The following is a 57,671-nucleotide window of genomic DNA, read 5'->3' as shown; positions in this document are numbered from 1 at the left end:
TTCAAGAATGCGTTTTTTACTCCACATTGCTTCCATCAGCAGAGCAAAATAAAGCTCATACGCTTTGCGCACATAAGAGTGTGAAGGAAACAGAAACACGTTCTTTGCAGTTTGCTGAGTAATCGTGCTCGCACCGCGAGAGGGACCGTTCTCGCCAGACTCTGAGATCACTTTAAACAAGGAATCAAAATCCACTCCGTAATGGGTCGGGAACTTTTGATCTTCTGTCGCAATCACGGCCAGTTGAATGTGTTTAGAAATATCACTCAAAGGCACCCATTCATTTTGACTCTCTTCAGGAAATCCTTCAGGAGGAGAAATTATGCGGCTGATCTTCCATCCCCAAATTGGTGGATCGATGTATTTCACTATGCCAACGAGCATCACTGGTAAAAGCAAAAGCACCAATAAGATATTGAACAGAAGGGATTTAATCTTTCTCAAAGTCCGACCTAGCCTGATTTCATAAAACAATATGATGCAAGTATAGAGTATGCAGTCTGTTTATCGTTAGTGAAAACTTGGTTAAAAAAAAGCCCGATTTACAATGTAAAACGGGCTTAGAATTTGATTAGACTAAATTATTTGTGCAGCTTGTAGAACACGGTTGAAAGTGGAGGCAAACGAAGCTCAAGTGATTGAGGCAGTGATTCACTTTCGACTTGTTCCGTTTTCACACTGGTCAGCACTTTAAAATCGCTTCCGCCGTATTTGCTGTCGTCCGTGTTCAGCAGCAGTTCGTATTGACCTGCATTTGGAACACCTAAACGGAAACGCTCGTGTGGTACGGGCGTAAAGTTGGTGATGATGAGAATACGCTCACCCTCTTTACTGATACGCTCGTGCGCTAGGATGCTTGCATCTGCCTCGTCTTGTAGACGCCACTCAAAACCAGCAGGAACACAATCTTGATCGTGCATCGCCGCTTCATTTCGGTACAAGTGGTTCAAATCGCGCATCAGCTTTTGAACGCCTTGATGACGTTCGTATTCCAGCAAGAACCATTGCAACTGATCATCGTGGTTCCACTCCGCCGTTTGGCCGATTTCCGCGCCCATGAAGTTCAGCTTTTTGCCCGGTTGACCATACATATAACCGTAGTATGCACGTAGGTTTGCGGTTTGCTGCCATTCATCGCCCGGCATCTTGTTATGGATAGAGCCTTTTCCGTACACCACCTCGTCGTGAGAGAGAGACAAGACGTAGTTTTCGCTGTGCGCATAAACCAGCGGGAAGGTGATGGTATTGTGGTGGTATTTGCGGTGAACAGGATCTTCTTTGATGTATGAAAGACTGTCGTGCATCCACCCCATATTCCACTTGAAGCCAAAGCCTAAACCACCCATAAAGGTTGGCGCAGACACACCCGGAAACGCCGTTGACTCTTCCGCAATCGTCATCGCATTCGGGAAGTGCTTGTACACTTCTTCGTTCATCCATTTTAAGGTTGCGATTGCGTCGTAGTTTTCGTTGCCACCATCAACGTTCGGGACCCACTGATCGTGGCTACGTGAATAATCGAGATAGAGCATCGACGCAACAGCATCGACACGAATGCCATCAATATGGAATTGTTCAAACCAGTACAGCGCATTCGAGACAAGGAAGCGACGTACATGTTCACGGCCTAAATCGTAAATGTAGGAGTTCCAATCTTGGTGCCAACCGCGACGAGGATCTGGATCATGGAACAGAGGCGTACCATCAAAGTTAGCTAAACCATGATCATCCGATGGGAAATGCGCAGGAACCCAATCCAGCACTACACCGATACCAACTTGGTGACACGCATCCACGAAGAATTTGAAATCATCAGGTGAGCCAAAACGGCTAGTTGGTGCAAACAAGCCAACAGGTTGATAGCCCCATGAACCATAGAATGGATGCTCAGACACAGGCATCAGCTCAACGTGGGTGTAGCCCATATCCACAAGGTATGGCACCAACTGCTCCGCGAGTTCGCGGTAGTTCAGGAAATCACCGTTCTCGTCGCGCTTCCATGATCCAGCATGTAGCTCGTAAAACGATAACGCTTCATCACGCTTTTGTGTCACTGCACGGTTTTGCCATTTCGCATCTTGCCATTGGTAACGCTTGTGATCGTAGGTAATGGATGCGAACGATGGGTATTGCTCAGAGTAGAAACCCCAAGGGTCTTGTTTGTGTGGCAACCCTTCCCCATTTGGCCCTTTGAGCTCAAATTTGTATTGTACCCCCTCTTCCAAACCAGGAATGAATAGGCCCCAGATACCGTAGTCTAAGCGTTGCATTGGATGACGACGGCCATCCCATTGGTTGAAGCAACCCACAAGGCTAACAGCAGATGCATGTGGTGCATAAACAAGGAAACGCACACCAGAGATGTTTTCACCGCCACGTTCTAGCGTGACAAAGTGTGCGCCCATGTAGTGATACATGTCTTTTGGCGTATGCAGATGCTCGTACTCTTGGTAGATATTGTGGTACTGGTACGGGTCATCAATAATTTGTTCAACACCATTCCAATCGACCGCTAAACGGTAGTGGGTCAGGTGTAAATCGCGTTGCTCTTTTAAGATGAAACCGCTGTCGCCATCACGCTCAAGCGCCACGCGAGGTTCACCATTAACAAGCAGTTCAACCTTGTTTGCGCCCGGCATCCAAACTCTCAGCGAAGCTTCGTCGTCAATGAATGGACCCAGCGCCGCAAATGGATCTGAGTAAGCCGCCTCAGCAAGCAGTTCGTATGCGCGTTCGTGTTGTTTCTTTATTTTCTTGGTTTTGGTGGTTTTCAAATCTTTCTCCCTAGAGCCAACATCCTTTTCAAGACCAGAGATCTGAATCAAACATCGGTTTCTCCACAGCCAACGTTGTGAACTCACAAAAAGACTCCGCTTCTCACATTCGTTGCGTAAACGGCGTCAAAATACAAAAATGCCCGCTATTGTCGCGGGCATAATAACGGTACTTCATCCTAACGGATTGTGTTTTAGGAATGAGTGACCTAGACGGAACTTTCGTACCTCTGAGCTAACAAAATTGGTAATCAGCTCGTCCATCTACGCCACTCTAGGCATCTTACTTACTCGCCTGTGCACGAACTTCAGTAAGGCGTTTAGAAATACGATTCACATCTTCACGGCTGAAGATTTCATCTAGGTTCATCGACAATTTACGACGCCAGTTTGGATACTCATCCACCGTACCAGGAATATTGACCGGTTGATCCATTTCTAGCCAGTCTTCAAGCTGCACACTAAGCAGTGCAGAGTCACCCGCGGCTACGTGCAGTTGCAGCGCTTCGCTTAGGTATGAATCCATTGGCACGTACTGAGCATCATGACCAATGCCTTCTGGCAGATAGCCATGCCAGCGAACACTGTCTAGAATGCCTTGTTTGCACTTCAAGCGGTCAGCGAATAGGCCTTCCAACTGCTGCTCATCAGGGTACAGACCAATCTCACGCCCCATCTTCAAGTCATCACAGTGCCAGAAACCGCGTAGTGTTGGCATATCGTGCGTACACAGCGCAGCCATAGACTGCTCAGCGTAGTGCTTCGGAGAAATAAAACCGCCGTCGTCTTTTGATGTTTCGAAGAAGAAGACTTTGTACGAATGCACACCCGCATCACGAAGGATATCAACGATTTCATCAGGTACAGTACCCAAGTCTTCACCGATTACAGAACACTGATGACGGTGAGATTCCAACGCTAGGATTGCTAGCATGTCTTCAACTGGGTAGTACAGGTATGCGCCTTCTGTCGCTCTCTCGCCTTTTGGAATCCACCAAAGGCGAAGCAGGCCAAGTACGTGGTCGATACGCAATGCTCCACAATGCTTCATGTTAGCACGTAGCAATTTGATGTAAGCGTCGTAGCCAGTCGCTTCTAAAACCTGAGGGTTAAGCGGAGGCAGACCCCAGTTTTGGCCTAGTGGACCAAGTACATCTGGTGGCGCACCGATGCTTGCATCCAATACTAGCGCGCCTTCGTCAGCCCATGTTTCGCTGCCTGAATCTGCAACACCAACCGCAAGGTCGCGGTACAAACCCACAGCCATGCCTTTTTCTTCGGCTAGCGCTTGCGCTTCTTTGATTTGATCGTCTGCGATCCATTGCAGGTACATGTACAAGTGAACACGATCTTGGTTGTCCTTAATGTACTTCTGAGTACCGGCTGCGTCGAATGTGCGGTATTTCTCAGGGAATACTGGCCAGCCCCACATGTTTGCATCTTCTGCATGTAAATCAGCATGAAGTGCATCGAATGCAGCTTGGTGTAGCAAGCTGTCGCCGCCTTTTTCAACAAAGTCCAAGAAGGCACGAGCGCGATCAGTGTTCTTGTCTAAATGGCGAGCTTTAAACTCACTGAATAGCAACGGAAGAACGCTCATTTTTAGTTGCGAAACTTCGGTGTAATTCACCCAATGAGAGTCTCGCGCTTTTTGTAAACGTTGTTGGAACTCTGCACTACCGACACGTTGTTGTGCTTCTGCACTTAGCGCGAACTCAGGTACAGAGCTTACGTCGATGTACATGATGTTCAACCAACGACGAGAAGACGGGCTGTATGGGCTTGCCCCTTCTGGATTCGCAGGGAACAGCGAGTGAATAGGGTTCAAGCCAATGAAGTCACCGCCACGAGAGGCAATATCACTCACCAGTTGTTTTAGGTCGCCAAAATCACCGATGCCCCAGTTATGCTGAGTACGCAGTGTGTAAAGCTGGATACTAGGACCCCATAGCTTTTTGTGTTGGTTTAGATCGTCTTGTTTGAAACACGCTTTCGGCGTAATGATCAATGACATCTCGTAAGGTGTTTTACGACGCTTACGACTGATGATCAGTTTGTGATAACCCCAAGCCAAGTTCTTTGGCAATGCAAACACTAGAGGGCCACCCTCAGCACGCTCATCACGAACAATTTGGGACTGAAGATAGCCTTCAAGTACCTCTCCTTGTTCTGTTTCTAAACGCCAGCTGAATTCACTCTCACGAGCACTCGTACCTAGGTTTAGTTCCACTTCGACTGGTTCGCCGTCGCGTAAAACAAGAACAGGGGCTAGTACGTCTTTTTTATGTTTCTTTTCAGCAGAAGCCAGTAGTTTTTCATCACTGCTAGTATCGTAGCCAAGCGAAGCGAGCAAGCGGCGTAGCGTCTCCTCAGACACTTTCGCCTCATCTCCCCAAGCACTGACATAGCTATCAGCCAATCTCGCCATTTCCGCGACTTTCTTTAATGCTGTTTGTTCTTTCATCGCTTTCTCCGAAGGTAATACCAACACCTTCCATGTAGGGTTTTATTGTTATCAATAACTTCTTTTGGAAAATGACCAAAGGTAGCGCTTGGCTACCTTGGTCTTAACTAGGTTCTATTAGCGTTTCACCGCTTCAAGTTTCCAGATATTGTTCACGTAGTCGCGGATTGAGCGGTCTGACGTGAACTTGCCAACAAGGGCGGTATTAAGAATGGCCTTCTTCGCCCAACCAGCTTGATCTTTATATTGTTCGCTCATGTCTTCGTGCGCTTTCACGTAAGATGCAAAGTCCGCAAGACATAAGTACGGGTCACCGCCGTCTAGTAGGCTGTCGTATGTGGCACGCAGTAAGCCCGGTTGGCCTGGTGTGAACTCTTCACCCAATAGCAAGTCCATTGACGCTTTGAGTAAGTGATCCGCATTGTAGTAATCAAATGGGTTGTAACCTTGAGCTTTCAGCGCTTTCACACCTTCAACATCTAGACCGAAGATGTAGATGTTCTCATCGCCTACTTCCTCACGAATCTCAACGTTTGCACCATCCATTGTACCGATAGTTAGCGCACCGTTTAGCGCCATCTTCATGTTACCTGTACCTGATGCTTCTTTACCCGCTAGCGAGATTTGTTGAGAAACGTCAGCCGCAGGGATAATGATTTCAGCCATGCTCACGCGGTAGTCAGGGATGAATACCACTTTCAGCTTGTTACCGATGCGAGGATCGTTGTTCACCTTGTCTGCAATCTTGTTGATTGCGAAGATGATTTCTTTCGCTAGGTGGTAACCCGGTGCTGCTTTTGCTGCGAAGAACACAACGCGTGGCGTACACTCAAAACCTGGTTCATTAAGAATACGATGGTACAGAGACAGTACGTGTAGCAAGTCTAGATGCTGACGTTTGTACTCGTGCAGACGCTTGATTTGAACATCGAAGATTGCATTAGTATCGAGCTCGATACCCATGTTCTCTTTCACCCAAGTTGCTAGGCGTTCTTTGTTCTCTTTCTTCACTGCCATGAATTCTTTTTGGAATGTCGCGTCAGTAGCGTACTTCGCAATACCTTCAAGTTGCTCTAGTTTCGCTGGCCATTCTGGGCCGACTTTCTCAGTGATAAGCTGAGACAGACCTGGGTTACAGAACTTCAACCAGCGACGTGGCGTAATACCGTTCGTTACGTTGTGTAGACGTGTCGGGTACATTTCGTGGAACTCTGGGAATAGGTCTTTCTTAACCAATTCAGAGTGAAGTGCTGCTACACCGTTTACTGCGTAAGAGCCGATTACACATAGGTTTGCCATGCGAACCATGCGGTGGAAACCTTCTTCGATGATAGAAAGCTTCTGTTGCTTCGCGACATCACCCGGCCACATTGCACGTACGTCTTGTAGGAAGCGGTGGTTGATCTCGTAAATGATCTCCATGTGACGTGGTAGCAGGTGCTGGATTAGCGACTCTGGCCATGTCTCTAGTGCTTCTGGAAGTAGCGTGTGGTTGGTGTACGCAAATGTCTTAGAGCTGATTTCCCAAGCCGCTTCCCAAGCTAAACCTTTTTCATCCATCAGGATGCGCATTAGTTCAGGAATCGCAATCGTTGGGTGTGTATCGTTAAGCTGGATAGTCTCTTGCTTAGGTAGATCCGCTAGCGAGTAGCCCGCAGCTTCGTGGCGACGTAGGATGTCACGTACAGACGCTGCTGAGTGGAAGTACTGCTGCATTAGACGCAGTGTTTTACCTTTCTCGTGGTTGTCATTCGGGTAAAGCACTTTAGTGATGTTACCTGCGTCGATCAGTGCGTGCTGAGCTTCGAAGTAATCACCATTGTTAAAGCTTGCTAGTGAAAATGGTGCAATCGCCTGACATTCCCAAAGACGTAGCGGGTAAACCGTGTCTGATTCGTAACCCACAATTGGAAGATCCCAAGGCATTGCTCTTACTGTCATGCCTGGTACCCATTTGCGAACCTCTTTACCGTTCTCGTTAATCACTTCAACGTGACCGTAGAAACCGATCTCTTGCGCAAGTTCTGGACGCGCAATTTCCCAAGGGTAGCCTTCTACACCGCGCCATGCGTCAGGTGCTTCTTGCTGGCGACCATCTTTGAATGACTGTTTAAATAGACCGTATTCGTAATGTAAACCATAGCCGACAGTTGGGAATTCTTGTGCCGCACATGAATCCATGAAACACGCAGCCAGACGACCAAGGCCACCGTTACCCAATGATGGGTCGCGCTCTTCTTCTAGCAGATCAGTTAGGTTGTAACCCAGTTCAGCCATTGCTTCTGTTACTTGTTCATACAGACCCATGCTGATTAGGTTGTTACCCGTCAAACGACCGATAAGGAATTCTAGCGAAAGGTAGTTAACGCTCTTCGCACTTTTAATGCGTGGATCTTCTTCTGTCGCAAGCAAATCTAGAGTAGTAAATTCAGCCAGAGCATGCCCCATTGCTAGGTACCATGCGCGGCTGTCTGCGTTTTCAATCGTATGAGCGTAAGTTACAGATAGGTGTTTCTTTACGCTTTCTTGGAACGACTTCTTGTCAAATTGTTTTTGTTGAGTAGGTTTCATTACGAAATTCTCACGTCTTTTGGTAATTCATCTGCCATACATCGTGCATTTACCTCTGTGAATAAACATCCTCCTAATTCTCATCCTTTGAAGGAGGAGGGCTGAGGGCGTAGAGGGGGTACCATTGCTAGGTTAGTGATCCAAATCTCAACAAAGTGAACTTTGCACCAGTTCTTAGTGATTTTGATCACAATGGAATGTGAGAAAGGTTAAAACCCGTTCATGACGCTTTTTATAGTCCACTCATCTGATGATGTGAAAATTGTAATATCGGTCACATTAACTCGGTCAGCGTAGAAGAACTTTTCGTAATCTATGTGCAACGCGATCTTAACGCTAACGAAACAAACGATATTTAAGTGACGACAATCACAAATAAAGGGCGTAGTTGATGGTAAATCCATCAACCCTTGAGAATTAGGAAGTGGATCAAAGTAACGAACATTTCTGATGTCGTAACATCCCACTCAGCTCACAGGATTGTACGCTTTTTATACAAACTAGAATTAGGCGATGTGAGTTATTTCTAGTTTTCGCTAGCTTTTATATCTAAGTGACCGTATGGAATGGTTTTTCAGACGGACGCAAGCCCCAACAGTAGCGACATTATCCGGCATTCAAACAGTGTTTTTGATGCTGATGACATCATTCAGTAAGACGGCTTTCAAGGGGGCTTTACAAGAATGATCACGTTGCTGTCATTTGGGTATACATAAATAAGGACATAACTACTAATGTGGATTCCATCTAAGCTTACTCGACCAGGACGCCTGCACAATGCCATCGTGCGCCCACGAGTGTTGGACTTACTACAGCAAGCGCCTTACTACAAATTGGTTTTATTCCGATCCCCAGCAGGTTACGGAAAAACGACAATGGCAGCGCAGTGGCTATCCGATAAGCCAAACGTCGGTTGGTACAGCATTGATGACAGCGATAACGACGGCTTTCGCTTTGTAAACTATCTGCTTCAAGCATTAAACAAAGCCACCAACTTCAGTTGCGCTAACGCACAAAAACTGGCGGAAAAACGTCAGATCTCGTCTTTACGCTCCCTATTTAGCGAAGTATTCGCTGAAATGGCTGACTTTCATCAAGAGTGCTACGTGGTACTTGATGACTACCATTTAATCACGAATGATGAAATCCATGAATCCATGCGTTTCTTCTTAAAGCACATGCCAGACAACCTCACCGTTGTGGTAACCAGTCGTGCAGCGCCGCCTCTGGGCACTGCAAACTTACGTGTTCGTGATTTAATGATCGAAATCGGCAACGAGATGTTGGCGTTTGATACCGAAGAAACCACTCGCTTCTTTAACCAGCGTATCGCCGATGGTATTGATGAAGACATGGCGAACAGCCTAAGAACCTATGTTGAAGGTTGGCCATCGGCGATGCAGTTGATCGCATTACAAGCCCAACATCAAAACCGCACATTGGCACAAACTGTAGAGTCGGTATCGCAGTTCAATCACGCGCACTTGTGGGATTACTTGGTCGAAGAAGTGTTTGACTTACTCGATCACGAAACTCGTCACTTTTTAATGCAAGTATCCGTGCTTGACCACTTCAATGATGAGTTAGTGTTTGCCCTTACCCAACGCGAAGACGCACTGGGAATGATTGAATCGCTTAACCGTTACGGCTTATTTATTTACCCGCTCGAAGGGGAACAGAACTGGTTCCGGTTCCATAACTTATTTGGCGAGTTTTTATCTCATGAGCGCCAAGCTCGTATTCCTCAGCAAGAAAAAGATCTCCACCGCAATGCTGCTATCGCTTGGTTACAACAAAAAGCACCACACCAAGCGATTCATCATGCACAAAAATCGAATGATAAGGACTTAGTGGTAGAGATCCTAAACGAATTCGGCTGGAAGATGTTTAACCAAGGCGAACTCAGCACACTGGAAAGCTCAATTAACAAGTTGGACGATGATCTGTTGTTCAGCCACCCAAAACTTACGATGCTCCGAGCATGGTTGGCTCAAAGTCAGCATCGTTATAACCAAGTGGGCCACCTGCTTGAAGAAGCGGAAGAGGAACACAAAAAGCGTAACATTGCGTTAGATATTCATTATCAAGGTCAAGCAAACGCGTTGCTTGCTCAAGTGGCTATCAACAGTAACCAACCAGAAAAAGCTCTCGAATTAGCGGAGTTAGCGCTTAGCCAACTTGATAACACAATTTACCGTAGCCGAATTGTGGCGACTTCGGTTGTTGGTGAAGTTAACCACGTGCTAGGTAAACTAGACCGTGCTTTGCCGATGATGCAACAAACTGAAAAGCTAGCTCGTCAGTATCAGGTATATCACCAAGCGTTATGGGCAATATTGCAGCAAAGCGAGATTTTAATTGCACAAGGTTACGTGCAAGCTGCCTTTGAACTACAAGATTCCGCATTCCGTCTGATTGAAGATCAGCAGCTTCAGCATGTTCCTCTTCATGAATTTTTGCTGCGTATTCGCGCGCAAGTACTTTGGTGCTGGAACCGACTTGATGAAGCGGAAGAATGCGCGTACAAAGGTCTGCAAATTCTCGAAAACCATTCACCAAGCAAGCACTTACATAGCTATTCGATGTTGGCGCGTATTGCGATTGGACGCGGTGAATTAGACAAAGCAGGTAAATTCATTGAGCATATACAGCACTTGATGAAACAGTCGACTTATCACGTAGATTGGACTGCAAACGCTTCACTATCGTTGATTCTATTTTGGCAAGCGCGCGGGAATACCGATGCAATGCAAGAATGGCTCAATACTGCGGTTCGTCCTGAATCGGCATGCAACCACTTTTCTCAATTGCAATGGCGTAACATTGCTCGCGCCCACATTAACTTAGGCCAATATACCGACGCTCGTGCTGCGTTAGATTTTCTCCAAGGTGAAGCTCGTCGCACTAACCTAATCACAGATACTAATCGCAACTTAGTGGTTGAAGCGGTCCTTTCTGCTCGCCAAAAAGATGAGGAGCAAGCCAAGGCTCTGTTAAAAGAAGCATTAGTAATGACGAACCAAACTGGCATGGTCGGAAACTTCCTGATTGATGGTGCAACCATTGGCGGTCTGCTGGAGAAGTTGAGCCTCCGCCATGAACTGGGCGATCTTGAGCGTCACCGTGCTCAACAGTTAATGAAGGACATTTCATCGAATCAACGTAGCCGGTCGATTCACTTTGATGAAGACTTTATTGAAAAGTTGGTGAATCACCCTAATGTGCCAGAGCTAGTACGTACTAGCCCATTAACACAACGCGAATGGCAGGTTCTGGGGCTGATTTATTCAGGCTTTAGTAACGAGCAAATCGCACAAGAGCTGGATGTGGCAGGTACGACAATTAAAACCCACATTCGCAACCTGTACCAAAAGCTTAATATTGCTAATCGTAAAGAAGCCATTGTGACAGCTGAAAATTTGCTACAGTTAATGGGATACTGAACTGCTAGATAAACGGGTTAAAACGTAAAGTAAAACACAAGGGTTGGCGTAACACGTCAGCCCTTTTTTATGACTGACAGTAAGAGAAGTGCAATTTGCAAAGCACGTAAGTAACGTTGTTCATATAAAAAAATAGCCAACCGCAATAATCGCGATTGGCTTATATTTAGTGTGAACAAATTGTATTCACTAACAACGTCAGTTGGCTAGGTGACCCTCGGCTTAAGAAGGGTCGAGCAGTATTATGCATTAATCATGCCAAAATGCAAAGACTTATTTTTGGGCACAAGATCTCATATAAGCTGGATTTATTCACGCGCAAATTATCAAAATGCAATTTGATAATGCAAATTGCAATTGCACAATGCAACCAAGATTGATAATTGATAGTAGAGTTAATCATCTCAAAAATGTAAACCAAGCATTAAAAGCTCGTTACGGCGGCATTGTCTCTTGGCGGGTAATAAAGATAGGCAATAGATTGGATATAAAACCAAGTAGTTACAGCACTATTTCATACTTTTTTCATCGCAATGTTTGTATACTCTCTGCCATCGAAACGACTTAGCATTAGAGCAATGAACTACTTAATTACTTTCTTCAAGGGAATCGCCATGGGTGCAGCAGATGTTGTACCTGGTGTATCTGGCGGCACCATCGCGTTTATCACTGGTATTTACGATACGCTGCTTGAAAGCATTCGACGCATTAACCCCTCACTTTTCTCTATCTGGCGAAAAGAAGGGGTTAAAGCCGCGTTTAATCACATCAACGGATTCTTCCTAATCGCTCTGTTTGCCGGCATTTTCACCAGTATTGCAACGCTAGCAAAGTTGATTACTTGGCTTCTTGACACACACCCGATCCCACTTTGGTCATTTTTCTTTGGTCTAATTTTGGTCTCTGTGTATCACATTATTCGTCAGGTTGAGCAACGCGATCTTGTCCGCTTTGTCATTCTGCTCGTTGGTGTCGGGTTTGCTTATAGTATTACTGTGCTCAAACCTTTACACATGGAACCAACGGCCACTAACACCTTATTCGCTGGAGCTATCGCGATTTGTGCGATGATCTTGCCGGGTATCTCTGGCAGTTTTATTTTGCTGCTGATTGGCATGTATGCTCCTGTATTAGCCGCAGTGAAAGGTTTTCAAGTCGATACATTAGCGCTATTTTTGTCTGGCTGCGTGATCGGTTTACTGTCCTTCTCTCACTTATTGTCGTGGTTACTACGCAAGTTCCGTGATTTCACCCTGATGTTTTTGACTGGATTAATGATTGGTACGTTGCCAAAGATTTGGCCATGGAAAGAAACCATCACTTGGCGCACCAATTCGAAGGGCGAACAAGTGCCATTGCTACAGCACAACCTATCACCATTTGAATTTGAACACGTGACATCACAACCTTCTCAGTTAGTACTTGCTGTCGTAATGATGCTTGCAGCCATTGCTCTGGTTTTGGGTCTAGAGAAATTCGCAGATTCAGATAAATAACTTTGGTATCAAACACATACTGAACCAAATAAAAACGGAGCCAATTGGCTCCGTTTTTATCTATTGGCTAAGGGCAAAAACATCTCAATTGAAAACTCTGCTGTATTTGATGCAATAAAGTCCGTCGCATTACTAAGAAGCTGGTCACCGAGGTATAACGCACAATTTACCGAGGTCACGAGTTGGCGAGCGGCGCATCTGTGCTACGATGCTCGTAATGTTAAGTGATAAATGCTGAACCTTAATGAAACTGTTACAAATCGCCGCTGTTTCAGCCGCATTAGTTGCGGGATTTTATGCCCCGACTCTAATAAAAAGCTTTTCTTCTTCCACTCAAAGCAAGTCAATAGATGAATACTGCTTTCTCTCTACAACCTCTTGCGTCCAAGAAAATGTTACGATGACGCTAAACTCAGAAACTGCTCAACCCTTGGTTCCTACCACTCTAAATGTTGAGTGGCATACAAGCGATGCTAAGCAACTCATCCTAAGTCTTTCAGGAAGAGAAATGGAGATGGGTGAGCCTAAGTTTTTGCTGAAGCAAATCGCTCCTGGCCAATATCAAGGTGACATCATTCTCCCGGTTTGCACGGAGGATGCAATGACTTGGGTTGGTGAACTCAGTGATGGAGAGAATACCGTTTACCCTGCTATAAAAATGCAAAGATAAGGAATCGTTATGAGCCGCAATTGGTCCCTATTTCTCGTAGCTGCTTTCGCACTCGGATTTGGCGTAAAGAGCTATTTAGATAATCAGAAAACGAAGCCAGAGCAAGTGGACAGTTCCACCTCTCAACAAACGGTATTGTTTGGGGAAAATAACCAAGCCGTCAATATCTTCGATGTGAATGACCCTCGCATCCGAGTCGTCTATTTTGGCTTTACTCGCTGCCCAGACGTTTGCCCAACTTCTCTTGCAATGCTGGCAGGAGCACTGAATCAAATTGACGACGCGCAAAAAGCACAACTACGCCCGATGTTCATTTCTTTAGACCCAGAGCGTGATGAGGCCGATGCATCAGCAAAATATGCCCATTACTTCCATCCAATGATTGAAGGCCTATCGGCACCACTTGATGTAACGACACCTTTGGCACACAACTATGGTGTCATTTTCCGCAAGACAGAATTGGAAGGCTCGGAACTAAAGTACACGCTGGATCATAGCTCTTACTTTTACTTCTTGAAGCCGGATGGCACGTTAATCACTAAAGTACCGCATACGCTCTCGCCGGCACCGATTGTTGAAGCCATTTCAAAACTAACGACCGAAGGCTCTTCAAATGACGGTTAAGTCAGTGCTGAAGCAATTTTTCAATTTCCTAACTCATACCAACCCCAATGTCGAACAAGACGTCGATACGATCATTGACGCCATTGGGGGCATAGAAAACCTGCTAGAAACTGGTGCATGTGCGACTCGGCTGCGTCTTACCCTCAGAGCGACGTCCGTCATCGATAAGAACGCACTCAAAAATCATGGCGCGCATGGCGTCGTGATATTGGATGATCGTCATATCCAAATCATATACGGCTTAAAAGCCAACACGTATTCGCAGATTATGGAAGAGCGCATCACAAAACAAAGTTAATATTTTTGCAGTATAGCTACCCTCTTTAAAAAAGGGCAGCTATACTCTTTTGGCTTAATTAACTCACTTATTTATTAACCAACGAAGAGGACACAAGATGATTGTATTGAATAACACTAACTGGGCATCGCAAGGGTAACCCTAACAGCACCCACTCTGTGGCATAACCACAACTCCCCTTCTCTGCCCGGTCTTCACCGGGGTCAACTCTATCCGAATTAGACCCTAATGCGATTTGTATTAAGGCGCTTTGTTGCGTCAGGGATAATTCAATAATGAATCAAACACATACTTTTTGTGACACATTAGTTTCAACTTCAAACCCTCTAAAACAATTGGGTTGGAAACCATTTTTTCAGCAACAACTGACATTAGACGATTACGACAACACTATTTTTGCTCGTGTAATTGCGCATCACCGAAGTGGTTATTTATTGGCAACAGAAACTGGGCAAGTTCATCTTAATGCCCACCATTCTTTACCCAATATGACCGTCGGAGACTGGGTAATCTTAAATGAAGATCAGCAATTTGTTCGCTTACTGGATCGCTTGAGCCTCTTTAGCCGCAAAGCCGCTGGCAGCAAAGTGGCAGAGCAACTCATCGCAGCCAATGTGGATACAGTGTTTATCGTCTGTTCCCTTAACGACGACTTCAATTTAAGTCGTATTGAACGTTATCTTGCCTTGGCTCATGAAGCCGAAGTCGAACCCGTCATCGTGCTTTCCAAAGCCGATTTGTGTGACAATACTGATGAACTAAAAAGCCAAGTACAGAAGCTCGACCCTCTATTAGCTATAGAGACAGTCAACGGCTTAGAAATAGAGAGTGCTTCTAAACTCATGACCTGGTGCAAAGAAGGACAAACCCTCGCTTTTATCGGTTCTTCAGGCGTTGGCAAATCAACTCTTGTTAATGCATTACTCGGGCAACAAGAACAGGCAACTGGGCATATTCGTGAAGACGATAGCAAAGGGCGACATACAACTACATCGCGCTCTATCCATCTATTACCTGATGGCGGCATCTTGATTGATACTCCGGGAATGCGCGAGCTTCAACTAGCAGATTGTGAATCGGGGGTCAGTGAGGCATTTTCTGACATTGAGGCTCTCGCTCAGCGTTGTCGCTTTGGTGATTGCCAGCATCAAACTGAGCCGGGTTGCGCAGTTCAAACTGCGATTGAAAATGGCAAACTGGAAGTTCGTCGTTTCAATAACTATCAAAAACTATTGCGAGAACAAGCCTTTAACGGTGCGACTTTGGCAGAGCAACGAGCTCAAAGTCGACAGTTCGGGAAACTCACTCGAAATGCCATGAGTGATAAGCGCAGGCGCCAACAAAGTTATTAATTTGTTGCGTTTGAGTTGTCAATAAAATCAAAGGAGACGAAAGTCTCCTTTTTAACAACTTTATTAAAAACTATTACTCATAACTAATGATAATTTTCAACATAAAAATCTTATTTAAATAACATTGAGCAAACATTTAATCCAAAAACAAACTAAAACTAGACACAAAATATTACCAAGCTAAGATATGTGATATTCAGCAAGAAAATGGCTGAATTTATAAAAACAGGATAATTGATAATCATGTGTCTTAGTGACCAGAAGCAATGCTCACCCCTTGCAATATAAGGGCATTATCGCCGTGTAATGATGGACTATTGCCCTGCCACTCTGGCATAAAATTGCAGGAATGATGTATGCAACACAACAGCCTCGTTGCCCGATATGCTCGTGGTAACCTCGTCGTCCAGATCCTTGTCGGTATCGTCTTTGGTATTTTGCTCGCGACAATTTCTCCAAGCCATGCCGAAAGCGCGGGATTAATTGGTAGCCTTTTTGTCGGTGCGCTTAAAGCGATCGCGCCAATTCTTGTGTTTATTTTGGTTGCCGCTTCAATTGCAAACCAAAAGAAAAACCAACACACTTACATGCGCCCAATCGTTGTACTGTACCTGATGGGTACATTCTTCGCGGCGCTATCAGCAGTGGTTCTAAGCTTCCTTTTCCCGACCAATTTAACGCTTGTCACCGGCGCTGAAGGTGCAACGCCTCCTCAAGGTATTGCTGAAATTCTACGCACATTGTTGTTTAAACTGGTCGACAACCCAGTAAATGCACTAGTAGAAGCAAACTACATCGGCATTCTTGCTTGGGGTGTGGGTCTGGGTCTTGCACTACACCACGCATCGGCGACAACGAAGGCCGTATTTGAAGATCTAAGCCACAGCGTGTCTCACATTGTGCGCTTTATCATTCGTCTTGCACCATTTGGTATTTTTGGCTTGGTTGCTTCAACGTTTGCGACAACGGGCTTTAGCGCACTAGCAAGCTACGCACACCTTCTGGCGGTTCTTCTTGGCGCAATGATGATCATCGCACTCGTTGTAAACCCAGCGATCGTGTTCGTTAAAACCAAACAAAACCCTTACCCACTTGTATTCCGTTGTCTACGTGAAAGTGGTGTAACTGCGTTCTTCACTCGTTCAAGTGCGGCGAATATTCCAGTAAACATGGCACTATGTGAGAAACTAAAACTGGACGAGGATACATACTCAGTATCTATCCCTCTAGGTGCGACCATCAACATGGCTGGTGCTGCAATCACTATCACAACGCTAACGCTTGCAGCTGTGCACACTATGGGTATCGAAGTTGATCTACTGACTGCGCTACTTCTAAGTATTGTAGCTGCGGTTTCTGCATGCGGCGCATCAGGTGTTGCAGGTGGCTCTCTACTACTTATCCCACTTGCGTGTGGCCTGTTTGGTATCTCAAACGACGTAGCAATGCAGGTTGTAGCGGTTGGCTTCATTATCGGTGTGATTCAAGACTCTGCAGAAACTGCGCTAAACAGCTCAACAGACGTTGTCTTTACGGCAGCAGTTTGTAAATCAGAGCAGCAAAAAGCTCAGTAAGACTGACAGAACAAAGAGAAAGGGGAGCCGATGATGGCTCCCCTTTTTTGTTTAATTGCGCTCAATTACGCGGTGACCAAAGCCACCTCTTCAATTGAGAAATGCTTACTTGGCTCAACAAACTCTTGCTGCGCTGCGATGGTTTGCAGTTCCCATTCGCCTGCATGGTAAGTGGCGCTTAACACCCCGTAACACGCGTCGTGACAATGTTGGAAAGCTTGTTTAGGAGACCAACCTTTCAGCAATCCTGAAGTGAAGATCGCCGAGATAAGGTCGCCCACGCCAACAGGTTGTTTAGCAAACTCAAATTGAGGACGCTTCGCAAGGTAAATGCCTTCTTGCGTAGCCAGTAGCATGTTAAAGCTGCCATTTTCTAGGCAGTAAAGGTGCTTAACTAGCACAACTTTTGGACCTTTCTCTAGCGCACGTTGGCATGCGGTGATCGCATCGTCTAGTGAGTGGATTTCCATCTCAGCAAATTGACTTAGCTCGAATTGGTTCGGAACGATCACGTCCGCCATTGGCATCAAACGCGTTAGAAGATTTTCAGCAATGCCCGGAGCCACAATGCAGCCTTTGTCTGGCGCGCCCATCACAGGGTCGCAAACGTAAAGTGCGTTCGGGTTCGCTTGCTTCACTTTCGTCACGGTATCTTCAACAGCAAGGCACTGCTCTGCGCTACCTTGGTAGCCCGTCAATACCGCTTGGCACTTTTCCAGCACGCCGATGTTACCAAGTCCACGAACTAACTCGCTGATGTCTTCAGCCGCAAACGCTCGCCCAGTCCAGCCTTCTTGATACTGCGTGTGGTTAGAAAATTGAACGGTATGAATCGGCCATACTTCGAAACCCATGCGTTGCATTGGGAAAACGGCACTGCTGTTACCAGCATGACCAAAAGAAACATGAGATTGTATAGAGAGGATACCTTGCATAGTACCTTACCTCTTATTGTAGTTATCGATAGTTCAAAGACAGCGGCAAGCGCCAGTTTTGCGAAACCAGTAGTGTATCCGACAAACCAAGATTCTCTAACTCAATTCTCCTCAATATCTTCAGAGTAAGTTGGCGCGCTGGTTTTCAACACCATCTTCTTAATTTCCATTTTGTCTTTATTCAGTGCGATTTCTAGGGTATCTCCTTCCCTTATCCCGAGCTGAGCCAGGATTGCGCTTGGAATGACTACGGCGGTATCGCCACCGATTTTAACAGGTTGACTTATCATCTTTCGTCCTCCAAATGTCGAAAATGAGTTTTCACGTCATTGGATGTCTAGCCTCAAATGCATTGAGCTGACTTGGATTGGCGTAACATTTTAAAGACAAAAGAAAAGCCTCAATCTTGAGGCTTCTGGATAAGATAGGTTATGGCTGAAGGAAGTTTTGAGTGAAATCGAGCGCATCTTTAGAGAGTTTTTTTTCGTTGGGCGATGTGCTTGCCTGACCTTCTGCTGTTACCGTTGTCATGTTAGGCTGAAAATCTAGTGTTGATGCCTCCTCCCAAGCTTCGGAGGCGTCTTTATTCTCATCATTCAACACCGCATTGAGCTCCTCTTCCGCAGGAAAATACGCTTCGCGTTTGTACACTTTGTTAAGGGCTCGAATAATAGAGTGCTTTCTCACCATTCCTGAGGCCAGCTTTCTTTGCAACGGCTTCGCTATGGACTGCAATCCAACGACAACATCAACACCAATATTGGTTGCCACTTCATCACGTAACGTACGCGCAGGTTGGTAGCCCATATTGGCAGCAAGAAACAGCCAAACGTAAGCAATTGCATTACCCGTTTTACCTTTATCCTTCCACGCTTCGCCAGCATGATACATCGCTTTAGCACTGCCACCTTCCGCGGCCCGTTCCAGCCAGTAGCAACCTTTAACCATGCTTTTTTCTGTACCAATGCCATTTAGGTAACATAAGCCGACTTGGATCTTGCCATCTGCACTGTCTTTTTCCGCCGCTTTCATAAACCAGTAAAGCGCATCTGCACTGCGTCCTGCACTATTGTCTGGTGAAAGCTGCCATTCCCCCATATAAATCATGGCATCAATGCAGCCTTCTTCGGCGGCAGTTTCAATCAGTTGGTTACCTTTTGGGATATTTTTTTCAGTTCCTCGACCAAAGACCAAGGCCTTGCCCGTCGAAAATTTCGCTTCGGTATCCCCTTCCATTCCCGCAATTGCGGTACGCCAGAAGTTTGCCTGCTCTTTTAAAATCACATCTTCGCGCATGCGTTCACTTAAGCGAACAATGCCGTACATCCCCGTCACATTGTCCAGTTTAGCGGCTTTATCATACCAATACAGCGCTTGACGAATGTTGTCCTTTTCGGCTTCTTTCGCTAGAAATAAAATGGTGGGGATATGCCCAGTTTCGGCTTTGAACTCTCGCTCTTTACGCTCTTGCTCTCGCGCTTTATGCATCGCCTTTCGATAAGCGGCTTCGCGAGCTTTCCTCTCTGCCTCGAGTCTCTGTTTCCGCATCGACAACGAGATCATCCACACAAATATCAGGACGAGTGAAAGGCCAGTTGCCGCAATGGCAATGCCCATACTACTCATAAATAGCCTCTTTTGGTTTCAGGGCCCAATTCAACTCCCTTTCAGGGAAATCTTATGATTACGCGCCGACGTAACGCCGACTACCTTCATTATATAACGACCACTTAGCGAAAATCTGAAGCGTGCGAAGACTTAATGGCGGTATTTTATTCAACATCACTGCAACTTATTTTTAAAAGAAAAATATAGCCCTCATTTTTATAGAACTTAATCACGGTTTTGGGGCTGAGACATTCTCATCCCCTATCATCCCCCCTTACTCATCCCATAAAAATTTACATTTTAATGATGTGCAGAATCTCTCACTATGCGCCTGTTTTATTATTTAATTTGTGAACAAAATCGACTGTGACAGAAAATTTGCACCTGTAAAAAACTTAACAGCCTGCTCTCACATTTTGCTGATGATTCAGTGTATTAGCATCTAATTGAACATTTCCTTTTTTGGCATCTGCCTTTCTAGCGTGTGCAAAACCTTCTTGATGATTGAGTCAGCGAAGGCAGCGCGCAGCTCAATATCAATTCAATAACAATGGATTTGTAAACGTGGACAATAAGACATTTAAATTATCAACAATTGCCAAAACCGTACTGCCTTTGATTTCCGTCGCGGTAATCAGCGGTTGTGGTAGTGATAGCACGAACGAAGATACGACGAACCCTGGCTCAGGCTTGTACCCTGCGGGAGAGAACGAAGTCGTCATTTATTACAAACGTGACGTAGCATCAGCTTCAACAGCAAGCGACTACGAAGGTTGGGGCTTGCACCTATGGAACGGTGAGGGCTGTACCAGCACAGATTTAGACGCAATGGGCATTCCGGGAACAGGAACGGATTGGTCTGCGCCACACCCATTCGATGGCATCAACGACACCTACGGTGCTTACTACGTACTGAAAATAAACCCTGACGCCTCTGACCCACACGAATGCATGAACTTCATTCTGCACAAAGGTGATGAGAAAGCATTCGGCAGTGCAAACTCAAAAGTGGAGCTGACGAAAATCGGCGAATCTAAAGGGTTGTTTGGCTTCCACGGCAGCAGTGAGCTTTACTACGAGCCAATCGAAGAACGCCCTGTTGATATTGATGGTCAAAAAGCGCATTGGCTAGATGCCAACACCATCGCGTGGGAAGCGGCGGCCAATGCGGATTCCATGAAGCTGTTCTACAGCCTTAGCAATGACCTCAAAATGGATGAAGATAAGCAAATCTCTGGCGGTACAGCCGTTGAGCTGACAAAAGCTGGTGAGTTGTCTGATGGTCTGAAATCACGCTTCCGTCACCTTGCTAGCCTTCAAGCTGCGGGTATCGATGTCGATGACGCGACCTTGCGTACGATCCTGAAGTCACAAATTGTTATGGTGGCTTACAACGCAAATGGTGACGTCATTTCTGCAACTGAAGTGCAAAAACCGGGCGTTTTGGATGCGGTGTTTGCCGATTCCAAGGCAGGTAACGCGATCGGTCAAGAACTCGGTGCGATTGTGGAAGGCGGTGCCGCAACCTTCAAACTATGGGCACCAACTGCCCAAGATGTTGATCTGATAATCTACGATGAAAACTTAGCAGAAGAAGCGACCGTTGCCATGACGGAAGACCCAGCAACAGGTATCTGGGTTTCTGAGGCACAAAGCAACGTTGTCAACAAATACTATCGCTACCAAGTTAAAGTATACCACCCAACAACTGGCGTCGTTGAAACGCGTTTGGTAACAGACCCATATTCAATGAGCTTGTCTAAGAACTCACGATACTCGCAAGTGGTTGATTTAGATGATCCAAGCTTAATGCCTCAAGATTGGAAAAACTACGCACGCCCAACGGTTAAAAAAGACGAAGACCACGTCCTTTACGAGTCACACATTCGTGATTTCAGCTTTAACGACAGCAAAGGCACACCAAGTCTTGATGGCAAATATCTGGCGCTTACAGAACCTGAGCGTGAGTCTGTATCTCACTTACAAGCTTTAAAAGATGCTGGCCTAACAACGCTACATATCCTGCCTGCGTTTGATATTGCAACCGTGGATGAAGACGCTGACAAGCGAGTCGATATCACCGACACCGTGGGTAAACTTTGTGGCATCAAGCCAGAAGCCTCCATTTGTGAGACCGAAGATGACGGCAAAGTAATTGAAGAGGTATTAAATAGCTACGACCCAACAACGGGCAAAGCACAAGCGTTGATGAACGATCTTCGCATGCTAGACAGCTTCAACTGGGGTTATGACCCTTACCACTACACCGTGCCAGAAGGCAGTTATGCGACCGATCCTAACGGGTCTAAGCGTATTCTTGAGTTCCGCGAAATGGTTCAAGCGACGCATAAAATGGATCTGAAACTGGTCATGGACGTCGTGTACAACCACACAAATGCATCTGGTGTGAACGAAAAATCAGTACTGGATAAGATTGTCCCTGGGTACTACCACCGCCTAAACGTCAACACTGGCGGCGTCGAAAACTCAACCTGTTGTGATAACACCGCAACCGAGAACTTGATGATGGGTAAACTAATGGTTGACTCATTGATGGTATGGGCGGATGACTATAAAGTCGATGGTTTCCGTTTTGACCTTATGGGCCACCAGCCGAAAGATGTGATGGTTTACGCACTTGAAAAAGTCCGTGAAATTGACCCGAATACCTTGTTCTACGGCGAAGGTTGGGACTTTGGTGAAGTCGCGCAAAACGCTCGCTTCGATCAGGCGACACAAGTCAACATGGCGGGGACAGAAATCGGTACTTTCTCTGATCGTCTGCGTGACGCAGTTCGTGGCGGAAGCCCGTTTGATGGCGGTGTAGATTCTGAAGGTAAGCACCCACTTCGCTTTAACCAAGGCTTTGGTAACGCCGCTTACCCTAACGAAGAAACCAAAACTGACGCAGAGTCGGTGAATGGTCGTTTACACAACCAAGATCTGGTTCGTCTAGGTATGGCTGGTAACTTGGCTGACTACATCCTTCTTGATTACAAAGGCGAAACCAAGCTGGGTAAGAACGTTGATTACAATGGTGCGCCTGCAGGCTACACAAAAGTGCCATCAGAGAACATCTCTTACGTGTCTAAGCACGACAACCAAACATTGTGGGATAACAACGCCTACAAGATTGCGACAGGCACTTCATCTGCCGAGCGTGCACGTATGCAGTCTGTGTCCCTATCAACGGTGATGCTTGGTCAAGGCATTCCATTCATCCACATGGGTTCTGAGCTATTGCGCTCTAAATCTATGCAGCGCGACTCGTACGATTCTGGTGACTGGTTCAACCGTGTATTCTTCGACGGAAGCGACAATAACTGGAACGTTGGTCTACCACGTGAAGACAAAGACGGTGCAAACTGGGAGCTGATCAAAACCATCGTTGGTGACAGCACGGCGAAACCAGATTCAACCGACATCGAGCTGACTAAGCAACAATTCCTAGAGCTACTAAAAATCCGTAGCACAAGCGAACTGTTCCGCCTAGATACCGCGCAAGAAGTGATGAACCGTGTTGACTTCCGCAACGTAGGGAAAGACCAAGTGGAAGGCTTGATTGTGATGTCTATCGACGATGGTACCTCAGCGGGTGCCGATTTAGATTCGAACTACGATGCAATCGTGGCCGTTGTGAACTCAACATCAACTGAGAAATCTTTCAAAGTTGCCGGCGTAACTGGTTTCGAGTTACATGAAGTTCAACAAAACTCTGCGGATGACATCGTGAAAGGTGCAAGCTTCACCAATGAAACCTTCACAGTACCAGCACTGACAACAGCGGTATTCGTGCAGCCACAAAACGGCGCACAAGGTGCTGGCCTACCAGTAAACACGGATAACAAAGACGTATCGAGTATTCCTCCTTACGGCGAAACCGTTGTTTACGTGAAAGGCACGATGAACGATTGGTCTGATAGCAGTGATTGGGCGATGACCTTTATTGGCAACGGTATGTACTCTGTAACTGGCGTTCTTGAAGCTGGTGAACACGAGTTCAAATTCGCGGACTCTGGTTGGGCAAATCCAAACATCGGTTGTGATGCTGCGAATATAGCTTCTGGTTCACTAGAATTAGGTTCAGAAGGTAACTGTAAGCTGTCTGTTGCTGAAACAGGTAAGTACAACTTCACTCTGAACGCGCTACATGTTCAAGATGAAAGCGTAGAAAAACCGGTCGTGTCAGTGACCAAGTCAGCAGATGCACCAACATTCGGTGAAACAGCACTTTACTTACGTGGCACTATCACTACATGGGATGCTCCAGCACAAGACTCAACAGCGAAGTTCAGCTATGTTGCAAATGACGTTTATTCGCTAGACATTACCCTAGCGGCGGGCAACTACGAGATGAAAGTTGCGAGCGCAGACTGGGCAGCAGACACCAACTTCGGTGGTGAAGGCAGTGTTGAGCTTGGTAAAGCGCTGACGATGGAAGCCGGTGGCGGTAGCGCAAACCTAAAAATTGCGATTGCAGAAGCAGGAAACTACAACTTCCACTTCAATGCGGCTGACAAGTCGGCGCCAATCGTGACGGTAACGAAAAACTAGTTTCATTTAAAAACATCCGTAATGAAAAAGGGGAAGCATCACGCTTCCCCTTTGTTTTGTTGGCGTCACTAAATGGTGGATACCAAAATCAAAAAGGTGTTAGTTTCCCCAAATCTGTTCAACAAACTCAGGATGATCAATGAATGGATTACGATTGCCCTGAAAATCAAACACTTGTTGATTGCGGTTTCGTTCTTTTTCACTAACGGGATCATTTTTGTGCCAACGTTTCAGCATGTTTAACATCCAAGGTTCAAAAACCGTTGAACTTGAACCATCAAGGACAGCATCCGCATTGCTTGAATTGCCTTCCCAGTTACCTACAACATTTTCATAGCGGGTTGCCATGTAGAAATAAGCACGGGCGAAGTCGCCCTTAAACTCATCAATCGGCTCAAACACCGTACCGGAGTAGCCCAGACTAGTGCTTGCTTGTCCAAGTTTAGAGCCATTACTAGACACGTAGGTCGCGGTGCCCACTTCACCAAATGGCCAATTACTGCGCTTCGCGTTTACATAACCATCAGTTGCAAACAAGTGATGACCGTCTGAGTTCATCGGCTCAACCTTACCGCCAAACCAGCTTTTCGGAAAAGAGTGCTCACGGTTGTAGCAATCCCCTTCCGTTTTGTATTGGCCACATTGGTCTGTGACTTTGGTAAAGCTTACTGTATCGCTAGCAGATGGCTTTTCAGAGTACATATCGAGAATAGAGCCATCATTTTCATAATAACGATCAATATCGGCATCTTTTACCAAGGTCCAGACCGCAGAATAGCCTCGGCTGGAGTGATTACTGATAATGTTAAACAACGCTGTTTTTAGAGCGTATCCCGTCTTACCAGATGCCGCTTGATAGTAACCATCAACCACTGGTGGGGTCGTCGTTGTGTCACCTAAGTTAAAATCGGTGGTTTCACTTTTCGAGAATTCAGCGCCAGAAGCAAGAGTCTTATCTCCCACCTTCAACGCGTAAGACCCCGAACCATTGCCACAGCAAATGCCGTCGCCATAGCTGTCTTGAATCGTAAATTGGTAGTTACCATCGGCCAAACACATGGTCTTTTCAACAGAGGTTGACGACTCATACCCCTGACCAGAGAAAAGCACTTGCGCTTGGCTATTTTTCAACTCCCAGCTAGTTTCTGAGCCATAGTTGTCCGTCGTGAGTGTAAGAACCACCTCATGATCACTACAACTTTCTACAGGAGGTTGTGTACTCGTCTCAGTCGGTTGAAAATTATCGACGTAGACAACTTCTGAGCCATCAAAACTGGCTTCATCGTAAAAACGCAAACCGACGTTGATGGTCTTGTTCGAGCTCGCTGTGTAGTTGTGCGCGAGCTCTTGCCACTGGTTTATCTGTTGTGGGTTCGAGTAATTGTGATAACCATCAACCACCAGACGTGCTTTTACATTTCCTTCGGTATGATAAACCGAGACAGAAAACGGATAGGTTTTCCCTTGCTCCACATTAATGGTTTGCAAAAAGTCGGTGTTGCTTTGGGTACCTGTATTCACGACGACCTGGGCAGCCAGACCACCCGATTTGATTTGCTCGCTGCTTGGCGACACTGTAATGCCCGCGTCAATCTCTGACCACTGCGTAGGTACATTGCCATTCCACTGCTCAAAGTCACCGTTGATAATTTGGCTATATGCAAACGGAGAGCTAACAGCAGCAAGGAGACAGAGGGAGTTCGTTATGGATTTCATTATACTTTTCCATTAGTTATATAAATCCCAAACACGATAAACATATTAGTGGGGCATAAGTAATCCTTCAGTCACATTTTTACGTTGCACAAGTGTTAATTTACTTTTTAATGTGCAGCTTATCTCACAAATATCCATCTGCTGAAAACAAACGCCAATACAAAAAGCGAAGCAACTTGTTGGCTACATCGTCGCAAAACCATTAAGGGAAAAGTAAAACAGACAGAAAAAAGCCAAGTGTGCGCCTATGGGGGTCAGCAACAACACTTGGCTTGTTTATAAGAAAGCTTGTGGTCAGCTCAACTGGTGAGCATCAATTCTGAATAATTCCTTAAGGTTTTACCGCAAAGAATCGTCCTTGTAGTGGCGACATCAGAATCTGATATTGACCATTACTCGGAGTAATTTTTTCATTCGTGAGCAAATCCACCAACTCACCAGTACCAACACTCTCCTGAGTAAGAGTGACGCTTCTAGCGCTCTCTAAGGTATTTAGCGCAAACAAGACTTTGTCCGAACCAGATTGTTTCAAGTCCACATAACTGCCGTTACTCGCAACTAAATTCGTGCGTGACCCTTGATAAAGTGCAGGATGCGCATCGCGCATTGTCATCAGCGATGTCACATAAGATTTGAGATCGGCTTGGTTTGCATCAAGCGTCGCCGTCACGCCTTCAATTTTCGCACTACTGCGCGCAACGTGATCATCGCACAAACCTTGAATGGCGCAGGTGCTGTTGTCTTCTTTTGCGGCAAAACCATCCACTTGATCCCCGATTTCATCACCGTAGTACAACGTGATTGGCCCGGTGTACGCCGCTTGGAAAGCAAACGCGGCTTTATGGCGTAACCAATATTCTGCATCATTCACATCCGCCAAGTTTCCGCGCTGTAACAAGTCACCAAAGCGCACTAAATCATGGTTGCCGATCATCAAATTCGGCTGCGCATGTGTTGGATATTGGTTGTGTGTGCTGTAGCCGTTGTCTAACCAATCCGCACCGCGACCACCCACGCCGCTCTCATTCACGGCCAAAGTTTCAACGATGCGATATCGCATAGGGAAGTCAAACGCAGAGCACAATGCTGGATCGCTGTTCGATCCATACGCCTCATTCGCGATTTCAGACTCCCCTTTCCAAATCTCTGCCACCATATAGCCCAACGGATTCACTTGTTCGCCTTTGCTATTGGTGTACGTCACACTTTGTGAGGCTTCATCGACGGCTTTACGAAGTTGTGTCCAAGCGTCTGTCGGAACTTGATAGGCTTGATCTAAACGCCAGCCGTCAATCTTCAGTTCTTTGATCCAATACGTTGCCACTTCTTTGTAGAAATCGAGACTGGCCGGGTAATCAACGGGATTGCTCGATCCCGATGGCAACAAACCGGAAGGAGATGGTTTGATCAAACCATCTTTGTGATGACCAAATACACCATCAAAAAACACGTATAAGCCGCGTTTGTGTGCTTCCTCGACCAAGGTTCTCGCCGTTTCTAAATCACCAAAACGTGGATCAATGGTGAAGTAATCCGTTGCAAAGTAGCCCGTGGCATCCAGACGATCGGCCCAGTGCTCTTGGCCCGCTATCGCTTCCGATTCAAAAACTGGCGTCAACCAAATCGCGTTCATCCCTAAATCTTGGATGTAATCGAGTGAATCAATCACTCCTTGCAAATCGCCGTTATGATGGCTGGTGCCATAACCTGTACCGTGACCAATGCTCGCATCACCATCCACAAAACTCTCTACCATGATTTGATAAGTACGAAGTTGGTTACTTTGCGCCATGACATTGGCTTGGCAAGCATAACTGGTATCCGGTAGCGGAGTGCTGCTATTAGTGTCGCCACCACCAGAAGAATTACACGCAGATAAAGCACCAATCACACTTAACGCAAGCAACGATCGAGGCAGGCGATGGTTACGTAGGATATTACGCATTTTATTCTCCCTAACTTACTCAAATAAACTACGGAAATTTGAGTAATAAAATTAACCCCGACATGTGTTTCATGCAGGGGTTAATAAATAAAAATAGATTTTAAATAACTGAATGGAATATTATTGGCACTTATTTACCATGACATGAACAGGTTTGCCTTTTCCTTCAAACTGAAGACTCCATACATATTTACCATCTTCTTTAATATCAACCGAAGTGTCCGTACCGTAACCACCAAATGTTAATGGTGTTAATTCACCAACGTTCATTCTATTACCTTTTGCGGTAAATTGTGGGAACCACAACTCGGTCGCGTACTGCATTTTGTAGGAGCCTACTTTTTCTTGAACCACGGCTTGGTAGAAATTATTCCCTTTGTAGGTGTATTGACGCTGAGGCACGTGTTTCCAATCGGAATCCGCAAAAGTACCCACCACAAATAGTGGTTTAGAAATAGGTCCTTTCGCTGTGCTATCTGGGTTGTCACACGCTTTCATGAAAGCAACCACTTCGTTTTGAGACATATTAACAACAGGCTCTGCGGCCGCTTCTGGTTCTGCAGTCGATTGACAACCCACTAAGGCAACAAGTAGAGCAGCAGCAAGAGAGGTCTTCATCATGTTCATTTCACGTAATTCCTTTTTAGTATATCCAAAGCAAAATAAACTCAACGGTTAAAAGAAATATTAATCGTTATTAAAATGGAAATATCAAACGCCAAATAAATATCGTCAGATTGTGAATTTAAATCACTTCGAGAAGTTTGTTTATTTCCTAAGTACAAAAAATAAATTAGGAACTGCCATTAATTATTGATCCAACCTATATAAAAAACAAAGTAATAAAAATAATTATGTGAATAAGGTAACTCTATGTAGGGGTATTTTTATTAGTTTATTTTCTATGAAAAAGGTCAGCATTTCGCTGACCTTTTTTATCTGATTATTTTCTATTTACGGCTTTCACAAACACTTGTTGTGCACCTTCAATACCTAGCTCTTTTGCTTCATCAAGCAAAGTGAGCGCTTTCGGAATATCATTCGCTGCGACTGCCGCTTCAATTGAGCTGTAGTAGTAGCTAGTAAGGTCCGTACCTTGGGGAATGTTGTCGTTTTTCGCAACAATCTTAGTATTCACAATATCATTCGCGGATACCGAAAAGCGGAACTGACCGAGTGGGCTATGTTTCGCTAGAGGGTCTGCAATATCTGGCGGCTGAGTGTGACGCGCCATGGCGAAGGCTTTTGCAGGGTGTAAAACTTGTGTACTTCCTTTTAGATCGGCGGAAGTCGTGTAAACCAACACATGCAGATCGTTACCTGTCATGTCTGGAATCACATTGAGATCAAGTACGAATTTATCGTTGTCCAACAGTTTTGCTGGTTCGTACTTAAACTTTGAAAAATCTGCTTGGTAAATGGTTTCTCCTGCCGAGTTCATCACTGCGACATTAGGAGCATAAAATTGAAGTTCTTTACTTACGAATGTCTCTAATTTGATATCGAGACTGCCACGGTTACCTGGAAGAGCAAACGCTGCAATAGCGCCAGCACTGTTACCATCCAACAACATTTGGCTTTTATCAGTCAAAGCGAACTCAGTAACCACAGGCACGTTAAGCGGTACCCATTGAATATCACCCGATTGCGTGATCACTTGTTGCTGACCTTTTGGACTCATCTCTACTTGTTCTACAGACGCACAACCAGTAGCCAACATGCCCAGCAGTACGGGAGCAAGCCATTTTTTCATTACTGTCTACCTCGACTCTTTATTGTTTTTTAAATAAATACAGCCAGATAAGTTCTGGCTGTATCATTCTAGGACAATTTAGGACTTAGTGGTTAGATGATTACCACCAAGCTTCAGCTTGTACACCGAATTGGAACGTATCGTCTGAACGACCGTTGTCAAATGTGTTTGAGTTGTCTTCTTTGTCAGCCGTTAGGTAAGAAGCGTAAACACGGATTTCAGGACGAGCCCAGAAGCTAGAGCCAGCAGACCATGCTTGAGCAACAGTTAGCTTACCGTATTTGTTTTCTTCGCCGTCGTTATCGTCGATAGCGTAACCAGCTTCGAAAATAGTTTTGTGGTTGTCATCCCATTTGTACATTGGACGAACAACAACAGACATTGTTTCCCACTTGTCTTGGCCAGCCCACATGTCTTCACCAACACCGTACACTAGCTGGTGACCCATTTCCCAGCTGTCGCCCATGCCGATTACACCCCAGTTGATTAGGCGGTAACCAGATGCACCGTTGTCAGCTTCTGCGCCGTACCAGCTACCGTCGCCGTAGAATGCCATTGTTTTTGAGTAACCTTCAGTACCGTACTGAAGCACTGTTTTGTTGAAACCAGCGTCTAGACCTTGAGTCAATTCTGCTGTGAACATTACGCCGTTTTTCGCATCTTTAGTGCCGTTTGGCGCAGCGTCAGTTTCGTTAAGAATTGCGTAGTTCAAGCCCATTTCTAGAGAGCCGTTGTCCCATAGAGGAAGACCTGCGTAACGTACGTCTAGAGTGTTTACGTTTGTTGCGCCGCCATCGTTGCCTGGGTCTGCGATATCGCCGCGGTCGTTACGAACCCAAGCGAAAGAAACTTTACCAGGACCAGCTTCGATACCTTCAACACCAGCGCCCGCGCCAGAGATGTTCCAGTAGTAGAAGTCAGAGATATGAATGTCGTGACGTTGGTAGTAGCGTTTACCTGCCCAAAGCGTTGCTTCAGGAGCAAAGTTTAGTAGGCCTTTAGCTTGAACGTTGAACTGACGTAGTGCGAATTGTGCATCGTCTACACATTTCACTTCGCCGTTATCCAAACCACAGTTAGCAGAAGTGCTTTCCCAGTCGTTTGAACCGTTAGAAGTCATTGCAACCATAGAGTCTACGTAGAACGTTTTGCCGTTGTTGTTGTAAACTTCTTTACCTAGTTGAATCTCGCCGTAGATATCGCTTTCATTACCTAGACGACCGATCTTGTTCTTTTCGAATGTTAATTGTTGACCACCGTCAGCGTTCACGCCAACGCCAGCACGCATGTAACCGTGGAAATCCACTGCGAATGCAGAACCAGCAGCTAAAGTTGCAGCTACAGCAGCAGCAATTGCACTTACTTTTTTCATTCTTAACTCCATTAAGGGTATTTATAATTCTGTCTTCCCTGCTCACTCTTTTAGGTGAATATAGGCAGTAAAAACACACCTAAAGAAAGAGAGGTAAGATGGGAACGAATCCCCGTTTGTTTCAACAGTTGTGAGATTACCCGAGGCGTACAAGGATGACTTCCTCCGCCCTAAACTAATTTAAGGGGGATGAGAAGGGAGTAGAAAATTTACCGAATGGTGTTTTTTCGAGTCAGATCACCAATCTAGGGAGGAATTAGTAAGTTTGTTCGGTTTTGAGCCGCTACAAAGTGATAGCCATTTCATATTTTTGACTCTAAGCCGTCACATAAAGTAATTAAATTACACGAATATTTTTATATTTAGGGTGGTTGACCTTAGTAAGACAAAGTTTTTAACTTATAGTTTCCTAAAGGTAGCAATAAATATTAAATAAAGTATCTCCGATGACACGACTTCTCTCTCGCCCCTACCCCCTGGGCGCAACATTGAATAAAGAAGGCTGTAACTTCTCTATTCATGCTCCGGGCGTAAAAGACATTCAACTGGCATTGTTTGCAAACGATGGCAGCTACGAGCTTCACGGTTTACCGAATGAATACGCTGGCATACGTCATACTTTTATTCCAGATATTAAGCCGGGGCAAAAATACGGTTACCTTGTCTCCCACAAGGACGAGCCACTGTTAATTTCTGATCCGTACGCAAAATCAATAGATAAAGCCCTCCACTATCACCCTCCCTACTCTCCAGCCAAAAGTTTCGATATGCCGAAGTGCGTCGTTATCGAAGATGATTTTGACTGGCAAAACACGGATCACCCGCGTATACCCAGAGAAGAGATGGTATTGTTTGAGACGCACGTCAAAGGGCTTACCCAACGCCACCCAGAGGTTGAGGACAAGCTGAAGGGGCGCTATTTAGGTCTTGCATCACCTGAAATGCTGGCCTTTTACAAACAGCAAAACATCAACACGCTGCAATTGCTACCTGTCGCAGCATGCATGCATGAGCCTCATCTACTAGAGATGGAAAAGGTCAATTATTGGGGATACAACCCTTATCTCTTTATGGTGCCCGATCCGCGCTACGCAGAACAAGACGCCGTTACGGAATTAAAAACAACAATTCGCGAATTGCATAAAAACGGCATTGAGGTGATTCTCGACGTGGTTTACAACCACACTGCTGAAGGTGGTGAAGGGCCTACAATCTTCAACCTGAAGGCCCTCGATTCCCGTTTTTACATCAAACATGGCAACCACTTCGCCAATTACACCGGCTGCGGAAATACAGTGGATCTCACCTACCAACCAGCCTTAAACCTTGTGATGGATACATTGCGCTACTGGGTTAGCGAATTTAAAGTCGATGGCTTCCGTTTTGACTTGGCTGCAACGTTAGGTCGACAGGGCGATGATTACAACCCAGAAGCAGCTTTCTTTAAAGCCGTTGCGCAAGACCCAATTTTGCGTGAAACCAAATTGATTGCCGAGCCTTGGGATATTGGTCCAAATGGCTACCAAGTGGGTAACTTTCCATTTGGTTGGAACGAATGTAATGACAAACTGCGTGATATTTCCCGCAGTTTTTGGCGCGGTGATCAAGGCTATTTAAAAGAGTTTGCCACTCGATTAATGGGCTCTCGTGACATTTATAGTGCAGCGAACTGGCCATACAAACTCACCGTAAATTACATCACGTATCACGATGGCTTCACACTGCAAGATTTAGTGTCTTACAAGCACAAACATAACGAAGCCAATGGCGAAGAAAATCGCGACGGTCACGGTGACAATCGTTCAGAAAACTACGGTGTTGAAGGCGAGACGGAAAATCTGATGATTATCGCCACGCGTGAAAAGCAAAAACGCAACCTTATTGCTAGCTTGCTGTTTGCCTTCGGTATCCCACACATTCTCACTGCTGATGTTCTGTCTCACACCCAAGGCGGTAACAATAATGCCTATTGCCAAGATAACGAAACCAGTTGGCTGAACTGGGAAGAGACAGAACGTAAGCAACATTTCAAAGCATGGATGTCACAAATGGTCGCCAACCGAAATCAATACATGGTGCCATTTATCCGAGCTTTCAGTGGCGAGAATCGCAATAACAACCGTATTTTCTGGCGCCGTACAGACGGTCGCTTAATGGAGCACGATGATTGGAACCGTTTAAGCTCTGTCGCACTTCACCTTGGTATCGGTAAAGAAGGGCAAGAGCTGGTCTACCTCATCAACCAAACTAACGCCACAGCTCGCTTTAAGCTCCCCAATGAGCGAAAGCAAGAATGGGTGACGATCTGTGATACAAACGTACGTAATCTCAACCCAGGACATGCTGAAGGCGAAGTCTTGCTGTCACCCACCTCGATGGTGATTTTGCACTATCAACCAAACCAAAGCACACCAAAAGGTGAGCAAACGCATAGCTAAGTTATAAACGCTCCAAAAAAGGAAAGCCGATGCATCTCAGTGCTTCGGCTTTTTTGTTGGTTAGATGTGCCTAACTCATTATTCGCAAGGCGGCGCTAGGTGAATCAAAGCTAACCCACCCTGTGACGTCTCGCGGTATTTCTTGTTCATGTCCTTGCCCGTTTGGTACATGGTTTCAATCACCTTATCCAACGAGATCAAACATTTACTATTACGCTTTAGTGCCATGCGAGATGCATTGATCGCTTTCATTGCACCCATTGCATTACGCTCAATACACGGTACTTGCACTAAGCCACCAATTGGGTCACAAGTCATGCCTAGTGAGTGCTCCATGGCGATCTCGGCCGCAATACAAATTTGCTCATTACTACCACCACGCAGCGCGGTCAAGCCAGCTGCCGCCATAGAAGAAGAAACACCGACTTCGCCCTGACAACCTACTTCGGCACCCGAAATAGACGCATTAGTTTTGTACAAAATGCCAATCGCACCGGACACAGCAAGGAAGTCTTTAAGCTGTTTAGTATCAAGCTCTTTGATGAAGCGATGGTAGTACATCAATACCGCCGGAATCACACCCGCCGCACCATTAGTTGGCGACGTTACGACTTGTCCACCAGCCGCGTTTTCTTCACTCACAGCAAAAGCAAACAGGTTAATCCAATCCATGGTTTCCATCGGATCGTTTTCGATTGCTTCATTTGCTTCAAGCTTCTTCAGTAAGTTAGGCGCACGGCGGGTCACATTCAAGCCGCCATCCAAGATGCCTTCTGTTTCGAAACCACGCTCCATGCAACGCGTCATCACACGCCAGATCTGTTCTGCACGTTGATTGATGGCTTCCATATCCTGAAACGCTTGTTCGTTTTTCAGAATCATGCCGCCAAGGCTCATGCCATTCTTCTCTGCCTGTGCCAACATTTCGTCTGCACTGGAGAATGGAAGCTCAACTTCTACGGGAGCAGTCGCACTGCCATTTTGCAGTTCATCCGCCGTTGCGATGAAACCACCACCGATAGAGTAGTAAGTTTCAAACCCAACCTGATTGCCGTGCGCATCTAACGCAGTAATCGTCATTCCATTCTCATGCAGAGGAAGGTTCTCTTCATGGAACAACATGTCCGTTTTGTAGTTGAATTCGATTTCATGACGGCCATCGACAGACATCATGCCCTCTTCAATCGCCTTGCGCATCGCTTTGTTCGCAGAAGCGATTTTGATGGTATCTGGTTTGTTACCCAACAGACCCAAAATGGTCGCACGGTCTGTATGGTGACCAATCCCCGTTAACGAAAGTGAACCGTATAAATCAACTTGAATACGAACCACTTTTGCCAAGTTAGATTCAATCAAACGAGTGAAGTGGTAACCCGCGATCATTGGACCATTGGTGTGAGAGCTAGAAGGACCCACACCAATCTTGTAAATATCAAAGATGGACAGCATAAACTTACCTATTACGACAATGCAGCATAAAGCCAATCAGGGAGAACCATACAAGCAGCGATGGTCGCCACGGCGAACACCAACAGCCCGTAATGGCTTGCGGTTGGCTTTGCAAAAAGATGTTTTTGATTATTGATAAAAATTTGTTGCTCGGCAGTCACAGCGCCCCAACGACGGCTCACTAACACACCAAACAAAAGGAAGACAAACGTACCAATTGGCGCGAACCACGGCCAAGCCACGTCGAGATACATGGCAGTAAACACCGCAATCACACTCATGATACTGCCAACGATCACGCCTTTCTCATTGGCTTTTGCCCAGAATAAGCCAAGCACGAATGACCCAAGACGGATACCAACAAAGATGGAAGTCAGGCTAGCGATGGTTTTGAGTACCGATTCATTCGATACCGCCAGAAGAGCTGGCACTACCACCATAGCCGCAGCGAGCAAACTCATCTTTCTTGCGACTTTTTCGTAGTGCTCATCATCGGCACTCTTGCGAACGAAACGCTTGTAGATATCGAACGTTGCGACGGTCGCCATTGAGTTGTAGGTAGAATCCAAGGTCGACATTGCGGCCGCCGCCAATGCGGAAATGATCAAACCAACGACGATTGGGTTAGTGTGGTTGAAGACGAAATCCAAAATCACTTCGTTGCTGTTTTCAACGATTGATCTTGATAGAAAACACTCAAAAGAACACCGAGTACCGCGAAGAATAAGTACACAAAAAATGCACCGTAACCACACAACAGCATCGACTTCTGCGCCGTCTTTTCACATCTCGTCGCTAACGTGCGTTGGATGATCAATTGGTTGGTGCCGTACACACTCAAATGCAAAAAGCTCACGGCAACCACGCCAGCCCAGAGTGTGGTATCTACGCCTAAATCAAAGTCTAAGTTGATGATATTCAGGTGATTACGAGAAAGGTAATCTGCCGCATTAATCTCTGTCATTAGAATGGCAAAGATAGCGATGCTGCCTGCTACCAATACTGCAGATTGCAACATATCGGTCCAGATAACCGTGGAAATTCCGCCCGCATAGGTATAGCAAGCGGTGAAAATACTAATGTAGATAATGGCTTCAGAAATACTGATAGGCAGAACTTGCACTAAGATCAGCGCCACGGCATACAAAATCACACCCGCAGAGATACATTGAACCACAATGAACACAATCGAGTTGATGGTTCTTGCATACACCCCAAAGCGGTGCTCAAGGTATTCATAAATCGAAGTCAAGCCCAGCTTATAGAAGACAGGCACAAAGAAAATGACGGTGAAAAAGATAACGATGGGATAGTTAAGGTGAATACTCATCGCTTCCATGCCAGAGCTATAAACCCAACCAGGCATCCCTACAAACGTCATCGCACTAATGTAAGTCGCAAGTATCGAAACACCCGCCGTAAACCAGCCAAATTGCTTTCCACCCGTAGAAAAGTCGCCACCATTGCTGTAGCGCTTGTTCACTAAATAGCTGATTAATATGGTGATTAACACGTATAACGCAATCACCACAAAACTTGAGTACGTAACCATTTCAGGGTTTCCATAATTCTGGGTGCTAATTATTTGTGCTTGGATATTACTTTAAAAAAGCATATCTAAACGATAATCCCGCCATAACTGTGACTATAATCACCAATATAGACGGTTATATATTCAAAAATGCCAAAAAGACCGATTTAATGAGACTCCCATCACTAAAAATCACAAATTGGGTACGCATTCATTTTAAAATTGATATTGATCACGGATCTAATGACCTTAAAAAAACTATGATTCACCACGACACGAAATCGAAGATGATCCCAATAAGATCGTGTTCTTTAAGTTTGAATAGCAACAAATCCTAAGTGAAATAGAGGTTTATCGGTCATGAATGCCAAAAGACACATGAGCGAAGTTCCTATGATTCAAAGGGTAGCTGCCTATCTAGCGATACTGGTTGGTTACTTTTTCTATTGTTATAACTTTGTAATTATTGACTACGTACGCCCATACATCGTTGAAGCGTATGATGGTATTAGCCTGTCAGACACTGCCCAGTTCTATACATGGCAGTCGGTTGGTGCACTTATCGGTGCATTGAGCTGTGCTTGGTTCGCAACAAAATTTGGTAAGAAATCCACTCTTATTACCATCACAGCCCTAAACGGTGGCGCAACGATCATCAATATGATGTTCACCGACTACACAACATGGGCAGCAATGCGTTTCATCATTGGTTTGTCACTGGGTGGTTACTTCACCGTGGCAGTAAGTTTGATGATCGGCCTATTTACGCCAACGGTACGTGGTAAGTTGACGGCATTCGCGTCTTCTATGTTCTCTGTAGCACTGATGGTAATGGGTGCGTATGCAGCATTTATTGCAAGTATTGATGCACCATGGGAAAGCCTAATGCTTGTCGGTGGTATCCCACCATTGGCAGCGGCTGTTGTCATGATCTTTGTACTACCTAGCGACAGCAAAGTGATCGCTTACGGTGAAGAAGAGCAAGCAAAAGCAGAAGAATCAGATGCACCAGCGAAAAAAGGCTCTTGGGGCGAAATGCTAAGCAAGCCTTACCGTAAGATCACTCTAACGTGTCTATTACTGGCTGGCCTTAACTTCTACGGTTTCCAATTCTTTGGTGGCTTCGTAACCACATACCTACGTGATGTACGTATGTTCGACGGTGCAACCATCGGTCTCATCTTCTCTATCTCAGCATTTGGTTCACTGTTTGGTGCGTGGTTCTGGGGTTGGGTAGCTGACAAATTCGGTCGTAAGGTGAACGCATTTGGCTTCATCCTAGCGGGCATCATGGTTTCAATCTTCTTTGTTGCACCTGGCGACATGGTGATTGGCGGCCTAAACATGCTGGCTCTACTTGGTCTGATTTACAACTTCGGTCTGTCTTCTTCTGCGGTATGGGGTGGTTACTTCTCAGAACTGTTCCCAGCACACCTACGTAGCTACGGCGCAGCGCTATTCCACGGCGGTCGTATCCTCGGTATGTGGGCACCAATGGTACTTATCTTCATCCAAGAGCGTACCGACCTACAAACCGCAATGTGGGGTTCACCAATCGTATGGATCCTTGCTGGTCTTCTATGGCTATCACTGCCAGAGACACTAAAAGGCGGCGTGTTCGATAAGAGCAAAAAAGCCGAAGCAGCAAAAGCGTAACTGAATTTCAAAAACTCCGGCTGGCTCCCCGGCCGGATGAAAAAACTTAGTTTCGAGTCCTGTTCCCAAAGCCGACTCGACAGCAAATAAGAGAGTTTATTATGTCTAAATATCAAGAAGCAAAACGCGTTGTACGTGAATACTTCAGCGCAATGGAAAACGCAACTCACGAGAACGTGGCAGAAGTACTAAAAGCACATACTTCAAAAGATTACCTATGGCGTGGTGTTTACCCATTCCGTGAGCAACAAGGCGCTCAAGCAGCGGCTGACGTTTTCTGGGCTCCTTTGATGAAATCAATGACTCGCATGCAGCGTCGTCAAGACATCTTCATCGGTGGTGAGAACGAAGTAACATCAGGTGAAATCTGGGTAATGAGCATGGGTCACTTCATGGGTCTATTCGACGCTGAATACCTAGGCATGCGCCCAACTGGCAAGATCATGAACATCCGCTACGCAGAATTTAACTGTGTTGAAAACGGCAAGATCACTAAGACTGGCCTATTCCTAGACCTTCTAGGCGCGATGGACCAAGCGGGTTGTTACCCACTACCACCATCAACAGGTAAGCACTTCGTATACCCTGGTCCTCGTAACCACGACGGTCTACTGTTCGAAGACGCAGCACCAGAAGAAGGCGTAGCAACACTAGCACTAGTGAACAAGATGGTTGATGACCTATCTGCACTAAACGACAGCGGCGCTATGGGTTGCCCACCAGAAGTTCTTGAGAAGAGCTGGTCTAAAGACATGATCTGGTACGGTCCATGTGGTATCGGTGCGTCTTACACAATCCCTCGTTACCAACAGCAACACCAATTGCCGTTCCGTAACAATCTGAAAGACAAGAAGTTTAACGGCCACGTATGTCGTTTCGCAGAAGGTAACTTCTCTTGTTTCTTTGGCTGGCCAAACCTATCTAACACGCCAATCGGTGGTTTCCTGGGTATGACAGGTGGTGAAGTACGTGCAGACATGCAAGTGGTTGACGTTTACTACCGTGACGGCGACAAGCTATCTGAGAACTGGGTACTGATCGACCTTCCTTACTGGCTAAAACAGCAAGGTCTAGACGTGTTCGAGCGTACTCAACAGATCCTAAACCCTTCTCTATAAGAAGTCCTAGGGGCGGATTGTCAACCCGCCTTTATGTTGCCTGAATCCCCTCTCGGTTCAGGCAACATGCTCCCAACTCCTGCCTCAAGGATGGGGCACAACCTCAAGATAGAACCCTTATTCAAAACGGGCATGAACGCACGGTGGCTTTCTGCGCCCTGAATAACGAGATTGATTATGAAAAAGTCGACCCTTTCTGCAGTGATTTTAGCAGCGCTTACTTCTAGCTCAGCCTTTGCTGCACACACTTTTGTTAATGACGCTGGCGACAGCCTAACCATCGATGGCCGTTTCGATCTTCGCTACCAAGACCGTGGCGGTGATGACAACGGTGAATGGAACAGCGGCAGCTCACGTTTCGGTTTGAAAGGCCAAATGGGCCTAGATAACGGCTGGACTGGTTTCGGTCACGCGGAATGGGGCTACAACTCTGGCGCGAACGGCGACAACATCTACGACCGCTTGCTATACGCAGGTGTTGATCACGAAAAATACGGCAAGATTGCTGCGGGTACCAAGCAGTGGTCTACCTTCTACGACGTAGCATGGTACACCGATTTAGGTCGTGTATTCGGTACTCGTGGCTCAGGTGTTTACAACCTAGCTGACTGGGGTATCGCATCCGGTGCTGGTCGTGCAGAAAACTCAATCACGTACCGTAATTCAATCAATGAAAAAGTGAGCTACGGCTTTACTTACCAAACCACGCGTGAAGATGTTGCTCTAGCAAGCAATGCGACAGCCTCATTGAAAAACGGCATGGGTGCGTCTATCACTTACAAACCGGTTGATGGCGTAACACTTGGTGCGGCTTACCATCAAAATGAAGTTGCTGATTTAGACGCAAGCGTGGTTGGCGTAGAAAACGGCGACAACATGCGCATCATGCTATTGGGCGCAAACTACAGCAACGGTGGCTTCTACGCAGGTGCGACTTTCCACGTTGGCGAAAACTGGGAAGCAGTGAGCCAAGGCGGTACGGACGTAATGTTCGATACCCTAGGTGGCGAAATCTACACTTACTACCACTTCGATAACGGCCTACGCCCAACGTTGAACTACAACTACATGGAAGATCGCGGTGACGAGACACAAGGCTACGAGCGTAACTTGCTGATTCCTGGTCTTGAATACCACTTCCAGAAGAACAAATTCCTAGTTTGGACTGAATACCAGTTCGACCTAGGTAAAGATCAGTACGATGGCAGCAAATTCGAAAACCGTGATGATCAATTCGCGGCAGGTATTCGCTACTACTTCTGATAATACTCATCGCTCACCACCTATACCCAAGTAACCTTAAGGTGGTGAGTGATGAAGTTCTTATCAACACTAAGCAAAGTTATCTTGAAGCCAAGTAGTCATCACTTCACTAACAATTAAAGGCTGCTCAAGCGTAGATAGATGCCCACACTCAGGGATAACATGAAGCGTGACGTTTGGGATGCATCTCTCCATGAGCAGATGATTGTCTAGCGGACAAAGCTTATCTTCTTTACCTGTTATCACCAACGTAGGAACTTGAATGTCCGCCAATAAAGGTCGAGCATCCGGGCGAGTTGCTAACGCTTTAGCATGTGCTTCAAATGCCTCCAAACCTACATTGACCGCCATGCCTTCTATACGCTCAGTTAACGCTTTGTCTTGCAAACGGCTTGGATGAATCAGCACAGGCATCAGAGTGTCAGGCGTAATGCGTTCAAACTCACCATTTAATGCCTGATTAACCAGTGCATCACGCTTTTGTGTCACCTCTGGCTTTTCATCTGCTGCATTGGTATCCATGAGGATCAAGCCTTTGACTCTGTTTGGCGCTTGACGGTACACCTCAAAGGCAAGAATCCCACCCATTGATAAGCCACCCAAGACAAACTCCTGCGGTGCGTCTTGCAACACTTTCTGCGCCAGCTGTTCCATTGACGGCAATGAAGCCAGCGTCGGGCATGTAGGCTCAACCCAACTTGGCAACGCTCGGTTGACTTCCTCAAACAATGTGCCATCACAAAGTAGTCCGGGTAGCCAAACTAACGAGGTGGGTTGTGTCATTTTATTCTCCTGCAAGCGGCTTTGGTTGATCAGACCCAAGAATGCAATACGTCAAACTATTACCACGCAAGTTCGTCAGTGAATAAGACGCACCTTCTGGAACATTCAGCACATCACCGCGCGTTAAAACAACACTCGCTTGTTCGCCTTGATGCGTGAGGACCACTTCAGTATCGCCATCAAAGTTGATAAGCACTTGTTTTTCTTCTCGGCAGTGTTGAGGAATCGAGCCACCTTCAGAAAGCTCATAAGCCATGATGCTCACTTCATCTTCACTCTTTACTTGGAAGTCATAACTCGCCAAAGGATGACCCGTTAAGGCGTATTGTTTCACGTTGCTTCCGCCGAAATCGCCTTTGATTTCACGATAATCTTTTTGCAGAGCGACAAATGGCATCATCTCTTCTGCGGTGTAGGTATCGAAGGTCGCGAGCTCTTCTTCGGTAAGCAGCGGCATCAATTCTGATTCTTGTGGCACCGGGTCGCCATTAATGGTGTCCACGAGTGTGCCATCGGCTTTGAGGTATAAACCATAACCTTGACTGTCTTTAATAACGTTTGGATGCCAAATAACGCCGCCACCTGAATCGTCGCCGCCAAGTACCGAGAACATAAAGCCGTAATCGCGGCCAACCACTTCAAATCCACGGAAGAGATTGGTTGGAATCGAGATGACGTCACCGTGAGACAACACCGCCTCATGCTCTCCATCGTTCCCCCAATAAAAACGGAACTGACCTTTGAACACCAAGAAAAGCTCGGCGGTACGATGAGAGTGCAACGAATTTTTGATGCCCGGCGGTTGGCCTGCGGCACCAATGTTAAAGCCCGCCGTATCGCGAATATGAACATGCTGACGACTGCTTTCTGCCACCCCAGCACCGATAATGCAGAAGTTATCTTTCAGATCACTGCCTGGCGTGCGCGCATCAATAAACGCACTCGTACCCGGAATCAGTTCCATGTAGCGGACCAGATTATTATTCATTTTAGATTGTAGAGTCATTGTAAATCCTTGTTGTCCTTGTTTGGACCTAGCCTTTGAATTGTTAGTTACAAGCCTAAAGTTAGTTACAGACCGAAAGTGTGTTACAGACCTAAAGGTCGCCCACCATCAACCGCGATGGTATTGCCTGTCGAGAAGGTAAGAAGATCTGCCACGGCGTACACGGCTTGAGCGACTTCTTCATCATTGGCTAAACGCTTAAGCGGTGTGGATTGTTCTTGTTGATTACGCCATGCGTCATCCAAGCCTTTGACAAACTCAGTGTCGACAAGCCCTGGAGCAACAGCCAGAACTCGAACCTCGGGAGACAGAGCGCGAGCTAAAGAACGGGTCATGTTCTCCGCGGCAGATTTACTTGCACAGTAAGCAATGTTGCTCCCCATCGCAGTCTGTGCCGCGATAGAAGTAATGTTCACCACACAACCATTGGCTTGCTTAAGCCAAGGCTCAAACGCTCGAACCATGGCAAAAGGCGCACGGACGTTCACTTGGAAAATTTGGTCAAACAGCTGGTCATCTAAACTTTGCAAATCAGAGTGCGCGACGAATTTCGTCATCCCCGCACAGTTGACCAACAAATCCAGCTTGTCGCTTATTTCACTGACTTGATGTTTAAGCTGTTCAATCGCACTAGAATCTGCCACGTTCAATTTGAATGCTAGATGCTCGTTACGTGGCAGAGAGGAAAGCACATCCTCGGCCGCTTTCTGATTACTGTTGTAAGTCAGAATTACGCGATATCCCGATTCAGCTAGCTTGCGACAAATGGCGGCACCCAGTCCGCCACTGCCGCCTGTGACTAAGGCAAGTTTCGACATATTACGCCTCTTCCACTTTGCCTTTGTAACGGCGCACACGAATATCCGCTTGCTCTTTGTGGCCAGCAAAACCTTCGAGTGCACACAAGCGAGAGCAATACTCACCGACTTTGAGGGACGCAGCTTCCGTTACACGCTGGTAAGTACAGGTCTTGATAAATTTACCTACCCAAAGACCACCGGTGTATCGCGCCGCTTTCTTCGTTGGCAGTGTATGGTTGGTACCAATACATTTGTCGCCGTAAGAAACGTTGGTTTCACGACCTAGGAACAAGGCACCGTAGTTGGTCATATTATCTAGGAAGTATTTAGGATCTTCTGTCATCACTTGCACATGTTCAGATGCAATATCGTCTGCCACTTCCACCATTTCTTCGTAGCTATCACACACAATCACTTGTCCGTAATCTGCCCACGCTTTACCCGCGACTTCAGCCGTTGGAAGAATGGTTAACTGACGTTCAATTTCTTTGATGGTTTCTTGCGCAAATGTTTCGCTATTGGTCAACAATACAGCGGGAGAGTTGTAACCATGCTCAGCCTGACCAAGCAAGTCTGCCGCTGCCAATTCCGGGTCACAGCCTTTCTCATCAGCAATGACCAAGGTTTCCGTTGGCCCTGCAAACAAATCGATACCAACGCGACCAAACAACTGACGTTTTGCCTCTGCCACAAATGCGTTACCCGGCCCTACAATCATATCGACTGGCGCAATCGTCTCCGTACCCAATGCCATTGCACCTACCGCCTGAACACCGCCGAAGCAGTAGATTTCATCCGCACCCGCCATTGCCATCGCAGCGACAATCGCGACATTTGGCTGACCATTAAACGGAGGCGCACAAGCAATAACACGTTTTACGCCGGCTACTTTCGCCGTCAATACACTCATGTGAGCGGATGCAACCAATGGGTATTTACCGCCAGGGATGTAACAACCCACGCTGTTTACTGGAATATTTTTATGCCCCAGTACCACACCAGGCATGGTTTCTACTTCGACGTCTTTCATTGAGTCACGTTGAATTTGAGCAAAGTTTCGAACTTGTTGCTGAGCGAACTCGATATCATGACGAGTCGATTCATCAAGCGCATCCACACAGGCTTGGATTTGCTCTTCTGACAGGCGGAATTGCTCCGGCGACCAGTTATCAAACTTTTCAGACAACTCACGTACAGCGCTATCACCTTTCGATTCAATATCAGCAAGAATGCTTTCAACAATCTGACGCACTTTTGCGTCGTTTGATGCTGATGCTTCTTCAGTGATTCCGTTTTTTAAAATACGTGCCATTGGTTTTCTCCTTGAACATTGAGGCTGACGAACGGTTATTTCCATGCTTTTGGATACGAATGCAAAATAAGATTAAACACTTAATTAACATTTGACAAGTTAAGTCAACAAACCACAAAAACCACCCTTAAGCCTTTGTATTAATTAGTTTAAACAAATAAAGGCAAGTAATAAGGACCTTGATTGAGTTTAATTTTTAATCAAAAATGAGTTTTAGATCACATCATTTTTACTCATCATTTACATTTCTCCGTGTTAGTTTTTGCATACCTTTGCAAAGGAGAGAATTATGAGAAATTTTAAGCAACGTCTGACTAAAGAAACGCTATTAGGTACATTTGTTAAAACCCCTCATCCTCACATTATCGAGGTATTGGCACTGGCAGAGTTGCCTTTTGTGGTACTGGATGCAGAGCACGCACCTTTCGGTCGTTCCTCGCTTGATCTGTGCATCATGGCGGCCAGAGCGAATGACCTCGCGTGCGTGGTACGAGTACAAGACAGCGCCCCTTCAACCATTTTGAACGCGCTTGACTGTGGCGCGGCGGGTGTACAAATTCCCCATGTTTGTACTGCTGAGCAAGCGACGCAACTGGCGAAAATCTGCCATTACGGCGAAGGTGGCCGAGGGTATGCTGGTTCCAGTCGAGCAGCGCAATACGCCACTAAGCCCATGGTTGAACACTTAAAAGACAGCCGTGCGAATACGATTGTCATTGCACAAATTGAAGACCCTCAAGGGGTCGAAAATGTTGAAGCGATTGCCAATGTTGAAGGAATTGATGCGCTCTTCATTGGCCAAGTTGATCTCACTGTCGCTTATGGTGCTGATAGCGTTCATGATGAGAAAGTCGCACAAGCAAGTATGCGAGTAATCGAAGCGGCCAGAGCCGCCAATAAACCTGTTGGCATGTTTGTCGCGACGGCTCAACAAGCTCGGGAATGGCGTGAACTCGGCGTTAGCTTCTTTTGTGTTGGCTCTGAACACAAAATGATCATTGATGGCTTCAAGCAAGAGAGAAATGTGATGAATTCTTGAGTTTTCTCTGATATTTACGCCTTATCAATGTAATGCTCTAGACACAGAAATCCCCTAGCCCATACACTCAGCACGTATGAGAAGGTTCAATGGCCTTAAATAAGGAGTATCACCATTAAAGCGAAAGTAACTTCGATCGACGTCGCGAAGATGCTCGGCGTCTCTCAATCGACGGTATCTAGAGCATTCAGCCCGACTGCGAGTATTAGCGAGAAGAAACGCAAAATGGTGATGGATGCCGCAGCTAAGCTCGGATACACACCGAATGCCATCGCCCGAGGTCTGATTTCGAATCGTTCAGGCTTAGTGGCGATTGCGTTAGATAGCGAATCAAACCCAATGTACGACATGCAATCTCGTGCTTTGGCTGTCGAAATTCAAAAGCGAGGCGGACAAGTTGTGCTTTGCCCTATCGACAAGGACGACCTCGATCTCGCCATTTCACGCGCCATTGAATACCAAGTGGACGGACTCGTTATCGCCACCAGCCGTTTAACCTCACGCGCGTTTGCCCAATGCGAAAAGTTTGGCGTTCATTTAAGCTTGATTAACCGCTACGCCGAGGGTATTAATGCCAATAGCTCTGGTATTGATAACCGATTGGCGGGCCAACAAGCAGCCGAGTATTTAACGCAGAAAGGCGCAAAACAGTGTGCTTATATCAGTGGCGATGCTGGCTCCATGACCAGTGAAGAGCGTTGGCTGGGTTTCTCTTCAAAATTGCAAGAACTCGGCTCCCCGTCACCAACCTTTATCCAAGCCAAGTACAGCTTTGAAGCAGGCTTAGAAGCGGCGAAAGCGATCTTGTCGCACACTAGCAAACCCGATGCAATTTTTTGTGCAAACGACATCCTCGCCATGGGTGTGATGGATGGCTTGCGACAAGCCGGAGCAAAGATCCCCCAAGACTTCTCTGTGATGGGTGTAGATAACATTCCGATGTCTGCATGGCCGAGTTATGATTTGACCACCATTGCTCAACCAGTCGACAAAATTGTTAAACGAGCGGTTGAAGACTTGATGAATCGAATCAACGGCAACCTGGATGCAACTGGCGAATACCTTTTCGAGCAAGGCACCTTGATCGAACGTAGTAGCACCATTTAATAAATCCATTTTTATTCATTCTTCATAAACAAAATGCCTTGCTTTCGAGTAAGGCATTTTCTGTGATCGCGATTAAATTTTCACCAATCGTTATTTAATTCCTCATCAATTCATCAATCTTGTTATTGACTTGTTACTTTAATGTTTTATTTTGGATTCGTATGCAAAATGGATATGAATTGCTCAACTAATTTATAAAAACTAAAAAGTTGTGTGACTTGCCGACGAATGCCCATGGCAGGTCATACCAGAAACAAGGAAGAACGATGAAGAAAGCAATCCTTACTTCACTTACCGCACTGGGGCTTGCATTTATCAGTATGAATACGTTTGCAACCAGTGTTATTCGTCTTGCTCATGACAGTCAAGAAACCTCTCCCGTACACAAAGCAATGCTCTATTTCGAACAAGAAGTGGAAGCTCGCTCAAACGGTGAGATAGAAGTTGAAATCTATCCGGCAAGACAACTAGGCGATGTGCGTGAGACGACTGAACTCGTGCAGCAAGGCAACTTACAAATGACGTTTGGTGCGTCAGTTTTACTCTCTCCCTACGTCCCAGAGTTTAACGTGCTCGACGTGTTCTACCTTTTTGATAGCGAAGAGCAAGCACACAAAGCGCTCGACAGTGAGAAGATCGGACAACCATTGTTGAATGCTATGGAATCAAAAGGCTTTCATGGACTTGGCTTTATGGAGGTCGGCTTTCGTAGCGTGACCAACAACAAACAGCCAATTGATAGTATTGAGGACCTGAAAGGGCTAAAGATTCGCTCGGCATCTAACCCCACTCAAATAAGCGCGTGGAAATCTATTGGTACTGCACCAACACCTCTGTCTTGGGGAGAAATTTTCACCTCGTTACAACAAGGCCTGATTAACGCTCAAGAAAGTGCTATCTACTCTATTTATGCCGAACGTTTTTACGAGGCACAAAAGTACCTCTCTTTAACTAACCATATATACACCAACTACGTGTTGTTCATGAACAAATCGTTTTGGGATTCACTGCCGGCCGCACAACAAGCGCTGATCAGTGAAGTAAGCAAAGAAACCATCGCAAAACAGCGTGAGCTCGCCGCTAAGCAAAACCAAGAAGTAATCAAAGAGCTCGAAGCAAAAGGCATGACGGTTAACATCGTCCCAGACGAGGTACGCAGCATCATGAAAGAGAAAATGAATGCGGCCGTGTACCAGGACTTGCGCAGTAAAACGGGTAAAGACTTGTTTGACAACGTGATTGCCGAGATAGAACGCCTATAACTCCCACTCTTTTGCACGATCTGGAAACAGGTCGTGCTTTCCGTTTTGGAGGTGAATATGAAGTGGTTTCGCTTACTAGACAAATACCTAGAACCTACCCTTATCGTTATCGCGATCTCGATGATGACAACTTTACTGTGCTTGCAAATCGCATTACGCCTATTTGACGCAACGATCGCGTGGGCTGAAGAGTTGGCTCGTTATTTATTCGTATGGGCGATGTACCTGAGCATCAGCTACTGTATCCGAGATGATCGACACATCCGTATTCGTGTGTTCATCGATAAACTTCCGGGCAATTGGACGCAATTCAGTTTGATTGTCTCTGATCTTATCTACCTTGCCTTTAGTGCCACTGTCGCCTGGTTTGGATTTAAGGTCATCAACCGAAGCCTGCAACTCGGTCAGATTGCTCCCGCAATGGAAATACCTATTGCTTGCCTGTATGCGTCCGTTTTGGTTTGCGCAATCTTAAGCTGCGTGCGCTTGTTAACCAGCATTTATCAACGTACTAGTGCTCTCTCGAATACCAGCGAACGGATACGCTTTTCACGCCAACGCTATCGCCATCTTAAAGCCAAGTATCGTACTTCTAACCGACTATTGGAGCTTAACGCATGACATCTGCACTTTTATTTGGCAGCTTTGGCCTGCTTCTGCTCATTGGCGTTCCAGTTGGTATTGCTCTGGCGGCAGCCAGTATGGTCGCGATATTAAGCCTGCCCTTTCTTAACATCGAGTTTTTAGTACAAGGCTTGGTGACGGGGCTCGACTCCTTCCCTCTCCTCGCTGTCGTTCTGTTTACCTTGGCAGGTAACCTCATGAGTCAAGGAGGGATCTCAAAACGATTATTACACGTGGCGGAGGTCTTCTTTGGCCACTTTACTGGTGGGCTTGGCATCGTCGCCATTGTGGCGTGTATGTTCTTCGCTTCCATCTCTGGTACAGGGTCTGCCACCGTTGCCGCTATCGGCCTGACGATGATTCCCTCTATGGTGAAGAAAGGCTACGATCGCAGCTTTGCCGGTGCCTTGATAGCCTCTTCCGGCGGAATTGGCGTCATTATTCCACCCTCTGTGGTGATGATCGTCTACGCGATCACTGCTGAAGTTTCAGTCACCAAGATGTTCATGGCGGGCATCATTCCAGGCTTGGTCGTCGGTATGGTATTGATCGGCTACTGTCTAATTGTCTCCAAAATGCGGGGCTACACAGGTAACGAGCACAAAGCGACTTGGGCAGAGCGTCTTGATGCGTTAAAAGAAGCCAGTTGGGCAATGCTACTACCCGTTATCATTCTCGGTGGCATCTATTCCGGTATCTTCACGCCTACCGAATCAGCCGCCATTGGTGTGCTCTATGGCTTGTTCTTTGGCATGTTTGTTTATAAAGAACTCAAACCAGCGCAAGTGGTGAAAATCATTCTAGAATCGTCACTGTTAGTTGGCGCTGTGCTCGTCATTGTGGGTGCGTCCGTGACGTTTGGCCGTATATTAACCCTAGAGCGTCTACCGACCGAGATTGCTCAGTTCATTCTATCGATTACCGAAAACAAACTTCTGATACTGCTTTGCATCAATGTTCTGTTGTTGCTTGTTGGTACCTTCATGGAAACGCTGGCGGCCATTGTTATTCTCACGCCAATTCTGCTACCAATTACGTCAGCACTCGGCATGGACCCCGTTCATTTTGGTATCGTGATGATCGTGAACTTGGCCATTGGCTTTGTTACGCCTCCTCTGGGTGCCAACCTGTTTATGGCAAGTCAGGTAGGCAAAGTACCGATAGAGTCGCTCTCTAAAGCCATTATGGGCTGGATTGGAGCAATGATAGTGGCCTTGATGTTGATTACCTTCATCCCTGCCATCTCTCTATCGCTGCCTGCGCTTTTATCCTGATCGTTGCACTCATAGAGCGCTTATGACTGTTATAGCCACTAGATAAATACCTTTCTAGTGGCTTATTCGTTATCTACTTCCGATTTAATAAAAAAGCCTTTAAGCATTCGTATGCAAAAGGAGAATTTGAAAGATATAAGGATAATTGACACCAAAATAGCTGAATATTAGCGATAAAGTCTATTTGGGTGCCTTGATCTGCATGATTATCAGTTTTGGCTTAATCATTTGTTTCCATTCAAACAGATCAAAATAAATTAAGCGATTAAAAAACAATAAGATATTAGGAAATTCATACAAAAAACTTTGACCTCCTTTCTTATTAACACGTCTCGATAAGAGATAGCTTCCATCTCTCCTGTACTTTTTTAGTTTATTTTCCGCTCAATTGTTAAAAAGCAGATCATCAGCACGCTATTTAAACAATCGAAAAACAATCCGTTGACAAAATGGCAACATGATATATTTTGAATACGTAATCAAAACATAATTATTCAATTACGGAGGTGATTTATGGCCATGGTTGGCTTCGATGAAAAGTGGCGTGATTTTCCCGACTACATTCTTGGTATCACAAAAGAGATTTGGGAAGACCGAGGTTTAAACACCTTAGAACACTACTACTCTCCCGACATTGTTGTGCGTACTCCACTCTCTATCGTTCAAGGAAACGAAGGGGTGATCAGTGCAACAATGGCGACACTGGCCGAGTTTCCCGATCGCACGCTATATGGCGAAGACGTCATTTGGTCAGGCACCCCGGAACAAGGCATGCTTTCTTCTCATCGAATCATCTCTACTGCAACACACAGTGGCAACGGCTTCTATGGGAAAGCTTCGAACCGCAAGCTTCGTTTCCGTATTATCGCAGATTGCCATGCTATCAATAACCAAATCAATGACGAATGGTTGGTTCGCGATCAAGCCGATATCGCGAAACAACTGGGCATGACGTCAGAAGAGTTTGCACGCCAACAAATCGAATTTGAAGGTGGCGTGGAATCAAGCCCATTTCCGTTCACACCTGAAGTCGACATTCCTGGACCTTATTTGGGCGTAGGCAACGACAACGAATATGGTCAGCGCTACGAAGCAATTCTCAGAAGCCTTATGAATGCCGAGTTCTCTATAGTACCGAAAGAGTACGACCGCGCTTGCATCGGCGAATACACTGGCGGTCAAACTGCCCTATCACACTCGGAAGTCGATCATTTTTGGATGGCACTTCGTGCGTCTTTCCCAAATGCTCAATTTACCGTTCACCATCGTATTGGCCGAGATGACGACATGATGTCACCACGCGCTGCAATTCGATGGTCTTTGCACGGTAAGCATGAGGGATACGGGATGTTTGGTAAGCCTTCAGGAAAAGAGGTTTACATCATGGGGATCAGCCACGCTGAGTTTGGCCCTTGGGGTCTTCGTCGCGAATTCACTTTGTTTGACGAGACCGCAATCTGGAAGCAAATCCTGCTTCAGCAAGGCTAACGGCTGACTAAACACTATTTATTAAAATCACAGACAGTAAGGAAGCAATATGTCACTCAACATCATCGAACAGTTCTACCAGAACTACTTCAAAGCCGCAGACATCGAGCAAAAACAGGCCGCTCTGCAAACTTTGAACCCTGACGTAAAATGGTGCGTGGCGCACCCTGTGAACGATCTTAATGGCCCAGATGCAACCCACGAATCTTTCCTCTCACTACTTGTGAATGCTTTGCCTGATGCCGAGCGCCGACCAATGATCGTAATGCACGGCGAATACGAAGGCCGCACTTGGTACAACTCTACCGGCTACTTTATCGGTACATTTGAACAACCACTGTTTGGCATCCCAGCAACAGGGAAAACACTCTACTTGCGTTACACCGAAATGGTGTGTGTGGAGAACGACCAAATCATCGAATCTTACATGATCCCAGACTTCATCGACGCGATGAATCAAGCAGGCTGCAACCCTCTTCGTAAAAGCTTGGGTCACGATGGCTTGGTTCCTTCTCCTGCAACTTCTAACGGTATTCAACAATCTGTTGTGTCTTTGGAAGAAAGTGAAAAGAGCGCCCAGCTGGTTGAAGATATGCTGTCTTGCTTGGGTCGTTTTGATGGCAAAGATCTTTTCTCGATGGATTTAGAAAACTACTGGCACAATGACTTCATGTGGTACGGCCCAGCAGGTATTGGCACGACGCGCGGTGTCAAAGGTTTCCGTAACCACCACCAAGCGCCATTTGTGTTTGCGTTCCCAGATCGAAGTGTCGATATTGAGGTCAATTTTTTGGCCAAAAATGACTACGTATCCACAGGTGGTTGGCCACATATGCATGGTACTCACACTGGTCACAGTGGCTGGCTCGGTCTCGCCCCGACAGGAAAACACATCGAACTTCGCGTTATGGACATTTGGCGACGCGAAGGCGATTTACTGAAGGAAAACTGGGTGGCGATCGACATCGTTCATATCCTGCTGCAACTTGGCTATGACGTGTTTGCACAAATGAAAGAACAGTTAGAAGGACCTAATTATGCATGAGTTTGGCGCACTTAACTGGAGCATCCTTGGTGGATACATAGCCCTAACGCTAGTATTGGGTGCGGTGATTGGTAAGCGAGTCACTTCAGCTAGCCAATTCGCTTTGGGTGATAAGAGCATCCCTTGGTGGGCGATCGGTATTTCTGTCGTTTGTACTTACGTGAGTGCCATGTCGTTCCTTGGCGGGCCAGCTTGGTCTTACAAAGAAGGCCTGTCGGTTATCGCGATTCACCTCAATTATCCGCTGGTGATCTTCTTCATCGTGGCTGTGTTTATGCCGTTTTTCTACAACAGCGGTTTAACCTCCATCTACGAGTATCAAGAACGACGCTTCGGTAAGGCTTCACGACTGACTTTGTCGTTTATCTTCCTTATCAAACAAGCATTGAGCTCGGCAGCCGTACTCTATGCGACAGCAATGATTTTGGAGTTCATTACTGGTATCGACGTGATGTACTGCATCATGATCGTCACTGCAATTGCCCTTATCTACACCGTAATGGGCGGTATAGCGGCTGTCATTTGGACCGATGTTATTCAAGCAGTAATCTTATTTATTGGCGCATTCATCATCATCGAAGCCGTGTGGAATGGCATGCCTGCCCCGATGACGGAGGTCATGGCAGAACTCAAAGCGAAAGGAATGACCGATGCCCTACAGACAAGTTTTGACCTAAGCCAAGTAACGACGGTATGGGCTGGTGTTATCGCAATGACGATGTTCCACACCACCGTGTATGGCGGTAACCAGATGATGGTACAACGATGTATGGCCGCGAAAAACATGGGCGATGCGAAAAAGGCAATGCTGATGATGGGCTACGTGGCCTTCTTTATTTACTTTGTCTTTATCTTGCTTGGCGTCCTGTTCAACGCTTATTACGACGGTAAAGAGTTCGAAAACGGCAACACCATCATTCTTCATTATGCGAGTGAATATGGAATGCCAGGCTTGATGGGCATCATTGCCGCTGCGATTCTGGCGGCAAGTATGTCGAGTCTCGATTCCGCATTTAACTCAATGGCGACCGTTTCTGTGGCTGACTTTTACAAACGCTTCTACAAGCAAAACGAGTCGGAAGAGCATTACTTAAAGGTATCGCGTTTCTTCACGGTGGCGTGGGCGATTTTGGTCATCATTCCAGCGATCATGTTTGCCACCAGCACAGGCTCGGTACTGGAAGTGCTGAGTAAGGCAGGCTCTTACTTTGTCGGTGCGAGCTTCTGTATGTTCGTCCTTGGTTTCTACTCAAAACACATTACGGAAAAAGGCTTGTTAATTGGCGTTGCTGCTAGCTTCTTGGTGATTTGGTATGTAGCCGTTGCGACCGATATTGCGTGGCCTTGGTATTGCGTGATTGGCGTCCTTGTGAATGCCGTTGTCGCTTACATTGCTAGCCTTCTCCTGACGGGTAAACAAGATGAAATGCATCTTTACACAGTGAAAGGCCAGCAAACGGAATATGCTCGTCTAAATAAACCAATCAAGCAAGATGGGTGGTATGTCGTTCCCGGTAAAATCGACGCCCCGTGTTATGGCCTACTTGTTATGTTTGTGTTCTCACTCGTGATGCTATGGGGAATCAACGCGTTTACCGACAACGCTCCTATGCTGATTAACTTTATGCGTGGCTGCTCTATTCTTGTCGCAACCGCTTGCATCGGATACATGGGGTATTCACTCCTCTCCCCGAAACGTAAAGTTGCAGTCAAACAAGCAAATTAATGTTCTTTACGTAGATACTGTACGTCCAACAAACGGACAGTATCTACGCACTAGATCTAGTGCTAGCTCAAAGCAAACTAAATGGGTTAACCCACATTTTGCTTTTTAACACTCCAAAGCCATTATTCTACTTAGGATACCCCGTCAGAACATTTATGAATACGTACCTATTTATGCTAGTCTTATGACCTCAATTACTGGCAACTAAGTTTTATTCATGAAATCAATTAAACACGTAGTCACATCAAAAGATGTGGCAAAGATGGCAGGCGTCTCTCAATCTACTGTATCGCGCGTGTTTGTTCCGGGTAGCTCAGTATCCGAAAAGACCAAGCAAAAAGTCTTTGAAGCGGCTAAAGCCCTTAACTACCGCCCTAACGCCTTTGCACGTAGCCTGACCACAAACGAATCGAAATTGATAGGTTTAGTGTTTCCTGATGCGGATTACCCTATCCATATGAAAACACTGCAATTAATTTCCAGTGAGTTACAGAAAAAAGGTTATTCTGCCGTATTGATTCCATGGCAAGTGGATGAAGAAGAGGGCCACTCAATCCCAAATATCTTCCAGTATCGCGTCGATGGTGTCATTGCCGCTTCCGCAACCTTCAATAAGTCCCTTTATGAAGAATGTGAAGAGTTTAATATCCCAATTGTTCAATACGCACGAGTTGTTGAAGGTACTAGGAGTAGCTACGTTATCAGTGACAACTACGAAGCAGGCCAACAAGCCGCGCAACTTCTGCACAAAAGTGGCGTGAAGAACGCGGTTTATTTGACGGGAGAAGTGCCAACCTTTACGAATGACGAACGCCAAAGCGGCTTCTGCTCTGAATTTGAAGACCTAACCGGCAAGACGCCACGCATCATTGAAGCCAGTTATGACTACGCGAGCTCACTTGATAAAGTCCGTGCCATACTGGCAGACAAAAATCGGCCTGAAGCGGTGTTCTGTGCAACCGATAACCTTGCTATGGCGGTCATGGATATCGCCCGTATAGAATGCGGGTTGAGCATTCCTCAGGACTTACAAGTCATTGGCTTTGATAATATTCCTCAGACAGAATGGTTGAGCTATCAACTAACCACATTCCGCCAGGATTTCCGTCGCCTCGCTCGCGAGTGCGTGAAGATCATTGTTGATCAAATTAATACGAAAAACGGCAGCCTAGTAAAAATGATGGTGCCAGTGAAGTTAATCGAGCGCCAGACAACAAAAGCTTAAATAGCTATAGCCAGCCATTCGGTTGGCTTTTTTATTTGCCTCTGACACCCAAACGGCTCATTTAGTGTTGTAAGCATTAATGAACCCATGTATATTTATGAGCCATCACACTATATGAACCAAAAAAAGAGGCTCATAATCCTTATGACCACGTATCTTTACACTCGTTATTCGCCAAAAAATCGAGCTTACCAAGAGCACCTTAATACTCTAAAAGCTTTTGCGCCCGAAGCTCAGCATTTTGAGGATAAGGTTCGTGGTTGCATGCCTCCAACCGAGAGAGAGGCATTCTTACGACTGCTCGATTCCGTCAGAGCTGGGGATACGATTGTGCTCTGGTGGCTGACCGCATTTGGTCGCGACTTTAGTCAAGCATTGAACACGATAAAAATGCTACTCGATAAAGGGGTAACATTGAAAACCGTATGTGAATCAATAACTTTTGAGCCAGGTTCTGTTCAAACCCAAACACTACTCACAGTGTTATCTGGATATGGGAAAGTGCAGACTGAACATCGCCTGTTTGCCGCAGAGCAAGGGCGACAGGCCATTAAAGAGCAGCCAGAATTATGGAAACAGAAGTTTCGCGGCCGCCCCGCAAACAAAACCAAACACCAACAGATCGCAACGTTACTGCTAGAAGGCTACACATTGCAAAACGTAGCAGAGAAATGCGAAGTCAGTCTATCGACTGTGAAGCGGGTCAAAGCAAAGCTAAATGAAGTGGATGACGAAGGCGGCTTAAGATCACGACGCCAAAAAGGTTGTTTGAATGGAGACCAGTCATGAGTCGCCCAATCAACTTTCATACTATACTACTCGCCTGTCTTATTATTAGCGTTGGCCAGTTGAGCATGGGGCTAGTCATGCCCTCTTTGCCATGGATAGCAAAAGACTTTTCCATCTCCCTCGACCAAGCTCAACTACTTGTGAGTATTTATTTGCTCGGCTTTGGCCCCTCTCAATTTATCTACGGGCCAGTGTCAGATGCTTTAGGACGAAAAAGAGTATTACTTACCGGTTTACTCATCGCGATGTCTGGTCTGCTGATGATTATTTTCTTCAGTGACACATTTACAGGGATGGTGATGGGGCGCTTTTTACAAGGGTTAGGTACAGGATGCTGCGCGGTACTCGCGAGGGCGTCGACTCGAGATAGGTTTAGCGGGGACGAACTCCCAGTGGCAATGTCTTACATCGCCATGGCGGCTTCAATCACGCCACTTATTGCACCTGTGATTGGCGGCTTTATCAACTTCCACTTCGGTTGGAGTATGGTGTTTATTTCTCTATTGGGCTATGTCTCGCTGGCCTGGGTAATCATCGCCTTTAAGTTCACAGAAACCATCACAAAACGTTCTGTCATTCCGTCACCCCGAAAAATGTTACTCCAATACAAGAGCTTACTTACGTCTCGTTACTTTATGAGTTTCGCCAGTATCAGTTGGTTAAACTTCAGCTTAATGATTACGACAGTCTCTGTGATGCCATTTATCATGCAAGATCAAATTGGCATGACCTCCGCTCAATACGCGATGTGGGCGCTCATTCCCGCTTTGGGTATGTTATGTGGTACCACGATTTGTAACCGAGTAAGGCCAATTATTGGCAATAAAAAAATGCTGCTTTGCACCCCATTTCTTCACCTCGCTGCCGCAATATGGTTATTTTTCTGCCCTGTTGAGCCTCTATTTCTGATGCTAGGACAGCTATTAATGATCTTGGGTAATGGTATTGCCCTACCTTGTGCACAAGCGATGGTAATGCAACCTTATAAAAAGCAAGCAGGTGCCGCAGCGGCAATGTCTGGTGGTGGACAAATGGTCGTCTCCTCATTGGTCAGCTTAACTCTGGTACAGCTTGGATTGAGTCAAGCATGGCATCTAGCGATCGTTATCGTAATATTTGCATCGCTTACCTTCACCAACATTCAACGTGGCTTCAGTGCAGAGCAACCTTCAGAACGATAACAAAAAACATACTATTGTCCTTATAGTTACGACAAATCGTATAAACTTAAATTTAGGAAAAGTTGGCGGATACTAACATGATGTTGCATTTAAGAATGGGCGCCTTAACACTCGCCACATTGATATCCGCTGGCACTGATGCGAGCGCCAACGAGAACTGGCAGTTCGAGAGTGACAAGGATGGAATCACAATTTACTCCCGAGAACATAGTGACGGTTTAGTTGAGATCCGTGCCCGGATGTTCACACCCACCAGCTATGGTGCATTTTTAACGCTACTGGAAGACAGTGACAATATCCCGAACTGGATTGACAATGCCAGTCATAGCCGCAATGTAGTTCACTTAAGAGGAGCCGCGTAGCGATTAACAGGGTATCGGGTCTTTGATATTTTTACCGCCCTAGG

Annotated in this window: 40 protein-coding genes and 2 pseudogenes (1 of these 42 running past the window's edge); 24 read left to right on the top strand and 18 right to left on the bottom strand. The window is 46.1% G+C overall.

The features are described 5' to 3' along the window. The 4 genes from mtgA to R7Z41_RS08275 form a co-directional block, all read right to left on the bottom strand. Nucleotides 1–444 carry the 5' portion of a monofunctional biosynthetic peptidoglycan transglycosylase gene (mtgA, locus tag R7Z41_RS08290; RefSeq protein ID WP_053303908.1) on the bottom strand. Its footprint begins 231 nt before the window's first position, so only the first 444 of its 675 coding nucleotides appear in the window; its start codon is at nt 442–444; its stop codon lies beyond the left edge, outside the window. 137 nt (nt 445–581) lie between these two features. Further along, nucleotides 582–2,774, bottom strand: a complete 2,193-nt coding sequence (gene glgB, locus R7Z41_RS08285; RefSeq protein ID WP_390508533.1) for a 1,4-alpha-glucan branching protein GlgB — start codon at nt 2,772–2,774, stop codon at nt 582–584. Between the two features lie 283 nt (nt 2,775–3,057). Continuing rightward, entirely contained in the window at nt 3,058–5,238 is a 2,181-nt protein-coding gene (gene malQ, locus R7Z41_RS08280; protein ID WP_225477293.1) for a 4-alpha-glucanotransferase, read from the bottom strand. Between the two features lie 117 nt (nt 5,239–5,355). After that, on the bottom strand, nt 5,356–7,809 hold the full coding sequence (locus R7Z41_RS08275) for a glycogen/starch/alpha-glucan phosphorylase (RefSeq protein WP_005374836.1): 2,454 nt from the start codon (nt 7,807–7,809) through the stop codon (nt 5,356–5,358). A 734-nt stretch (nt 7,810–8,543) separates the two neighbouring features. Between R7Z41_RS08275 and malT the strand changes: the two genes are divergently transcribed. The 7 genes from malT to sstT all read left to right on the top strand — a co-directional run bounded on the left by malT (nt 8,544) and on the right by sstT (nt 17,266). Beyond that, the gene (malT, locus tag R7Z41_RS08270) at nt 8,544–11,252 is read left to right on the top strand and encodes an HTH-type transcriptional regulator MalT (protein ID WP_005374834.1); all 2,709 of its coding nucleotides are present in this window, start codon (nt 8,544–8,546) and stop codon (nt 11,250–11,252) included. Between the two features lie 578 nt (nt 11,253–11,830). After that, nucleotides 11,831–12,748 (top strand): DUF368 domain-containing protein, encoded by a 918-nt coding sequence (locus R7Z41_RS08265; protein WP_025768640.1) that lies wholly within the window; start codon nt 11,831–11,833, stop codon nt 12,746–12,748. Nucleotides 12,749–12,992: 244 nt separating this feature from the next. After that, nucleotides 12,993–13,418: a hypothetical protein gene (locus R7Z41_RS08260; protein ID WP_025768641.1), complete on the top strand. Its 426-nt coding sequence runs from the start codon at nt 12,993–12,995 to the stop codon at nt 13,416–13,418. 9 nt (nt 13,419–13,427) lie between these two features. After that, nucleotides 13,428–14,042 (top strand): SCO family protein, encoded by a 615-nt coding sequence (locus tag R7Z41_RS08255; protein ID WP_042522188.1) that lies wholly within the window; start codon nt 13,428–13,430, stop codon nt 14,040–14,042. After that, nucleotides 14,032–14,340: a PTS transporter subunit EIIB gene (locus R7Z41_RS08250; RefSeq protein ID WP_047102409.1), complete on the top strand. Its 309-nt coding sequence runs from the start codon at nt 14,032–14,034 to the stop codon at nt 14,338–14,340. The genes R7Z41_RS08255 and R7Z41_RS08250 overlap by 11 nt, the downstream gene beginning before the upstream one ends. Nucleotides 14,341–14,615: 275 nt before the next feature. After that, nucleotides 14,616–15,692 carry a ribosome small subunit-dependent GTPase A gene (gene rsgA / locus R7Z41_RS08245; RefSeq protein ID WP_151515268.1) on the top strand — a complete coding sequence of 359 codons (1,077 nt, stop codon included), beginning with the start codon at nt 14,616–14,618 and terminating at the stop codon, nt 15,690–15,692. Between the two features lie 356 nt (nt 15,693–16,048). After that, nucleotides 16,049–17,266: a serine/threonine transporter SstT gene (sstT, locus tag R7Z41_RS08240; RefSeq protein WP_005374821.1), complete on the top strand. Its 1,218-nt coding sequence runs from the start codon at nt 16,049–16,051 to the stop codon at nt 17,264–17,266. Nucleotides 17,267–17,331: 65 nt separating this feature from the next. Here the strand turns inward: sstT and pdxY are convergent, their stop codons facing one another. The 3 genes from pdxY to R7Z41_RS08225 all read right to left on the bottom strand — a co-directional run bounded on the left by pdxY (nt 17,332) and on the right by R7Z41_RS08225 (nt 19,827). Further along, the gene (gene pdxY, locus R7Z41_RS08235) at nt 17,332–18,201 is read right to left on the bottom strand and encodes a pyridoxal kinase PdxY (RefSeq protein ID WP_115386838.1); all 870 of its coding nucleotides are present in this window, start codon (nt 18,199–18,201) and stop codon (nt 17,332–17,334) included. A gap of 101 nt (nt 18,202–18,302) precedes the next feature. After that, entirely contained in the window at nt 18,303–18,491 is a 189-nt protein-coding gene (locus tag R7Z41_RS08230; protein ID WP_115386839.1) for an AbrB/MazE/SpoVT family DNA-binding domain-containing protein, read from the bottom strand. Between the two features lie 139 nt (nt 18,492–18,630). Beyond that, nucleotides 18,631–19,827 (bottom strand): tetratricopeptide repeat protein, encoded by a 1,197-nt coding sequence (locus R7Z41_RS08225; RefSeq protein ID WP_115386840.1) that lies wholly within the window; start codon nt 19,825–19,827, stop codon nt 18,631–18,633. A 546-nt stretch (nt 19,828–20,373) separates the two neighbouring features. On the opposite strand from R7Z41_RS08225, the gene pulA reads away from it, so the two are divergent. After that, entirely contained in the window at nt 20,374–24,363 is a 3,990-nt protein-coding gene (gene pulA / locus R7Z41_RS08220) for a pullulanase-type alpha-1,6-glucosidase (protein ID WP_225477289.1), read from the top strand. 99 nt (nt 24,364–24,462) lie between these two features. Here pulA and R7Z41_RS08215 read toward each other — a convergent pair whose 3' ends face one another. The 5 genes from R7Z41_RS08215 to R7Z41_RS08195 all read right to left on the bottom strand — a co-directional run bounded on the left by R7Z41_RS08215 (nt 24,463) and on the right by R7Z41_RS08195 (nt 31,149). After that, nucleotides 24,463–26,079, bottom strand: a complete 1,617-nt coding sequence (locus R7Z41_RS08215; RefSeq protein WP_225477287.1) for an endonuclease — start codon at nt 26,077–26,079, stop codon at nt 24,463–24,465. Nucleotides 26,080–26,410: 331 nt separating this feature from the next. After that, nucleotides 26,411–28,024, bottom strand: a complete 1,614-nt coding sequence (locus R7Z41_RS08210; protein ID WP_213967509.1) for an alpha-amylase family glycosyl hydrolase — start codon at nt 28,022–28,024, stop codon at nt 26,411–26,413. Between the two features lie 120 nt (nt 28,025–28,144). Then, nucleotides 28,145–28,651 carry a glycosidase gene (locus R7Z41_RS08205; protein WP_225477285.1) on the bottom strand — a complete coding sequence of 169 codons (507 nt, stop codon included), beginning with the start codon at nt 28,649–28,651 and terminating at the stop codon, nt 28,145–28,147. A 316-nt stretch (nt 28,652–28,967) separates the two neighbouring features. After that, nucleotides 28,968–29,777, bottom strand: coding sequence for a MalM family protein (locus R7Z41_RS08200; RefSeq protein ID WP_005374786.1), 810 nt, complete (start codon nt 29,775–29,777; stop codon nt 28,968–28,970). Nucleotides 29,778–29,877: 100 nt separating this feature from the next. Beyond that, complete coding sequence (locus R7Z41_RS08195) at nt 29,878–31,149, bottom strand: maltoporin (RefSeq protein ID WP_005374784.1); 1,272 nt, start codon at nt 31,147–31,149, stop codon at nt 29,878–29,880. Between the two features lie 446 nt (nt 31,150–31,595). Here R7Z41_RS08195 and glgX point away from each other — a divergent pair, with 446 nt between their 5' ends. Further along, a complete protein-coding gene (glgX, locus tag R7Z41_RS08190; protein WP_005374781.1) occupies nt 31,596–33,587 on the top strand; it encodes a glycogen debranching protein GlgX in 1,992 nt (663 codons plus the stop codon). 78 nt (nt 33,588–33,665) lie between these two features. On the opposite strand, the gene R7Z41_RS08185 is transcribed toward glgX, so the two are convergent. Continuing rightward, nucleotides 33,666–35,036 carry an L-serine ammonia-lyase gene (locus R7Z41_RS08185; RefSeq protein ID WP_318136349.1) on the bottom strand — a complete coding sequence of 457 codons (1,371 nt, stop codon included), beginning with the start codon at nt 35,034–35,036 and terminating at the stop codon, nt 33,666–33,668. Between the two features lie 11 nt (nt 35,037–35,047). Continuing rightward, nucleotides 35,048–36,588, bottom strand: a pseudogene (locus R7Z41_RS08180) (sodium:solute symporter). 339 nt (nt 36,589–36,927) lie between these two features. Here R7Z41_RS08180 and R7Z41_RS08175 point away from each other — a divergent pair. From R7Z41_RS08175 to R7Z41_RS08165, 3 genes are all read left to right on the top strand, one after another. Then, the gene (locus tag R7Z41_RS08175; protein WP_005374774.1) at nt 36,928–38,223 is read left to right on the top strand and encodes an MFS transporter; all 1,296 of its coding nucleotides are present in this window, start codon (nt 36,928–36,930) and stop codon (nt 38,221–38,223) included. A gap of 101 nt (nt 38,224–38,324) precedes the next feature. After that, complete coding sequence (locus R7Z41_RS08170) at nt 38,325–39,341, top strand: nuclear transport factor 2 family protein (protein ID WP_053350178.1); 1,017 nt, start codon at nt 38,325–38,327, stop codon at nt 39,339–39,341. A 177-nt stretch (nt 39,342–39,518) separates the two neighbouring features. Beyond that, nucleotides 39,519–40,604, top strand: a complete 1,086-nt coding sequence (locus R7Z41_RS08165; protein WP_017634480.1) for a porin — start codon at nt 39,519–39,521, stop codon at nt 40,602–40,604. Nucleotides 40,605–40,673: 69 nt separating this feature from the next. Here the strand turns inward: R7Z41_RS08165 and R7Z41_RS08160 are convergent, their stop codons facing one another. The 4 genes from R7Z41_RS08160 to hisD all read right to left on the bottom strand — a co-directional run bounded on the left by R7Z41_RS08160 (nt 40,674) and on the right by hisD (nt 44,505). After that, nucleotides 40,674–41,387, bottom strand: a complete 714-nt coding sequence (locus R7Z41_RS08160) for an alpha/beta fold hydrolase (RefSeq protein ID WP_170889939.1) — start codon at nt 41,385–41,387, stop codon at nt 40,674–40,676. Nucleotide 41,388: 1 nt separating this feature from the next. Continuing rightward, nucleotides 41,389–42,393, bottom strand: coding sequence for a cupin (locus R7Z41_RS08155; RefSeq protein ID WP_005374765.1), 1,005 nt, complete (start codon nt 42,391–42,393; stop codon nt 41,389–41,391). A gap of 83 nt (nt 42,394–42,476) precedes the next feature. Further along, nucleotides 42,477–43,211, bottom strand: coding sequence for an SDR family NAD(P)-dependent oxidoreductase (locus tag R7Z41_RS08150; protein ID WP_005374763.1), 735 nt, complete (start codon nt 43,209–43,211; stop codon nt 42,477–42,479). Nucleotide 43,212: 1 nt separating this feature from the next. Continuing rightward, a complete protein-coding gene (gene hisD / locus R7Z41_RS08145; RefSeq protein ID WP_154204063.1) occupies nt 43,213–44,505 on the bottom strand; it encodes a histidinol dehydrogenase in 1,293 nt (430 codons plus the stop codon). Between the two features lie 289 nt (nt 44,506–44,794). Here hisD and R7Z41_RS08140 point away from each other — a divergent pair, with 289 nt between their 5' ends. The 12 genes and pseudogenes from R7Z41_RS08140 to R7Z41_RS08085 form a co-directional block, all read left to right on the top strand. Beyond that, entirely contained in the window at nt 44,795–45,544 is a 750-nt protein-coding gene (locus tag R7Z41_RS08140; protein WP_047102422.1) for an HpcH/HpaI aldolase family protein, read from the top strand. Between the two features lie 150 nt (nt 45,545–45,694). Further along, nucleotides 45,695–46,651, top strand: coding sequence for a LacI family DNA-binding transcriptional regulator (locus R7Z41_RS08135; RefSeq protein WP_025768661.1), 957 nt, complete (start codon nt 45,695–45,697; stop codon nt 46,649–46,651). Nucleotides 46,652–46,917: 266 nt separating this feature from the next. After that, a complete protein-coding gene (locus tag R7Z41_RS08130; RefSeq protein ID WP_225477281.1) occupies nt 46,918–47,913 on the top strand; it encodes a TRAP transporter substrate-binding protein in 996 nt (331 codons plus the stop codon). A 57-nt stretch (nt 47,914–47,970) separates the two neighbouring features. After that, nucleotides 47,971–48,534, top strand: a complete 564-nt coding sequence (locus R7Z41_RS08125) for a TRAP transporter small permease (RefSeq protein WP_206970578.1) — start codon at nt 47,971–47,973, stop codon at nt 48,532–48,534. Beyond that, nucleotides 48,531–49,811, top strand: a complete 1,281-nt coding sequence (locus R7Z41_RS08120) for a TRAP transporter large permease (RefSeq protein ID WP_054574864.1) — start codon at nt 48,531–48,533, stop codon at nt 49,809–49,811. The genes R7Z41_RS08125 and R7Z41_RS08120 overlap by 4 nt, the downstream gene beginning before the upstream one ends. A 513-nt stretch (nt 49,812–50,324) precedes the next feature. Continuing rightward, nucleotides 50,325–51,299 carry an ester cyclase gene (locus R7Z41_RS08115; protein WP_225477279.1) on the top strand — a complete coding sequence of 325 codons (975 nt, stop codon included), beginning with the start codon at nt 50,325–50,327 and terminating at the stop codon, nt 51,297–51,299. A 49-nt stretch (nt 51,300–51,348) separates the two neighbouring features. Next, nucleotides 51,349–52,344, top strand: coding sequence for an ester cyclase (locus R7Z41_RS08110; RefSeq protein ID WP_225477277.1), 996 nt, complete (start codon nt 51,349–51,351; stop codon nt 52,342–52,344). Further along, a complete protein-coding gene (locus R7Z41_RS08105; protein ID WP_225477268.1) occupies nt 52,337–54,070 on the top strand; it encodes a sodium:solute symporter family transporter in 1,734 nt (577 codons plus the stop codon). Before R7Z41_RS08110 ends, R7Z41_RS08105 begins: the two co-directional genes overlap by 8 nt. 217 nt (nt 54,071–54,287) lie before the next feature. After that, on the top strand, nt 54,288–55,295 hold the full coding sequence (locus R7Z41_RS08100) for a LacI family DNA-binding transcriptional regulator (protein WP_005374731.1): 1,008 nt from the start codon (nt 54,288–54,290) through the stop codon (nt 55,293–55,295). Nucleotides 55,296–55,439: 144 nt separating this feature from the next. Beyond that, nucleotides 55,440–56,084: a recombinase family protein gene (locus R7Z41_RS08095; protein WP_225477266.1), complete on the top strand. Its 645-nt coding sequence runs from the start codon at nt 55,440–55,442 to the stop codon at nt 56,082–56,084. Further along, nucleotides 56,081–57,265 carry a multidrug effflux MFS transporter gene (locus tag R7Z41_RS08090; RefSeq protein WP_158173280.1) on the top strand — a complete coding sequence of 395 codons (1,185 nt, stop codon included), beginning with the start codon at nt 56,081–56,083 and terminating at the stop codon, nt 57,263–57,265. Before R7Z41_RS08095 ends, R7Z41_RS08090 begins: the two co-directional genes overlap by 4 nt. Nucleotides 57,266–57,342: 77 nt before the next feature. Beyond that, nucleotides 57,343–57,597: pseudogene (locus tag R7Z41_RS08085) on the top strand (hypothetical protein); the annotation flags it as partial. Between the last annotated feature and the right edge of the window lie 74 nt (nt 57,598–57,671).

Source organism: Vibrio sp. 1457 (assembly GCF_033340195.1).
GTDB lineage: Bacteria > Pseudomonadota > Gammaproteobacteria > Enterobacterales > Vibrionaceae > Vibrio > Vibrio alginolyticus.
This window is presented reverse-complemented; position numbering and strand designations above follow the sequence as displayed.

Excerpts from the sequence above, each read along its gene's own strand:
- malQ (WP_225477293.1), bottom strand. The coding sequence starts at position 5,238 with ATGAAAGAACAAACAGCATTAAAGAAAGTCGCGGAAATGGCGAGATTG.
- R7Z41_RS08275 (WP_005374836.1), bottom strand. The coding sequence starts at position 7,809 with ATGAAACCTACTCAACAAAAACAATTTGACAAGAAGTCGTTCCAAGAA.
- malT (WP_005374834.1), top strand. The coding sequence starts at position 8,544 with ATGTGGATTCCATCTAAGCTTACTCGACCAGGACGCCTGCACAATGCC.
- R7Z41_RS08265 (WP_025768640.1), top strand. The coding sequence starts at position 11,831 with ATGAACTACTTAATTACTTTCTTCAAGGGAATCGCCATGGGTGCAGCA.
- R7Z41_RS08260 (WP_025768641.1), top strand. The coding sequence starts at position 12,993 with ATGAAACTGTTACAAATCGCCGCTGTTTCAGCCGCATTAGTTGCGGGA.
- R7Z41_RS08255 (WP_042522188.1), top strand. The coding sequence starts at position 13,428 with ATGAGCCGCAATTGGTCCCTATTTCTCGTAGCTGCTTTCGCACTCGGA.
- R7Z41_RS08250 (WP_047102409.1), top strand. The coding sequence starts at position 14,032 with ATGACGGTTAAGTCAGTGCTGAAGCAATTTTTCAATTTCCTAACTCAT.
- rsgA (WP_151515268.1), top strand. The coding sequence starts at position 14,616 with ATGAATCAAACACATACTTTTTGTGACACATTAGTTTCAACTTCAAAC.
- sstT (WP_005374821.1), top strand. The coding sequence starts at position 16,049 with ATGCAACACAACAGCCTCGTTGCCCGATATGCTCGTGGTAACCTCGTC.
- pdxY (WP_115386838.1), bottom strand. The coding sequence starts at position 18,201 with ATGCAAGGTATCCTCTCTATACAATCTCATGTTTCTTTTGGTCATGCT.
- R7Z41_RS08230 (WP_115386839.1), bottom strand. The coding sequence starts at position 18,491 with ATGATAAGTCAACCTGTTAAAATCGGTGGCGATACCGCCGTAGTCATT.
- R7Z41_RS08225 (WP_115386840.1), bottom strand. The coding sequence starts at position 19,827 with ATGAGTAGTATGGGCATTGCCATTGCGGCAACTGGCCTTTCACTCGTC.
- R7Z41_RS08215 (WP_225477287.1), bottom strand. The coding sequence starts at position 26,079 with ATGAAATCCATAACGAACTCCCTCTGTCTCCTTGCTGCTGTTAGCTCT.
- R7Z41_RS08210 (WP_213967509.1), bottom strand. The coding sequence starts at position 28,024 with ATGCGTAATATCCTACGTAACCATCGCCTGCCTCGATCGTTGCTTGCG.
- R7Z41_RS08205 (WP_225477285.1), bottom strand. The coding sequence starts at position 28,651 with ATGAACATGATGAAGACCTCTCTTGCTGCTGCTCTACTTGTTGCCTTA.
- R7Z41_RS08200 (WP_005374786.1), bottom strand. The coding sequence starts at position 29,777 with ATGAAAAAATGGCTTGCTCCCGTACTGCTGGGCATGTTGGCTACTGGT.
- R7Z41_RS08195 (WP_005374784.1), bottom strand. The coding sequence starts at position 31,149 with ATGAAAAAAGTAAGTGCAATTGCTGCTGCTGTAGCTGCAACTTTAGCT.
- glgX (WP_005374781.1), top strand. The coding sequence starts at position 31,596 with ATGACACGACTTCTCTCTCGCCCCTACCCCCTGGGCGCAACATTGAAT.
- R7Z41_RS08185 (WP_318136349.1), bottom strand. The coding sequence starts at position 35,036 with ATGCTGTCCATCTTTGATATTTACAAGATTGGTGTGGGTCCTTCTAGC.
- R7Z41_RS08175 (WP_005374774.1), top strand. The coding sequence starts at position 36,928 with ATGAATGCCAAAAGACACATGAGCGAAGTTCCTATGATTCAAAGGGTA.
- R7Z41_RS08170 (WP_053350178.1), top strand. The coding sequence starts at position 38,325 with ATGTCTAAATATCAAGAAGCAAAACGCGTTGTACGTGAATACTTCAGC.
- R7Z41_RS08165 (WP_017634480.1), top strand. The coding sequence starts at position 39,519 with ATGAAAAAGTCGACCCTTTCTGCAGTGATTTTAGCAGCGCTTACTTCT.
- R7Z41_RS08160 (WP_170889939.1), bottom strand. The coding sequence starts at position 41,387 with ATGACACAACCCACCTCGTTAGTTTGGCTACCCGGACTACTTTGTGAT.
- R7Z41_RS08155 (WP_005374765.1), bottom strand. The coding sequence starts at position 42,393 with ATGACTCTACAATCTAAAATGAATAATAATCTGGTCCGCTACATGGAA.
- R7Z41_RS08150 (WP_005374763.1), bottom strand. The coding sequence starts at position 43,211 with ATGTCGAAACTTGCCTTAGTCACAGGCGGCAGTGGCGGACTGGGTGCC.
- hisD (WP_154204063.1), bottom strand. The coding sequence starts at position 44,505 with ATGGCACGTATTTTAAAAAACGGAATCACTGAAGAAGCATCAGCATCA.
- R7Z41_RS08140 (WP_047102422.1), top strand. The coding sequence starts at position 44,795 with ATGAGAAATTTTAAGCAACGTCTGACTAAAGAAACGCTATTAGGTACA.
- R7Z41_RS08135 (WP_025768661.1), top strand. The coding sequence starts at position 45,695 with ATGCTCGGCGTCTCTCAATCGACGGTATCTAGAGCATTCAGCCCGACT.
- R7Z41_RS08130 (WP_225477281.1), top strand. The coding sequence starts at position 46,918 with ATGAAGAAAGCAATCCTTACTTCACTTACCGCACTGGGGCTTGCATTT.
- R7Z41_RS08125 (WP_206970578.1), top strand. The coding sequence starts at position 47,971 with ATGAAGTGGTTTCGCTTACTAGACAAATACCTAGAACCTACCCTTATC.
- R7Z41_RS08120 (WP_054574864.1), top strand. The coding sequence starts at position 48,531 with ATGACATCTGCACTTTTATTTGGCAGCTTTGGCCTGCTTCTGCTCATT.
- R7Z41_RS08115 (WP_225477279.1), top strand. The coding sequence starts at position 50,325 with ATGGCCATGGTTGGCTTCGATGAAAAGTGGCGTGATTTTCCCGACTAC.
- R7Z41_RS08110 (WP_225477277.1), top strand. The coding sequence starts at position 51,349 with ATGTCACTCAACATCATCGAACAGTTCTACCAGAACTACTTCAAAGCC.
- R7Z41_RS08105 (WP_225477268.1), top strand. The coding sequence starts at position 52,337 with ATGCATGAGTTTGGCGCACTTAACTGGAGCATCCTTGGTGGATACATA.
- R7Z41_RS08100 (WP_005374731.1), top strand. The coding sequence starts at position 54,288 with ATGAAATCAATTAAACACGTAGTCACATCAAAAGATGTGGCAAAGATG.
- R7Z41_RS08095 (WP_225477266.1), top strand. The coding sequence starts at position 55,440 with ATGACCACGTATCTTTACACTCGTTATTCGCCAAAAAATCGAGCTTAC.
- R7Z41_RS08090 (WP_158173280.1), top strand. The coding sequence starts at position 56,081 with ATGAGTCGCCCAATCAACTTTCATACTATACTACTCGCCTGTCTTATT.